A 56613-nucleotide genomic window follows, 5' to 3' on the forward strand; every position below is an offset into this window, starting at 1 on the left:
GGGCTGAACGTCGAGATCAACGATCTCGGCGGCGGATCCAAGGCCCTCCAGGCGCTGATCGGCGGCTCGGTCGACGTGGTGACCGGCGCTTACGAGCACACGCTGCGCATGCAGCAGAAGGGGCAGGACATCCGCGCCGTCGCCGAGCTCGGCCGCTTCCCCGCGATCGTGATCGGCGTGCGCAAGGACCTCGCCGACAAGGTCAAGTCCGCCAAGGATTTCAAGGGGCTGAAGATCGGCGTCACGGCGCCGGGCTCATCGACGGCCATGATGGCGCAGTACGCGATGGTGAAGGCCGGCCTCGCCCCCAGCGACGCCTCGATCATCGGCGTCGGCGGCGGCGCCTCGGCGGTGGCGGCCGTGAAGCAGGGCCAGGTCGACGTGATCTCGCACCTGGATCCCGTGATTGCGAAGCTCGAGGCCGACAAGGACATCGTGACCCTGATCGATACGCGCACCGAGCAGGGGACCAAGGATCTCTTCGGCGGGTCCAACCCGGCCGCCGTGGTCTATGCCAAGACCGACTTCATCGAGAAGAACCCCGAGACCACGCAGCGCCTCGTCAACGCCTTCGTGAAGGCGCTGAACTGGATCCGTACCGCCTCGCCCGAGGAGATCGCGGCAGCCGTCCCGGACGAATACCATCTCGGCGACAAAGGCCTTTACGTCGCCGCGGTGAAGAGCTCCAAGGAAAGCTATTCCCGCGACGCGATCGTCCAGAAGGCGGGCATGGAGAGCGTCGTCGGCATGCTGAAGACGCTGGAGCCGGAATTCGCGAACGCCCAGTTCGACACCGCGAAGACCTTCGATCCGCGTTTCGTGGAGAAGGCGCAGAAGCGCTGAGCGGACCCAGGGGACCACGGGCCCGGGCCCGTGGTCCCGACTGGGGTCTCAGACCGTCATCACGATCTTGCCGAAATGGGCATTGGCCCGCATCCGGGCCAGCGCTTCGGCGGCCTCGTCCAGCCGGTAGGTGCGGTCGACGGGCAGGCGCAGCCTGCCCTCCGCCAGGGCGGGCCAGAGATCCCTGCGCATGGCAGCCGTGATGGCGCGGACCTCCTCGAGCGAGCGGGTCCGGAAGGTCACGCCGATATAGGCGATGCGCTTGAGCGCGTGCAGGTCGAAGTCGAACTCGCCCGTGAAGCCGCCGAGTCGGCCGACATTCACGATGCGCCCGCGGACGGCCGAGGCCTTCATGTTGGCGTTGGCGACACCGCCCGAGATCTGGTCGACGATCAGGTCGAGGCCGCGGCCGCCGGTCGCCTGGAGCACGCGCTCGGGCCATCCGGGATCGCGGCTGTCTACGACGAGGTCCGCCCCGAACTCCGCGAGCCGGGCACGCCGGTCCGGATTTGTCGAGCTTCCGACGACCAGGCCGGCGCCCATCAGCCTGGCGATCTGCAGGCCCATCAGCCCGACGCCCGTGCTGGCGCCCTGGATCATCACGGCCTCGCCGGCAGCCAGCCTGCCATTGGTGACCAGGGCGTCGTGCATGGTCTGGAGCGCGATGGGCAGCGTGGTCGCGACCTCGAACGCCATGGCCGGGTCCGGCACGGGCAGAACCCGCCCCCAGTCGGTGGCTGCCAGCTCGGCATAGCCGCCGCCACCCGAGCCCATGACCCGGTCGCCGGGCTTCAGCCCCGGGGGCACCTCGGCCCCGACCTCGACCACCTCGCCCGCCCATTCCATGCCGAGCACGGCGCCGGGCCCACCCTGCGAGCCGTGCATGCGCCCGCTCGCCATGATCAGGTCGGCGCGGTTCAGACTGCAGGCCCGGATGCGGACAAGAACCTCGTTCGGCTTCGGGGACGGCGGCGGGACGTCGCGGATCTCGACACCGGACTCACCCAGGACGGCGGCCTTCATGTTTCCTCGGGAAGCTGCTGGCGGAGCGGAGGAGCTTAGGCCGCAACCGCGGCCTCGGGGAAGCGCCGCCGCGTCGGCACCGCGGGGAAACGCCTTCAGGCCTGCCGCACGTCGCGCTTCAGCATCTTGACGAGCAGCCGGTCGAGCTGTCGCGGCGTGACGGGCTTGTAGAGGACGTCGAGGCCGTGGGCGACCGCGTCGCGCCGGCATTCCGGCCCCGTCTCCCCGGTCAGGAGCGCGCTGGGCAGCCGCCGGCCGAGGCGATTCCAGATCCCGAGGATCGCGTCGGTCCCGACCCGCTCGTCCCGCAGCCGGTAGTCCGCCAGCACGATATCGGGCGGCAGGGCATCGCTTCCGATGCGGTCCAACGCCTCCTCCACCGAGCTGACGGCCACGACCCGCCATCCCCAGTCCTTCAGGATGGCCTCGAGACCCAGGAGAACGCTCGGGTCGTCGTCCACCACAAGGACCGTGCGCCCGGCATCCGAGCACTGGAGGGGCGCCGGCCGCGCCTCCTCCTCGGCCGCCTCCGCCAGCGGCACGTCCACGGAGAAGACGGATCCCTTCCCCGGCTCGGACCGGACATCAATCCGGTGCTCCAGGAGAATGCCCAGGCGCCGGACGATGCTGAGGCCGAGCCCGAGGCCGTGCTGGCGGTCGCGCTCGGGATTGCCGAGCTGATGGAACTCCTCGAAGATCGCGTCGAGGCTGTAGGCCGGGATGCCTGGCCCCGTGTCGCACACCTCGAGGCGAAGCGTCCCATCAGATTCCTGGCAGTGCAACTCGACCCCGCCGCGCTCGGTGTACTTGAACGCGTTCTCGACGAGGTTGCGCAGCATGCGGCCGAGCAGGGTCGGATCGGAGCGGACGGTGGCGCCGCTGCCCGTGACGTCCCAGCTCAGCGACCGCGCGGCGGCAACGTGGGCATAGGCGGCGCGGATGTGGTCGAGCAGGCCCGAGATGCGGAACTGTTCGATGGTGGGCTCGATCACGCCGGCATCGAGCCGCGAGACGTCCAGAAGGGCGTCCAACAGGCCCTTCAGCGTATCCAGGCTGCGCTCAAGGTGCTGGAACTGCTCGGCCCGCGCGGGATCCCCGGCCATGTTCCTGGCGAGCGCGCCGGCGAACAGGATCGCCGATTGCAGCGGCTGGCGCAGATCGTGGCTGGCGGCCGCCAGGAACCGGGACTTGGACTGGTTCGCGCGCTCGGCCTCCTCCTTCGCGGCCCTGTGCGCGTCCTCGAGCAACTTGCGCTCGGTGACGTCGATGCACAGGCCGGTCATGCGCAGGGGGCGCCCCGTCGCATCGCAGGTGGACCGCCCGAGCCCCATGATCCACCGCATTCCCTTCACCGGATGCATGATGCGGTACTCGACCTGCAGCTCCGGGTGGTCGTGCCGCAGCGCCTCCAGGAACTGCCCGGCGACCCGATCGAAGTCGTCGGGGTGCATCACGTGCTTCCAGGCATCCGTCGGGGTCGCGAAGTCCACGGGATCGACGCCGAACAGCCGGTACAGGCCTTCGGACCAGGTCAGCGCGCCTCCCGCGGCATCCCAGTCCCACACGCCCGCATTCGCGGCGGACAGGGCAAGGTGCAGCCGGGCGGCGCGGCGCAGCACGTCTTCCACCTCGGTCGTGGAGGCGGTCTCCCGGACGAGGACGAGGGCGCTTGCACCGGCCGCCGCGCCGATCGGGATCTCCAGGCGGTCGAGCGAGACCTGGATCATCCCGCCATCCACGCAGAGCAGCGACTGCAGCACATCGACGGGACCGGTGCCTGTCGGGACCCCGGATGGGCGGATGACCGTCTCCGGCTCGCCAAGGGTCGCGGGAAGGAGCTCGACGATGCTCCGCCCTGGCAGCGACTCGCCCGAATACCCCGTCAGCCGCAGGAACGCGGCATTGGCCTCAAGGATGCTTTCACCGGGCCCAAGCAGGAGCATTGGGGCACGGGATCCCTGGAAATCCACGGGAACCGCTTTCGCGCCAGCGGAAGGCGTACCGATGCCGGCCGGTGCGCCGGGCTTGGCCGCAGAGCCCTGCCGGCCCAGGAGGCACAGGGCCGCCCGGAGCACCTCGTCACGATTGGTATAGCGCCCGGCAGCGATCTCGCTGTCGATGAATTCGTCAAGTTCGGGGGGGAGCGACACGTTCCCGCCGAGGCGCGCCATCAGGTTCCGCCCAAAATTTACTCCTCCTTAAGTATGGCCCGACTGCTTCGGCAAGGGAAGAGCGCCGCCACGCATCTCCGCGCTGTCCCATGAATGTCTTGCATTGCCACATCAGATTTCAACGGGCATTAGCCGCCACACTCAGAGTTGCAGGCCGTTGCCCGGGTCCCACATGGCTCACGCGTCCAGCGGCCAGCGCGGCCCCTGAGGCGCCCTATCGCGTCCACAGCGCATGCTCCCCGACGACGTCCTCGATGATCGCCAGGGCCGGCCTTTCCGCCGGGTTGGTCGCGCTGTCCTGCGCCAGCACGAGCAGCGCCTTCCACAGCGCCCAGCCACGGGCCCGCGCCCACATGGCCGCGTCGACCCCGACCGCGTTGCGGAACGCACTGCGGCTTTCACCCGACAGGAACGTCCAGGCGAGGACCAGATCGCAGGCGGGATCGCCGACCGCGGAGCTTCCGAAATCGATCACCGCCGAGAGCCCGCCCCCCTCGACCAGAAGGTTGCCGACCGCGACGTCGCCATGGACCCACACCTCGGGGCCAGTCCACGCCGCACGCAAGGCAGCCTCCCAGGTCGCGATCGCCCCCGCCACGTCGATCCGGTCGCGCATGGCCCCAATGGTCGCTCTCGTCTCCGCGTCGTAGACCTGCAGCGCGCCGCCACGATGGAAATTGCCGGGCCCCGCGGGCGGTCCGCCAGCAGGGTCGATCTCCCGGAGCGCCAGGAGGAAGCGGGCAACGTCCCGCGCGAAGCCCGGCATGTCCCCGATGCGATCGCGCGATGCCGGCGCCCCGTCCAGCCAGCGATAGACGGACCAGGGAAAGGGGTACGGCCCGGCCGGCGAGCCCAGGGCCACCGGCGCGGGAATGGGAAATGGAAGGCGGGGCGCGAGCGCCGGGAGCCAGCGGTATTCCTTCTCGACCTGGGGGACATAGCTCCTGGCGCTGGGCAGCCGCATCTTGAGATCACTGCCGAGCCGGAAGGTCCGGTTGTCCCAGCCGTCCAAGGGGACCGGCGCCACGGGGAGATGCGACCAACACGGAAACTGCGTCCGGATCAGGTCCCGGACCAGCGCCTCGTCGATGTGAACGCGACCGTCGCCACCCATCGGACCCCGCCCATGCATGAAGCACCGTCAGCCCTGGCAAACAGGCGGGATGGCAGGGAGGCTCCCGTCCCGCCGGAGCTCGGCACCCCGGCCACCGCGCAGGCCCTCGCCCGCACGACTGGCAGGAGCCACAGCCCCAGGTGAGATAGAGCTGGCGGGACGCAAGACCTGGCAGAAAGGCCGGGCCGGCCTTTGACGCACAGACCCGCGGGCTCCGGGGCGTTCGACCAGAGCCCAAGCAAGCCGGACGACAGTGATCCGCCGCCGCGCCTGACCCCGCCTGGCCGCGGGGTCGGCGCATGGGAGTCAGGGGGCGGGCAGGCCCGGCAACAGCTTCGCCAGAGTGATGGGGAAGTCGCGCACCCGGATCCCAGTCGCGTTGAAGACGGCGTTGGAGACCGCCGCCCCGGTCCCGCACACGCCGAGCTCTCCCACCCCCTTCATCCCCAGGTCGTTCGCGTGCTCGTCATGGTCATCCAGCAGGATCGCCTCGATCTCCGGGATATCGGCATGCACCGGCACGACGTATTCCGCGAGATCGCCATTGACCCAGCTTCCGTAACGCGGGTCCACATGGGCGGCCTCGTGAAGGGCCGAGCTGACGCCCCAGATCATCCCGCCCATGATCTGCGAGCGGGCGGTCTTCGGATTCACGATCCGGCCGGCCGCGAAGACGCCCGTCATCCGCCGCAGGCGGACCTCGCCCGTGTGGACGTCGACCGCGACCTCGGCGAAGGAGGTCCCATAGGTGTTCTGCGAGTAGTTCCGGAAATTCGGGTCCTCGGCCTGGCCGACGATGGCACCCGTGGCCTCGACCCCCTCGGGGAACAGCCGGCGTGCCGTCCCGACGAGATCGTTGGAGGGCACGCCCCCCGCGGCCTGCGCGATCCGCTCCCTGAGGGCGCGGCAGGCGCGGTGGATGGCGACGGCGGTGTTCGCCGCGCCATAGGAGCCGCCGGCCCCGCCGCCCTTGGGATAGGTGGAGCTGGCGAGCTCCACGGTCACGGCCTCGACCGGCAGGCCCAGCGCCTCGGCCGCCACCTGCGCGGCGATCGTGTAGGTGCCGGTGCCGATGTCGGGCGTGTCGGAGCGCACGACGACCCGACCGTCGGGCGCGATGCGCACGCTTGCCTCCGTCGCGCCTTGGAAATGGGCCCGGATCGCGCTCGCCATGCCGTAGCCGATCAGCCAGCTCCCCTCGCGGCGGCTTGCGGGCTCGGCCGGGCGCCGTTCCCAGCCGAAGCGGCGCGCGCCCTCGCGCAGGCAGTCGGCGAGCCGGCGGCCGTTCAGGGGCACGCCCAACTCCGGGTCGATGTCGGTGTCATTCCGCAACCGCAGCTCGACGGGATCGATGCCGAGCCTGTGGGCGAGCTCGTCCATGGCCGTCTCGAGGGCGAGCAGGCCCGGCAGTTCGCCCGGCCCGCGCACGGCCTCGCCGGGCGTGAGGTCGAGATCCGTGGTGTAGTGCCTGGTCAGACGGTTGGGCGCGGCGTAGAGCGAACGGCTGACGGTCGCGGTCTGCTCGATCCAGGGCAGGGTGGCCACGCTCTGCATGTTCACGTCGTGGCCAAGGCCTGTCAGGCGGCCGTCGGGCGTCGCGCTGAGACGGACCCGCTGGATCGTTGCCGGCCGCTGTCCCGTCAGGGTGAAGACCTGCCGGCGCGTGAGCACGACCTTGACCGGCCGGCCGAGCGCGCGCGCGGCCAGGGCCGCCAGCACGGCCTCGGCATGGAGGTAGAGCTTCGAGCCGAAGCCGCCGCCGACATAGGCCGCATCGACCGTGACCCGGTCCTCGTCCAGGAGCAGCGTCTCGGCCAGGGCCGCCCGGCCGGGCGCGACCATCTGCGTCGAGAGATAGACCGTCAGGCGGCCGTCGCGCCAGTCCGCGAGGCAGGCGTGCGGCTCCATGGGCTGCGAGAGGTGGTAGGGGGTGGTGTAGGTCTCGTCCACCGTGACGGGCCCCTCGGCCATGGCTCGGTCGATGTCGCCGAAACGGGTCTCGCCGGGCAGGCCGAGGCTGATCGTCTCCTGGGGCTCGGCGCGGTCGGCATGGGCGGCCAAGTCGTAGGCGCCGGGCTCGCGCTCGTACTCGACCCTGACCAGCGCCGCGGCGGCGCGTGCCTGCTCGAACGTCTCCGCGACCACCAGGGCGACGGGCTGGCCGTAATAGCTGATCCCGTCACCGGCGAGCTGGGGGTTCGGGCGGTCGAAGATCGTCGGCTTGGCGACGAGAGGCGCCTGCGGCGGCGCGTTCAGGTGCGTCAGCACGAGGGTGACGCCGGGCGCCGCCTCGGCGTCGCGCGCATCGATGAGGGTGATGCGTCCCTTGGCGATGGCGGCACCGCGGATGAAGCCGTAGAGCGCGGGACCCGCGTCCTGACGCTCGTAGGAATAGGCGGCGCGGCCCGCGACCTTCAGCGGCCCGTCGATGCGGCTGATGGCGGCACCGATCATGACGTCTCTCCCTGGCGGGCGGTGTCGAGCGTGGCCGCCAGCGTCCGGCGCACGAGCGGCAGCTTGTAGGCGTTGTGTTCCGTGGGGCGGGCGCCGGCCAGGACCAGGTCGGCGATGGGATCCGCCGCGGCGTCCTCGCCCTCGGCGAAGAGGCGCTCCGCCGCCTCCACCCGCCAGGGCTTGTGCGCAAGCCCGCCGAAGGCGAGCCGGTCGACGACGACCCGGCCGGACCGGACCTTCGCGACCAGCGCCACCGCCACGTTGGCGAAGGCGTAGGAGGCGCGCTCGCGGACCTTGCGGTACAGGTGGATGCCGCCGCGAGGCGGCGGCAGCGTCACGGCGGTGATCAGCTCCCCGGGCCCGAGGACGGTCTCGATATGCGGCGTATCCCCGGGCAGCCGGTGGAAATCCGCGATCGCGATCGAACGGCCGCTTCCATCGGGCGCCATCGTCTCGACCGTGGCATCGAGGGCCCTGAGCGCCACCGCCATGTCAGACGGATGGGTGGCGATGCAGGCTTCGCTGCTGCCTAGGATCGCGTGGTTATGACTGAGGCCGCCCAGCGCCGCACAGCCCGTGCCCGGCTCGCGCTTGTTGCAGGGCATGGCAGTGTCATAGAAGTAGGGGCACCGCGTGCGCTGCATCAGGTTGCCGCCCGTCGTCGCCCTGTTGCGGAGCTGGCCCGAAGCGCCGGCGACGATCGCCCTGGAGAGCACGCCGTAGTCCCGCCGCACCCGCGGGTCGGCGGCCAAGTCGGTGTTGCGCACCAGCGCCCCGATCCGCAGGCCGCCATCCCCGGTCTCCTCGACGTGGTCGAGGCCGAGGCGGTTCACGTCCACGAGGTGGGTCGGAGTCTCGATCTCCAGCTTCATCAGGTCGAGCAGGTTGGTGCCGCCCGCGATGAACCGTGCGCCCGGCGTCCGTGCGACGGCGGCGACCGCCTCGGCCGCGGTCTCGGCGCGCTCGTAGGTGAAGGCCCTCATGACCGGCCTCCCGCGACCTCGCGTATGGCCGCGATGATGTTGGGGTAGGCCGCGCAGCGACAGATGTTGCCGCTCATCCTTTCCCGGATCTCCGCGTCCGAGCAGGTCGGGGCCGCGGTGAGCGCGCCGGTGACGTGGCTCGGGATGCCGGCCTCGATCTCGCCCAGGACGCAGACGGCGGAGAGGATCTGGCCCGGCGTGCAGTAGCCGCACTGGAAGCCGTCATGCTCCACGAAGGCCTTCTGCATTGGGTGCAGCGCCTCGGGCGTGCCCAGCCCCTCGACCGTGGTGATGTCGTCGCCGTCATGCATCACGGCAAGCGTCAGGCAGCTGTTGGCGCGCCGCCCGTTGACGATCACGGTGCAGGCCCCGCACTGGCCCTGGTCGCAACCTTTCTTGGTGCCCGTCAGATGCAGATGCTCGCGCAGTGCGTCGAGAAGCGTCGTGCGCGGGTCGAGTTCGAGCACGTGGTCACGGTTGTTTACCCGCAACCGCGTGGGCACCCCGCCCGGCTGGCGGCCCGGCTGGCGGCCCGGATGTGTTGCGATACTGCTCATCGTCGCGCTTTCCTCCGCGTGAAAATACAGCCTCGCTCGTGCATCGTATTTGATGCATAACGGCGATGTGCCCAACGGCCCGAATACTGTTCGCGTTGCGCAGACCTGGCCCGAAAACTGTCATCCCGGGGCACGACGGCACTCGACGCCTGGCGCATGTCCAGCAGCACCGACGGATTGGGCATCCCTCAAGAGAGATTATCGCCGTGGGTTCGCGCCCTACGGTAGACTGGAAGTCCGGGAGCCTTGCCCGATCTTCCACGCTGCTGGCGCAGCGCAGTCCGCCTGCCGGGCCGAGGATCGGACCGCGCCGGCAAAACGGGGTGCGGCTCCGGGCGGCCGCGACGGTCCAAAAAATGGGAGGAAGCATGGAACGGCAGCGGGAACTGGCGTCCCTGATCGACCGCTATGCCCGAACCGAAGGCGTGAACGAGACCGCGATCCCGGGCCTGTTTCTGCTCCGCTATTCCCGGCTCACGGAGCCGATGGCGACGATCTTCGAGCCGATGGTCTGCATCACGGCGCAGGGCAGCAAGCAGATGATCTGCGGCAAGACCATGCTCCAGTACGACGGCGGGCACTATTTCCTGGCCACGGCCGACGCCCACGCCGTCGGGCAGGTGATCGAGGCATCGCCCTCGTTCCCGTACCTCTGCATGAGCTACCGGCTTGACGCGTCCAAGCTGGCCGCGCTGGCGCTTGAGCTGGACATCAAGGCGGCCCCCGACGACGAGCCGGGCTCCAGCCTCTCGCCGGGACGCGTGACGCCCGAGCTGATGGATGCGGCGATCCGCCTCGTGGCGCTGCTCGGAGCACCGCAGGACCAGGCGGTGCTGGCCCCCCTGGCCGAGCGCGAGCTCATGTACCGGCTGCTCACCGGGGAAACGGCTGCCAGCCTTCTCCACATCGCCATGGCCGAAAACAGGCTGCAGCAGGTCAACCGGGCGATCGGCTGGATCAAGAGGAACTACACCCGCCCTTTCAGCATCGATGTGCTGGCGGCGGAGGCCCGAATGAGCGTCTCGGCCCTGCACAAGCACTTCAAGGCGGTGACGGGGGCGAGCCCGCTGCAGTACCAGAAGCAGCTTCGCCTGCACGAGGCCCGGCGCCTGATCATCTCCGGCATCACGGACGCGGCCACCGCCGGCTTCACCGTCGGATACGAGAGTCCGTCGCAGTTCAGCCGCGAGTACCGGCGGCTTTTCGGGGCACCGCCCCTGCGCGACGCGGCCCGGCTGCGCGCCTCCTCGCTGCCTGCCTCGCTCCCGGCCGGTGCCGCGGAGGCGCCCGAGGGACCACCCGGCCCGCCGCCAGGCAGCCCCGAGGAACGTGGCGCCGACCCGCCCCAGCCCTTCGCCTGACGCATCACCCGGGATGCGGCAGCAGGGGGGCCGCAGCTCTTCCGGTTCCTTGACGCGGGAGCATCTCGGGCCGAAGCTTCGCGACGGGCCGCCACGGCTGGCAGCCGGACGGCTCCGCGGGTGCCGGGCCGCAGCGAGCGGCCGAGAATGGCGGCCCGCCAACGGAACCGGAGCCCAAGGCGGCGACCCGGGCGCCACCAGCCCGGGCATGACGATGGGCGGCCCGCCGCCGCGATGCTGGATGCCGCGTGCCCACCTCGGCCGCCCCGACCAGGGAGAGGCGATCCATGATCCACTGGCAGGCTGGATGCCGTTCCACCGCACCCGCACCACACCCCGGTGCGCGGCTCCGAGCCGCGGCAGCGGCGCTGCTCTCGGCCGCGTGCCTCGCGGCGCCTCGGGCCGAAGCCGCCGCGCCGGCGCCCGTGGCGATCGCTGTCTTCGATTTCGAGATGGAGGATTTCAGCGCCGGAGCCTCGTCCTCCGGCGCCAGCCAGGCTGATGCCGGGCATCTCTCGAGTGTCACTGACGAGGTGCGCCGCATCCTCGCGCAATCCGGACGCTACCGGCTCGTCGATGTCGGCAGGGCGGGCTCGGGCGAGTCCGCTGCCGGGGCGGCCGCGAAGGCACGTGCGCTGCGCCATTGCGGCGGCTGCGATGCCGAGATCGCGAGGACGCTCGGCGCGGAGCAGTCCTTCGTCGGCGTCGTCCGGCGGATCAGCCGCACCGAGTACCTGGTCTGGTTCCAGATCCGCGATGCCCGGTCCGGCGCAGTCGTCCTGGACGGAAACAGCGGCCTCAACATGGGCGCCGACTACTCGTGGATCCGGGGCGCGGGACGACTGGTCCGGGCGCGGCTGACGGAAAGCCAGGACCGGAGGTGACGCCCGCCTCGACGGACCTGCCGATCGGCTGAGCGGCGGGCTCTCCGATTGGCCGATGGACAGTGGCGAAGCGAAATCCATATTCAATTCGCCGGGTCTGGTGGGCCGGGCGTGCCCGGGCGAAGTGCGGGCAGAGGCCGGCTGACATCGGAGTGGGACCGGAAGCGATGGACGACGCCTTGGGTCAGTGGCGGCGAAACGATGATGCCGCCGGAGAGGCGTCGAGGGGCTGCGCCGCGTGAGCGACCTGCAGACACCGCTGCCATCGCCGCCACCAGGTCTGCGCGGCAGGGAGGCCGAAACCCCGCTGCCCACCCCCGAAGGCGCGGGACGGCCGCTCGTTGCGGAGCACGGATGGCTCGCGCAGGCCTTCGAACACGCCCTTGGGCCGGTCGCCATCCTCGCCGGCGCCGACCACGTCCTGGTCATGGCGAACCCGGCCTTCCGGGACTTCTGCGACGGGCGCGACGTAGTCGGGAACCCGCTGCGCCAGGCGCTGCCCGGGCTGGAGGGACAGGGTATCCTGGAACGCCTCGACCGCGTCCGCGCGAGCGGCGAGGCACTGCGCGCCACGGCAGTGCCGGTTCGGCTCCACCGGGGCGACGGGCCCGAGGAGACGCGCCGTCTCGATATCGTGTTCCAGCCGCTGCGCGATGCGCAGGGGAGGGTCGCAGGCATCTGCCTGCATGCCTTGGACGTGACGGAGCGGATCGCCGCCGAGCGTGCGCTGCGCGACACCGAGGAACGCTATCGGCTGGCCGCCCAGGCGACCAGCGACGCGATCTGGGACTGGGACCTCGTCTCCGACCATGTGAGCTGGAACGAGGCCGTTCAGGAGCTCTTCGGGCACCGGCTTGCCGACGTGGGACCCTCGGGAGCCTGGTGGAAGGCGACCATTCACCCGGAGGATCGCGGACGCGTCATCGCCAGCATCCAGGCGGCGATCGCGAGGGCCGGGGATGGCTGGAGCGAGGAGTACCGGTTCCGCCGGGCCGACGGCAGCTACGCCCACGTGCTCGACCGCGGGACCGTGATCCGCGACGGCGAGGGGCGCGCGCTGCGGATGGTGGGCGCCATGCTGGACCTCAGCGAGCGCAAGGCGGTCGAGACTGCGCTGCGGGAGCGCGAGGCGACGATCCGCAGCTGGCTCAACGCGGTGCCCCAGATGGTGTGGTCGACGCGGCCCGACGGCCATCACGAGTTCTTCAACGACCGCTGGTACGAGTTCACCGGCGTCCCGCATGGCTCCACCGACGGCGCCGCCTGGAACGGCATCGTCCATCCCGACGACAGGGCTCGAACCTGGGAGCGCTGGCGCAACAGCCTCGCGACCGGCGAGGCCTACGAGATCGAGTACCGGCTGCGCCATCACACCGGCGAGTACCGCTGGGCGCTCGGCCGGGCGCTGCCGGTGCGCGACGAGACCGGCGCGATCAGCCGCTGGATGGGGACCTGCACCGAAATCGACGAGCTCAGGCGCACCGCGGACGAGCTGCGGCGCACTTCCGCGCTGCTCCGCCTGATCGGCGATTCGACACCCGACCTCATCTACGCCAAGGATCGCGACAGCCGCGCCCTCTACGTGAACGCCGCCTTGCAGCGCCTCGTCGGACGGCCGGCCGAGGAGATCATTGGGCGCTCCGATCGTGACTGGGCGCCGAGCCGCGCCGAGGCGGAGATGATCATCGTCAATGACAGCCGGGTCATGGAGTCCGGCGAGATCGTCGACATGGACGAGATGTTCACCGGCATCAACGGCGAGACTCGCTACTACCGCTCGGTCAAGTCGCCGCTGCGGGACGAGGCCGGCAACATCATCGGCCTCGTGGGCGTCACCAGCGACATGACCGATCGCCGACGGGCCGAGGAGCGCGAGCGCCTCCTCGCGCGCGAGGTCGACCACCGCGCCAAGAACCTGCTCGCCGTGGTCCAGTCGGTGGTGCAGCTCACGCGGGCCGAGGATATCGGGGCCTTCAAGACCGCCGTCAGGGGGCGCATCCAGTCCCTTGCGCGCGCCCACAGCCTGCTCGCGGCCTCGCGCTGGGAAGGCGCGGATCTCATGCAGCTCGCGACCGACGAGCTGGCGCCCTTCGCCAGCCGGGACGCATCGCGCCTGCGGATTGGCGGGCCGGCCACCCGCCTGCGCCCCGAGGCAGCGCAGGCCCTCGCCCTCGTGCTGCACGAGCTGGTCACCAACGCCGCGAAGTACGGCGCGCTGTCGTCGGAGGCCGGATTCATCGAGCTGAGCTGGCAGACAGCGGACGACGGCCCGGCCCGGCACCTGGTGCTGCGCTGGCAGGAGCGCGGCGGCCCGAATGTCGAGCCGCCGACGCGGCACGGCTTCGGTTCGACGCTGATCCGCGCCAGCATGCAGATGCAGCTGAAGGGCACCGTCGAGCTCGAATGGAATCCGAAGGGGCTCGTCTGCACCCTGAAGATCCCGGCCGAGCAGCTCGCCCCGATCGAGCCGGAAGGCAGCCGCCGGCGTCAGGACGGAGCCGTATCCCCGGACGGGGCGGGCGCCCGCCTCCAGGGGCGCCAGATCCTCGTGGTCGAGGACGAGGCCCTGATCGCCCTGCAGATGGAGGAGGACCTGGGCGAGGCCGGCTGCATCGTCGTCGGCCCCGCCTCGCGCATCGGCGACGCCTTCGACCTGCTCTACGGCAATCCGGTCGAGGCGGCGTTCCTGGACGTCGACGTCGCCGGCGAGCGAAGCTTCGTGATCGCCGACATCCTGACGTCCAAGCGCATCCCCTTCGCCTTCGTGACGGGCTTCAACACGGCGGCCACCCTGCCCGACCGGTTCCGCAGCATCCCCGTGGTATCGAAGCCCTTCACCACGGACGAGCTGCTGGCCGCGCTCTCGAGGCTCGTCCGCACCCCGCCCGCGCCGGCCGGCGACACCGGCTCCTCGGCGCCCGCGAGGGATGCGGAAATCGGCTGAAGCCGGGGCGGCCTCCGAGAGGCGGCCCGGGCTCAGCCATGCCGCGTACGGAACGGCAGCACGTTCTTTGGAGCCGGATGCGGCTGCAGGCAGTTCGCGATCGCCCGCGCGAGTTCCGCCTGGTCGAAGGGCTTCCCGAGCCTGACGAGATTCTCGCAGGTCTCAGGTGGAAGCTGGGCGTATCCGGTGGCGAGAATGGCCTTCAGCTGCGGCCGCTCGGTTCGGATCGCACCGACGAGCTGGACGCCTGTCATGCCGGGCATGGCCTGGTCGGTGATGACGAGATCGACCGTCTGGCCGGAGCGGAGCAGGTCGAGCGCCGTCTCTCCCGAGCAGGCCTTGACGACGGTATGCCCGAGGTCTTCCAGCAGGGCCGCCGTGCTCATCAGCACGAGGGCATCGTCGTCGACCGCCAGCACCGTAAGCCTGCCATCCTCGGGCTTCGTTTCCGGCTCGGACCCGTCCGCCTCCCCGGCTTCGGCAAGGCTCGCGGTCTCCGCCTCGGGCAGCCAGATCTCGGCGGTCGTGCCCTCGCCCTTGCGGCTCCGCAGGACGAGGCATCCGCCCGACTGCTCGGCCAGCCCATGGACCATTGAGAGACCGAGCCCCGTGCCCTTGCCCACGCCCTTGGTCGTGAAGAAGGGCTCCTGCACCCGCGCCAGGACGTCCTCGTCCATGCCTTCGCCGGTATCGGAGACGGAAAGACAGACGTAGCGCCCCGGCTTCAGGGGGCCGCCCTGCTCCGGCGCGACCGTCCCGGGCCGCGCGGCGATGGTGATGACGCCGCCGCCGGGCATCGCGTCCCGGGAGTTCACCGCCAAGTTGAGAAGCGCCAGCTCGAGCTGGTTGGCATCGACATGGGCGCGCGGAACCTCGGCCGAGAAGAGCGTCTCGATCCTGACCTGGGGCCCGATGGAGCGCTGCAGGAGATCGGTCATGCCACGTACGAGCTCCGGCACGTCGACCGCCTGGGGCTTCAGGTCCTGGCGTCGCGCGAAGGCGAGCATGCGCTGGGTCAGCACCGATCCGCGCCGCGCCCCCTGGATTGCGTTGTCGCAGAGGCTCCGGAGCTTCGGATCGTCGGGCAGACGCTTGTTCAGGAGTTCGAGGCTGCCGAGCACGATTGCCAGCAGGTTGTTGAAGTCGTGCGCGATGCCGCCGGTCAGCTGGCCGATGGCCTCAACCTTCAGGGCCTGCCGGAGCGCCCCTTCGGCCTGCCTGCGCGCGGTCACGTCCATCAGCCCGCCCATGGCGCGCAGGAAGCGCCCGTCGGCGTCGCGCTCGACCTTGGACGACATCACCACGTCGCGCACCTGCCCGCCACGGGTGACGAAGCAATAATCCGCCTCCGGCAGCAGGCCTTCGGAGACGAGCTTCGGCCAATCCACCTGCGCATGACGGACCATGGAGGCCGGCGTCATGAAATCGGTCAGTGGCCGGCCCTCCACCTCGTCGCGGCGATAGCCCAGGAGATCGAGCCAGGCATCGCTCACCTGCTCGATGATCCCGTCCGCGTCCAGCGAATGGAGGGGCAGCGGGGTCTTGCGGTAGAGCGTGCGGAAGCGCTCCTCACTCCGGCGCAGAGCTGCCGCCTCGCGCTCGGCGAGCGTGGCGAAGCGCCTGTCGAACATGGCGGCGACGAGACCCAGAAACAGGATCAGGAGCGTCGCGGTCGCGACCGCCAGGGCCACGCCGGTCTGCGCGAGGCTGGCATGGCCGTGGGCCGCATCCACGCCGGAATGGGCGGTGAAGACGGCGCCCTGCATGGCCGCGTAGTGCATGCCGGAAATGGCGAGCCCCATGACGATGGCCGCCACCAGCTTCTGGACGGGACCCGTGCGCCTGAAGGCCAGCCAGAGGGCGATGGCCGCCGCGCCGATGGCGATCAGGATCGCGACCGCGACCCAGACGCGGGCATGGCTGAGATCCGCCGACATCCGCATCGCCGCCATGCCGAGATAGTGCATGGCGGCGATGCCCAGCCCCATCACGATGCCGCTGGTCATCAATGCGGCACGTCCGGCATTCCGCCGGCTCACGACGAAGAATGCGCCGCCGGTCACGGCGATCGCGATCAGCAGGGAAAGGAGGGTGAGCTCCAGGTCGTAGTGAACGTCCATTCCGGGCATGCTGAAGGCCAGCATCGCCACGAAATGCATCGACCAGATGCCGCCGCCCATGGCCACGGCCGCCGCGGAAAGCCATGCATACCGGGTCTTTCCTGCGGAGGCCCGCGCGCGGCCGGCGAGGTCGAGGGCGGCGTATGACGCGACGCCGGCAATCAGGACCGAGAGCGCGACGAGCGTCGCGTCGTGGGCTCCAGCGATGATCATCCTTCCGTCATCCAGACTGCGTAAGGATCTGACCGTGCCCATCCTAGTCGACAGGCCTGAAAAAATTCTGAAGGTGCGGCCCTGCCGCCGGCCACGGCGCACCCGGTCAGCGGGGGCTCTGCGGCGTTCGGCTCGCGCCGGCCAATAGCGCGACAAATATTAACTTTCATTTTGTTAAATCTATCGCTTTACCCAGCTCACACCCTATCCTTTTGTACATGAACTTCACCATCAGAAAATCATTAACCGGAAGCCCTTAGCATCGTCGTCGGATTCAATTTCGGCGATACACGGAACCATGTCGCTTTGTACCTCGGTCAATTCCAGCAACTTCCCCGATGCCGCAGACGGCAGGCGGCGGCGGGACGGGTCGCTATTCCGCTGGACTTACGGCCTGGTCAATCGCCTGGTGATGGCATGGGACGCAGCGGTGCTGCTGCTGACCGGCGGGCTGATGTGGTCCGCATTGGAAGCTGGCGGGCTGGGGCTGACGGCGGTTCAGGCCGGCATCACGGGGATGCTGGGCACCGGGACCTGCCTGTATGTCCTGCATGCGCTGGGGCTGTACCGCGTGGAGCGCTACGGGAGCCGCCTCCGCACGATCTGCGATCCCGCCGTCGGCGCGATAGCCGGCGCGGCCGCCGTATCGATCCTCCTGTGGGCCTTCCTTCCGGAAGCCCTGGCGCAGCCTCGGGGCCTCGGCGCCTGGTGCGTCATGTCCTTCGCCGCGCTCCTGGCGGGACGGCAGGCCGTGCGGGCGGCGGTGGGCCGGATACGGTCGAGCGGCGCCCTGCGGCGGCGGGTCGTCGTCGTCGGTGCGGGCGAGGCCGGCATTCGCATCACCGGCCTCTTGGCCGCCCCGGCAGCCGCGGCGGACTACGAAGTGCTGGCGGTGTTCGACGACCGGTCCGACGAGCGCCGGCCGAGCACGGTCGGCGGCGTCCCGGTGAAAGGCGGGCCCCCCGAACTGCTGAGCTATGTCGCGCAGGCGCCGGTCGACCTCATCGTGATCGCCCTTCCCCTCGAGGCTGCCGTCCGGATCCAGCAGATCCTGCACGGCCTGCAGACCATCTCGGCGGATACCGTCGTCGTCAATGACGAGGGCGGCTTTGGGCTGCGCTACGCCAGGATCGTGTCGATCGGCCCGGTGCGGGCGCTCCAGATCGCGAGGCAGCCTCTCAAGGGATCACAGGTCCTCATCAAGACGGTCGAGGATTATGCCATCGCCGGCCTCGCCCTTCTGCTGGCGTCCCCGTTCCTTCTCCTGATCGCCCTGGCGATTCGGCTGGATTCGCCGGGGCCGGCGCTGTTCCGGCAGCGACGCGTCGGGTTCAACAATCAGGTGTTCGATATCTACAAGTTCCGCACCATGACCGTCGATCCGCTCGACGACGGCTCCAAGGGGACGCAGGCGGAGGACCCCCGCATCACCCGCGTGGGCCGCGTCCTGCGCAGCACCAGCCTGGACGAGCTGCCGCAGCTGATCAACGTGCTGCGCGGCGAGATGTCCCTTGTCGGCCCGCGCGCCCACGTCCCGAACATGCTGGTGACCGACCAGCCCTATCATCTGGCGGTCCGGGAATACGCATCCCGCTGCCGGATCAAGCCGGGCATCACGGGCTGGGCGCAGATCAACGGGATGCGCGGGGGCATCCACACCGTGGACAAGGCGAAGCGCGGCGTGGAGCTGGACCTGCATTACATCGAGAACTGGTCGCTGCGGTTCGACGTGAAGATCATGGTCCTGACGCTGCTCACGGGCATGTTCGGACGCAATGTCTTCTGAACCCTCCCCTTTTCTGCGCGCGCTCGGCTTCGCCGCCCTGGCTTTCGTCGCCCAGGCATTCGCCGGACTGCCGGCGGACACGGCATCGGCGGGGGAGACGGGGGTACCGGCCCGCCCCTTCCTGGTCTATCACGAAAGCTGGTACGAGCGGCCCGCCACCCATGGCGCCGCCACGACGCTGTCGATCCTGCCGGCCTACATGAACATGGTGGCCCTGGCATTCGTCCGGCCGGATCTCGTCTATGCCGGCGGCCTCGACCTCCAGGGCACCGGGCTGCAGTACCAGTTCACCGGCACCGTGCTGCGCGACGCCATCGCGATCCTGAAACGCGACCACCCCCAGACGCGCGTGCTGCTCGCGATTGGCGGGGCCACCTACACGAACTGGCGCCGGCTGGACGCCGAGGCGGTGGCCCGGCTGGTCCGGGACCTCGGGGCGGACGGCGTCGATATCGACCTGGAGCCGCCGCCGCCGCAATGCGCCGCGGACGCCGCCGGCAAGGTGCGCTGCCTGTCGGACGGCGTCTGGCTCGGCGCGGTGCGGCTGCTGCGCGCCGCGCTGCCGCGCCCGTACCTGCTGACCGTGCCGGGCTGGAGCGTCGGCGCCTACGGCGAGGGGGAATGGCGGAACGAGCCGCCGGCCAGCCCCTATACCGGGATGCTGCTGCCGCTGCTGAACGCGCCCGAGGCGGCATCCATCGACCTGGTCTCGATCATGGCCTACGACGCCGGCCCCAGCTTCGACCGGTGGCAGGCCTTCCGTGCCTATCGTCAGGTCTGGGCCGGTCCGCTGGCGCTCGGCGTGCAGGTCCGGACGGATGCCGCCGCCGAGCCGTCCATCACGGCCGCGGAGGCGGAGCAGCTGGCCCGGCGCGTGGCGGACGAGCCACGGGCCGGCATGATGCTCTACCCGCTGCTCGCCCGACCGCCCGGCGCCGTGGGGCCCGAGAACCCGGACGGCCGGCTGCTGGCGCGGGCCCTGTGCAGGGGCCTGGGCTCGGACGGCTGCGAGCAGTCCCTGCCCTGACGCGGTCGCCGCGTCCCTGCCCTCATCCCTTCGGGGCGTCCGCGGCGACCGCGACGACGTTGCAGAAGTCGCGGGGAAACGCGCTGATCGGCGCCAGCGCGCCGTCCGTCAGGCGGCTGAACCGGTAGCCGAGGGCGGCGAGCCTCGTCCAGGCGCCGTCCGCGGTGCCGGCCTGGCGCAGGGCGATGGCGCTGTTGACCTCGAAGATGATGGTCGGGCGCCAGCGCGTCAGGACCTCGCGGCCGCCGTCGATCACCAGCGGTTCGGCCCCTTCCACGTCGATCTTGACGCAGTCCACGCGCGGCAGCCCGAGCTGCGCCGCGAGCGCGTCGAGCGTCGTCGTCTCCACCCGTTCGGCTCCGGGCGCCGAGCCGTCGGTGAGCAGGGAGAATGCCTGCGGATCGTTGCCGGCCGCGATGTGGTGCAGCGTCGCCTCGCCGCTGCGGTCGGACAGCGCCTTGCGCACCACCGCGACATGGGCCGCGACATTGGCATGGCGGTTGAGCGCCAGATTTTCCTCCAGGAGATCGGCCGCCGTGCGGCCGGGCTCGACCGCGACGACCCGGCCCGTCGGGCCGGCCAGCCGCGCCGCCTTCAGGCTGTACAGCCCGATATTGGCCCCGACATCGACGAACACGTCGCCGGGCCGGACGAAGCGGTGCAATTCCCGCAGCTCCGGCTCCGACCAGTCACGCAGCACGAAGGCGCTGACCGAGGTGTAGCGCAGGTCCGAGGGCACGCGCAGGCGCTCGCCCTCGCGGGTCAGCGAGAAGACCGGCCGCTTCCTGAGCGCGACGCAGCCGGCCCACAGGGCTGCGCGCGTCAGGACGGCCGCCGGCTCGGCCCGGAAGCCGGGATGGTTCAGGAGCTTTCGCAGACGACGGAGCACGACGACCTTTCCTGTCGAACGGGGGCGGGAAGCGACGGGGAGACATGCGCCCGGGAACGCAGGGATCTGGGATCCGCGCCGCGCAGGCCGCGCAGATGGACCGCAAGGGCCATCACCGTCGCGACCTCGCCGGGGGTGAACATGCTGGAATAGACGAGCGAGCTCAGCACCAGGAACAGCACGTAGTCGCCCAGAGCCTTTTCCATGGGACCGGCAGACGCGGGATCGGAATTCGCGCGGCGGGCCCCCATGGAAAGGGAGCCCCGGCGTCCCTTCCTCGTGACCGCCAAGGCCGCGCCGTAGACGCCCATCACCAGCAGCGTGCCGATCACCCCATACTCGAAGAGCACGCCGACCCAGCCGATGTCGGCGAGGTAGAACTGGGCGTTCCCGAAGATGTCGGCCAGGGTGACGCTGCTGAAGCGGGTGATCGATCCGATCCCGAACAGCCAGCGCATGGGCGAGGCCGTGAGGTAGTCCAGCGCCAGCGCCATGGAGGTCTGCCGGATCGTCAGCGAGGCGCCCAACGCATGGTTGGCCTTCTGCGCGAGATCGATGCCCAGGACCGAGACGGCGCCAAGCGCAGCGGCACCGCCGACGACGAGCAGCGCGACGCGCCACCAGCCCCGCGCCGAGGTCACGACGATCACCCCGACCACCGCGGCCGCGGCGGCGATGGCCATCCGCTGCTTGTAGATCAGCACCATCATCGCGAAGCCGGCCAGCAGAAGCAGCAAGGCCCACGGATCCCGCCGGTCGCAGAAGCGGCGCGCGAGGTAGAACAGCAGCATCACGCCGAAGACCATCGGCATGAAGATCCGGTAGCCGCGCTCGACGTCGAACATCAGCAGCTTGCTCTGGGTCGGGTCGGCGGCGTAGTGCTCCGACGGCACGAGCAGCCAGAGCGCCAGCATGACGGCGAAGGTCGCGAAGCCCAGGGCGGCCAGGGCGCGCCTCACATCCGCGGCGGAGGGCTTCAGCAGCGCCAGGAGCTGCGCGAGGGCGAAGTAGTAGGTGAAGGGCCACACCTTGACCGTCGTGGCCGCCGCGTCGAACAGGCCGTTGCCGAGATGCAGCATCGACAGGATCGGCGTCAGCCCCAGGCAGTAGGCCAGCATCAGCACATAGGTCAGCTTGTGCGGCAGGCGCAGCCGGATCAGCGCCAGCAGGGCCAGCGGCAGCGTCACGAACGGCCAGGCCTTGGACAGGTAGTAGGCCGGCGGCAGGTCGATCATGTAGTGGAACACCTGCCCGAAGAGCGGCAGGGCTCCCAGCAGCGCCAGGACCGGAAGCAGCCGCGCCGTGGGCCGGGCGGGGACCGGCGGTGCGGCTGCGGCGAAGAGGATGCGCCCGCTGCGCGGCAGCAGCACCCCGCTCATGGCCGGCTTCCCAGCCGCGGGGCCGCGCCGACGCAGTGCCGGAGGGCGACACCCACCAGCGGGAAGGATTCGACGAAGACCCGGCGCGCATGCCGGCGCGGGTTCTGCGCCAGGCGGTACAGCCACTCCATCCCGAGGCGGCGGGACCAGGCCGGGGCGCGCGAGACGAGGCCGGTCGCGAAATGCAGGGAGCTGCCGATGCACAGGCCGACGCCGGTCGCCTGCCCGGTTCCTGCGATGCTGGCGGCGAGATCCTCCGACTGGGGCGCTCCGACGGCGAGGAAGACGTAGCGGGCTGGGTTATCGAGCACGAAGCGCACGCACCGCGCGATCTCCGCGGGGTCGCGATAGAAGCCCATGGGCGGCACATGCTGGGCCAGCCGGCGCAAGCCGTGGCGGGCGCACAGGCGCGCGGCGAGTTCCGCGTTGCCGCCGATGACGGTGACCGCGTCGTCCGGGGCGACGTGCTGCCGGAGCAGATGCAGCGTCAGGTCACTGCCGGCGGCCAGCGGCAGCCTCCGGCCGAACAGCACGCGCCCGAGCAGGCGCATGATCTGGCTGTCGCACAGGCGCATCCAGGCCGCCTCGTAGCCGCGCAGGAAGGCGGGATCGCCGCGGTCGATGCGCACGACGTGCTGGGCGTTCGGCGTCACCACATAGGCGAAGGGGGCCGTCGGCGGGCGCTCGGCGATGCGGTGGGCCGCCTCCTCTATGCCGAGCATGGCGAGCCGGACGCCGAGGAACCACTCCTCGGGCACGGCCGCATCGGTGAAGCCGGTCATGGTGCCCGCGCGGAGGAATAGCCGTCGCGATTGATCGTGTAGGAGAAGCTCCGCTGGAACGGCAGGACGCGGTTGATGAACTGCTCGATCCACAGGTTCAGCTCGGCGATCTCGCTGCGCGGCACATAGACGATGTCGCCCGCGGCGAGCGGCATGTCCGCCTCCCCGGCCCCGGACTGGATGAAGGACCGCAGGTCGAGCGTCCGCAGCATCGGGCGGCTCTCGGCATTGCGGCGGATCAGCACGACCTGCGAATAGCGCGCTTCGTTGTCGAAGCCCCCGGCGAGCAGGATCGCCTCCATCGCGCCAAGCCTGCTGGTGAGCGCATAAGCCCCCGGCCGTGCCACGGAGCCGCCGACATAGACGCGTGCGGCCGCGGCCTCCTTCAGCGAAACGGTGACCGTCGGGGAGAGCAGCCAGCGACGCGAACGCTCCTCGACCAGGCGGTCGAGCTGCTCCAGGGTGAGGCCCGCCACCTTGAGCTGGCCCGCGACGCGCAGTCCGATGGAGCCGTCGGGCGAGATCCTCGCCTCCTCGTCCATCTCGGGCGTCAGGAGGAACCGGACCTGGAGATTGTCCCCCGGCCCGACCTGATAGGCTGGCACCTCGTCGTTCCAGGTCGCAAAGCCGCCGAGCTCGCCCGTCGGCTTCGGGTCGAGCGCCTGCCCGGTGGTGCAGGCGGCCGCCAGCAGGACCAGGATCAGGAGGCAGGGGACCAGAAGGCAGGCGCGCGTCACAGCCATCGGTAGATCGCCTTCGGAATGTGGAAGCGGCGGCCGGTCAGCACGAAGCCCAGGAGGTCGCCGCCGGAGGCCAGCATGACGTCGCGCAGCCGCAGCGCCGCGGGCGCGCGGGTCTGCTCGGCGCGCAGGACGAGCACGTTGGCGTCAACGAGCCCGGTGACGCGGCGCGAGACATGGCTGACGGTCGGCGGCGGGGCGATGACGACCACCTTGTCGAAACGGCCGCGGAGCTCCTCGAGGAACTTCTGCGTCTGCGCGAGCGGCGTGCGCGGATTGCCGAAGGGCGCCTTCTGCGCGTCCACGGACACCCACAGATGCGGCACGGCGGTGGGCTCGATGGGGAGGCTGCCCTCCACCGCAGGCAGCCCGGCGACGGAGTTGGCCGCAGCGGCGCCGGCCGGAGCGGGATCGGGCAGAGCGCACACGGTCCCGGCGCGCCCGCACAGGTTCACGACGAGGGTCGAAAGCTGGTGGCCCTGGGCGAATTCCTGCGCCAGGGCCTCGGCAAGGGCGGTCTCGTCGCGGCCTTCGGAGGTGGCGACGAACTGGATGACGTCGAGCGGGCGGCCATCCACCGTGAAGTCCAGCAGCAGCGAGGCGAAATGCATGAGCTCCCTGCGCGCCTCGGGGCTGTCGAAGCCGTCGGCGGACTCCGCGAAGCTGGCCAGCGTGGGCAGCCGCAGCCCGCGCTCGGGCTCGCCCGGGACGATGTAGACCTGACGCATCCAGGTTGCCGCGATTCCGGCCGCCCCGCCCAGAAGCAGGGCGCCGACCAGCCCCGCGAGCAGGAAGCCCGGTGCCGCGTTCTGTCCGGTGACCGGCGGCGTCGCCCATTGCACCACGCGGACGTTGGATGCGCGGACCTTGGCCGCTTCCTCCTCGATCCGCGCCGCCTCGGCGCGCAGCGTGTAGTCGCGGTAGATGGTCTCGACGAGATCGCGGGTGCGCTCGAGATCGCTCAGCTTCGCCTCGGCCGTGCGCAGCCCGTCCACCTTCTGCACGGCGGCGGCGTGCTGCCGGTCGAGCTCGGCGAGCTGGTTGTCCAGGGAGTCCTGCTCGATCTCCAGCGTCAGCAGATGGTTGTTCAGGAAGGCGACGGCGGGGTTGCGCACCTCGCGCGCGGTCGCGAAGGTCGGCTTGTCCTGCCCCTTCATGGCACGCCGCACGGTCTCGATCTTGCGGTCGAGCTCCTTCAGCCCCGGAAACTCCGGAGCGTATTGGCTGGCCATGCGGTCGCGCTCGATCTGCAGCTTCAGCAGGATGTTGCGGTCGTCGTCGTTGTGCGCCTGGTTCGTCTGCTCCCGGAAGTCGAAGACCTTCTCCGGCAGGGCCGCCAGGCGCTTGCGCGCTGAATCGACCTCGGCCTTGATGGCGACGCGCCGCTCGGAAACCTGACGGCGGCGCTGGACAATGCTGTCCACCTGGTTGGCGGCCAGTAGGATCTCCTGGGCAAGGTCGACCACCTGGCTCTCGCTCTTGATCTGCTGGATCTGCCCCTCGATCCCGTGGAGCTGGTCCGCCAAGCGCGTGCGCTCCTGCGCCAGGAAGGAGGAGCGCGGGTTGTCGAAGATCTCCTTGCGGCGCTCGAGATAGGCTGAGACGAGCATGCTCAGCGCCCGCGCCGCCTGCTCCCGGTCCGGAAGCTGCAGGCTCACATGGACGACGTTGGAGCCGGGCTGCGTCTCGACGCGGAGCCGGCTGCGGAACATCTCGACGGCCTTCTCCATGCGGTCCTTCGGCTCGTAGGCCGGCAGCAGGCCGAACAGCCGGGGCATGGTGACCGATGGGAAGAGCGCCTCCGGATCCATCGCCTCGAGCACCCGCTCGATCACCTCGCGGCTCTCGATGATCTCGGTCTCGGCCTCGACGGAGCGGAGGCCGTCGATGTTCAGGACGGCCGGGAGGCCGGTCAGGTCCTGGCCGCCTGTCTGCTCGCGGTTGACGAGAACGAGAAGCCGGCTCTCGGCGGTGAACTGCGTGCGCGTGAGGACGGCGGCGCCCGCCCCGACCGCGAAGGCCACCAGCGCCGCCAACAGGATGGCCCGGCGATGGTAGAAGGCCATGATCAGGAGATCACGCAGCGTATAGGCGCCTGCGTGATCCGACGCGCCGTCCGGAGGAGCGGCCACAAGCCCGGAGGCGGCACGCACGGTCTCACCACCTATCATACGCTCAAGCCCGACCACCGGAGATTCCACCGCGGGGGCCGAGCCGCCGCGACATGTTTGCGTCGCGTCATCCTGGACAAAAAATGCTTAGCGGTTCGTTTACGGAAATCGATGTTGTCTCGCGGAGCACAGCACTTCGGCACCTCCGGGTGGCTATACTTTCGCATAGAGGAATCTATGTTTTTATCCAATTTGAAGACGTCTGTGGAAAGAAGACACCCGAGCGTGTTCGCTTGGCTTGCCACGCTGCGCGACACCGCGGCGCCGTTCTACGGCGAGGCGGAGTTTCGTCTTCTGAAGCACCTCTGCGACCCGGCAGGGACTGCGTTCGATATCGGCGCCAACAGCGGGACCTACACGCACCGTCTGGCGCGCCTCGCCGCGCGCGTCATCGCCTTCGAGCCCAATCCGCACCTGGCCGAGGTCCTGGACACGCGCTTCCGTTCCCTGATTGCCGCCGGATCGGTCCGCATCGAGAGATGCGCGCTCAGCGACGAGGCGGGGAGCGCCGAGCTGTTCGTCCCGCGCCGCGCCTCGGCCCTGGCCAGCGTGGAGTGGCAGCCGGGAGCGGAAGGCGGCCTGGAGGGCGAGACCGTCCGCGTGCGCCGCGCCCGCCTCGACGACTGGAGCGCCGAGACCGTCGGCCTGATCAAGGTCGACGTCGAGGGCCACGAGCTCGCGGTCCTGCGGGGCGGTCTCGGCCTCATCGGGCGCGACCGCCCGAACCTCCTCGTCGAGGCCGAGGAGCGCCACCATCCCGGCACCCTCGACGCCCTGAAGGCGCTGCTGCTTCCGATGGGATACCGCGGCTTCTACCTGCACAACGGTCTGCTGAGATCCATGGACAGGTTCGACCCGGCCGTGCTCCAGAGCCGCGACGCCCTGAACGCGGAGGGGACGTTCCGCCTCAAGGGCCGCACCTACATCAACAACTTCCTGTTCGTCGCCCGCCCCGGCATCGTGGAGCGCATCCGTGCCGACCTGGAAAGGCGCTGAGGCACGCGCTTGGACGTCAGGGCCGGCATTCGAAACCCGGCCATGGCTGCTTGCGGTAGAAGGCGGTCAGGTCGAGTCGCTTCGTCACCGACCAGATGCGGCTCCGCCGGTCCGGGCAGAGATCCATGACCGCGGCCGTGGGATTGCCCCGCCACCAGTCCGGGATATGAACCGTCACATGGAACGCGGACAGCCGCTCCTCGGGGATGCTGATCCACCAGCCGTAGGGAAGGCGACCCACGAAGTGGTCGTTGATCTCCTGGCGGATGTCGACGGATTCCCGCGGCCCCGGCTCCTGCGCGGCGCCGGGGCCGGGGCCCGGCATGGCCATGGCGGAGAGAGCCGCGCAGGCCGCGAAGGCAGAGACCGCGCACGCGGCTGCGATCCCGTCACGCCCTGTCCTGGTGGGTGCCACCGGCGGCTGGTCCTCCACGGCGCGGCCGTCCTCCGTGCCACGCTTCCGTGGTGCCGGGGTAGCGCCGTCCGCCCCGCAGGGTCAAGGTGCGCATGCCCGGCCTATCCGAACGTGTTCCCCGGCGGGCGGGAATGACCGCGCTCCCCATGCCGGGATCGCGCGCGGTCCTCGCCCCGCTGCTCCGGTACACCCTCGCGCTGGGGATCCGCGGCGTCGAGACGGTCGGCAAGCTCGGCCTCTATGTTCTCGCCGCCCGCACCCTGGGCGCGCACGACGCCGGCCTGTTCTTCCTGTGCCTGACCTGGATCGGCCTTGCCTCCACCATGGCGAGGATGGGCCTCGACCGCGCGGTCACCCGGCATGTCGCCGCCGAGCTGGCGGTCGGCGACGTCACGCGGGCACGTCACGCGCTGAGGAGCGGGCTGCTGTGGAGCACGGTCGGCGGCGTCGCGGCAGCGGCCCTAACCGCGGCCCTCGCCGGGCCCGCCGACGAGATGCTGTTCGGTCAGGCCGGCCTTGCAGCCCCCCTCACGGTCTCGGCGGTCGTGATCATCCCCCAGACGATGGCCCTGATGGCCGGCGCGGTGCTGGCGGGGCTCAAGCGGGGCCTCGTCGCGCAGCTCGTCCAGAACGCCCTGTGGCCGGTGCTGACGCTGGCCGGCATGCTGCTCGGCGCCGTGCAGCTGGAGCCGCTGCTGATGGTCATGGGCGCGGCGCTCGCCGTCAGCGCCATCGGCGGCTTCCTCGTCATCGCCTGGGAGTGGAGGCGGCTTCCCGGCCGGCGGGCCGGATGCGACCCGGCGGTGACCATCCCCGCGCCCGCACACCTTCCCCATCTCTGGCGAACCGCCCTGCCGCTGCTTGTCGTGGAGGTCGTCCAGGTCACCCTGGCCTCGGCCCCTGTGCTGGCGCTGGGCATGGTGGCCGAGGCCGGCGCGGTCGGCGCCTTCAGCGTCGCCAGCCGGATCTCGATGCTGGTCTGGGTCGTGATCATCAGCGTCGGGACGCTGGTGGCGCCCCAGTTCGCGGAGCACCACAGGCGCGGCGAGCACGACCGGCTGCACGCGCTGAACCGCTCGGCCCGCCGTGCCGTGGCCCTGTTCGGCGTGCCGCTGGTGCTGCTGATGATGGCATTGCCGGGAACGCTCCTGGACATGGTCGGCGCGGGCTTCGACCTGGCCGCGGGCGCACTGGTCATCCTGGCCGCCGGCCAGCTCGTCAACTGCCTGCTGCCCTGCCAGGACGTCCTGCTGGCCATGACCGGCCACGGTCGGGTGCTGGGGCGCCTGAACCTCCTGCAGCTCGGGACCTGCGCGGTGCTGGCGCCGGTGCTGATCCCCGCGCTGGGCATGACGGGCGCGGCCATCGTCGCCGCGCTGTGCGTGGCGCAGGGGGCGATCGGGACCACGATCGTCGCACGGTTCGTCCTGCGGTGACCGACCGGCGAGCGATCAGAACGCCTCGATGGTCTGGATCAGCTCCGCCATGTCCCTGGCCTGCCGTGCCTTCTCCACCTTCTCCTCCAGCATCTCCTGCTCGTCCCGCGGCGGCCCGTCCTCGCCGGCGATCACCTCGTCGTCGCGCCATCTGTCCGGGTTGTTCTCGATCGAGGCGCAGACGCGGTCCCGGATCGCTTCGAACGGCATCGGCGGCTCCTCCATCAGCTCGTACCGCACCTGGTGGCGACCCAGGAGCTTGTTCAAAAGCCAGCGCCACGACGTCCCCTCGGCCCCGAGGTCAATCATGTCGGAGATGCGCCACGCCTTCCCCGCGACGTCGAAAACGACCGAGCCGACGAAGGCCTTCCGCTTCATGCCCCAAGAGTCGACGGTCGTGAACAGTTCGGCCTCGGTGAAGCACTCGACGTCCTCATGCTCGTCCTCGTGCTTCTCGCCACCATGGAAGGGCGGCCTCAGCATCAGGATCGGGAACTGCATCGGCAGGTCGCTCATCGGTCCCCCTGTTCCGTGCCCGGCACCACCGCTCCTGCGCCCGCCGCGGCCGTGCCGGACGCGGATGCTTCCACGTCAGGTTGAAGCATAACCTGCACCCGACGGATTTGGAAGAATGTGCGGAGAACTTATCGCGAACTTTCCCCGGTGCGCAGCGGTGCCGCAGGACCGGTAGCGACGCTACGCCTCGCCCTCGGCGGCGCGGTCGATCATGGAGGCGAGGAGTTCCGTGTCCGTGACGACCAGCGCGCCGCGGCGCCGTTCCAGCAGGCCCTGGCGCTCCAGCGCTTTCAAGGTGCGCGCCACCGCCTCGCGCCGGGTGCTCACCCGGGCCGCGATGTCGGCATGCACGGGCGGCGGCGACAGGATCGCGCGGCCGGGCACCTCCCTGTCGCGGCGGCCGAGACGGAGAAGCTCCGCATAGATCCGGTGCCGTACGTCCAGGGTGCTGAACTCGTTCACCCGGTTCGCGAGCATGCGGATCTGCGAAGCCATCAGCTGCATGACCTGGTCGCAGACGTCGGGATGGCGGTGGATCGCGTCCCTGAAGACCGGGGCCGGCATCCGTGCCACCACGGCATCGGTGACGGCGACGATCCCGGCCGAGCGCGCCCGGCCGTCCAGCGCCGCGAGCTCGCCGAAGAAGCCGCCGGCATCGATGTCGCGCAGGATCACGTCCTGGCCGGTGACGGAGCGGATCATGACGCGCACGGTCCCCGTGACCACGAAGAAGACGTCGGATCCCTCGTCCTGATAATCGATGATCCAGTCCTTGGCGGGCGCGCGCCGCCAGGAGCACTGCGTGTCGAGGCGGCCGATATCGGCGGCGTCGATCGAGCGGAACAGCGGAACCCGTGCGAGGGTCTCGGCATGGCGGAGCATGAGGCCTCCATGGCGTGGCCCACGCGCCTGCGCGGCTGGTCGGGCTTGGGTGCGCTCAGGGCGTCGTCGCGCGTCATGGTGTCACGACAGGCCTGCCGCGAAAAGCCGCACGGATCCGCATGCTGTGTTAAGGCCGGGCTTCACAATTCCGTTCTGCGCGATCCGCTCTGGGGCTCACCGCCCATGCGCCCGGACGAAGTCCACGAAGGCGCGCAGTGCGGCCGGCACGTGCCGGCGCCCGGGATAGTAGAGAAACCAGCCGGGAATGCGCTGCGACCAGTCCGCAAGCACTTCCACCACCTCGCCCCCGGCCAGCGCCTCCTCGGCATAACCCTCCAGCACCCGTGCGAGGCCGAGCCCGGCGGCTGCGCAGCGCACGGCCAGGGCGGCGCTGTTGAACGTCAGCGGGCCCTCGGGAAGGATCGTGACGTTGCGCCCGTCCTTCTCGAACCTCCAATGGAAGATCCCGCCGCCCGGGAAGCGATGGCGGATGCAGGAATGCGCCGCGAGGTCGCCGGGCTCCGAGGGAACGCCCTGGCGCGCGAGATAGTCCGGCGCGCCGAGGACCATGTAGCGCTGCGTGGGGCCGAGCGGGACCGCGATCATGTCCTGCGCGAGGTCCCCGTCGAAGCGGACGCCGGCGTCGAAGCCCCGCGCGACGATGTCGGTGATCGACGCATCCATGATGATCTCGAGATGGATCTCGGGATACCGGCGCAAGAACGGCTCGATCAGGGGGCCGAGGACATGGTTGGCCGCGGGCTCCGGCGCATTGATCCTGAGCGTCCCGGCAACCCTGTTCCGGGCGGCGTTCACCTCCTCGACCGCTTCGCCGAGCTCGGCCAGGGCGGGGCCCACGCGGCGCAGGAGCCGTTCCCCGGCATCGGTGAGGGCGACGCTGCGGGTCGTCCGGTTGAACAGCCGCACCTCCAGCCGCTCCTCCAGGTTTCGCACCGCCTGGCTGAGCGCCGAGGCGGAGACGCCGCGTTCCCTGGCCGTCCTGCGAAAGCTCCGGTTGCGCGCGACGGCGGCGAAGACCTCCAGATCGACAAGGCTGAATCCCGGCATTGTTAAGCTCCGCCTGAACAGATTATCAAGGATTGTGCATCCTATCGGGTCCCGCCGCTCCTGCTATCCTCGGTGCGCCTGAATGGGAAGGGCGCTGGCCGCCGGCGTCGGTGCCGGCCGGTCCGCCGCCCTTGCCGGAACGCGAGGATCCCCAATGACGAACGATCTCCCTGCATCGGGCGGGATGTATTCGCGCCGGCGGCTGCTTGCGGTCGCAGGCGGTCTCGGAGCGATGTCGATGACGCCGCTCCGGCCTGCGCTGGCCCAGGGCGCCGAGTTGCCGCCGACGCCCGAATGCACGCCGGCGGGCTCCGCGACACCCAGGCAGACGGAAGGGCCCTACTTCACCCCCCGCTCGCCCCTGAAGCGCGACTTCCGCGCCGATGCGCCCGGAGGCCGACGGCTGCTGCTGGCAGGCTTCGTCCTGACCACCGCATGCCGCCCGGTCCCTAGGGCCCTGGTCGATCTCTGGCATGCCGACGCAGCAGGCGCCTACGACAACCATGGCTACCGGCTGCGCGGGCACCAGTTCACGGACGAGCAGGGCCGATACTGGTTCGACACCATCATCCCCGGCGCCTATCCGGGACGGACCCGTCACCTTCACGTCAAGGTCCAGGCCGCCGACGGGCCGGTCCTGACGACGCAGCTCTACCTCCCGGGCGAGGCGGGCAACCGCCGCGACCGGCAGTTCGACGAGGCGCTTCTGATGCGCGTCTCCGACACCGGGGCCGGGCTGGCCGGCCGGTTCGACTTCGTCCTCGGCCAGCCCTGACGCCCGGCATGAGGGAGCCGACCGCATCCCCGATCGGCGGATCCCGGCAACCGCCTGCGCCGCCCGACCGCGCCCGCCACCCGACCGAGCGGCGCCTGCGCCTGGCTTCTGGGCTGATCCTCTTCGCCTATGCGACCTGCCACTTCGTCACGCATGCCTTCGGCCTGCTGGGGGTGCCGGCCATGGAGACGGCCAGCCGGGCTTTGCTGCTTCCTTGGAGGATCCCGCCGGGCATGGCGCTGCTCTACGGCGCGCTGCTGGTCCATGCCTGGCTCGGGCTGACCGCCCTGTCGCGGCGACGCCATCTGCGCATGCCCCCGGCGGAGGCATTCCAGCTCTGGCTTGGGCTGACGATCCCCTGGCTGCTCATCGGCCATGCCGTGAACGTCCGGATGGGCGAGATCGCCTACGGGCTCGACGATTCCTACTGGAGGCTCGTTCATCACTACTGGATCGCGGCGCCGAAGCAGGGGCTGATTCTCCAGCTTCTGCTGCTTGTCGCGGTATGGACCCATGGCTGCATCGGGCTCCGCTTCCTGTTCCGCATCCAGCCGTGGTTCTTCCGGTGGTCGGCGCTGCTCGGCGCCCTCGCGCTGCTCGTTCCCGTCCTCGCGATCGCCGGGATCCTGAATGCCGGGGCGGACCTCGACCGGCGTATGGCCGCGGATCCATCCCTGGCACAGCGGCTCGCCCCGCCTGCCGGGGGCACGCCCGCGGCTGCGGATCTCGGCCGTCTGGAGGGGGTCGCCACCGGCCTGACCCAGGGCTATCTGGGTCTGCTGGCGGGGGCGCTCGCGCTGCGCATGGGCCGCTACTGGCACGCGAGACGGTCGCGGCCGGTGCGGGTCTCCTATCCCGGCGAGCGCGTGGTCACGGTGCCGCGCGGCTTCTCGGTCCTCGAGGCGAGCCGCTGGGCCGGCATCCCCCATGCCTCGGTCTGCGGCGGCAGGGGGCGATGCTCGACCTGCAGGATACGCGTAACGGCGGGGGCGGACGCCCTGCCGCCGCCGGGCCCCGTGGAGCGCGCGACCCTGGAACGCCTCGGCATGCCGCCCGGCATGCGCCTCGCCTGCCAGGTGCGGCCGTCGGCGGACCTGGCCGTCACCCCGATTCTCGCGGCCGGCGGAACCGGCAACCTCCCGGATCCCGTGCTGGCCGGCCTGCTCGATGGCAGTGGGCGCGAGCTGATGGTGTCGGCGCTGTTCACCGACCTCCGGGAGTCGACCCGCATCGCGTCGAACCGCCTGCCATACGATGCGCTCTACATCGTCGACCGCTACGTCCGGGCCGTGACGGATGCAGTCGCGGAGAACGGGGGCAGGGTGACGAGCGTCGCCGGGGACGGCGTGATGGCCGTCTTCGGCCTGCGGGGCGAACCCGAGGGATCCTGCCGGGACGCGCTCCATGCCGCCCTTGCGATCTGGAACGCCGTCGATGCGCTCGGGCGCGAGTTCCAGCATGATCTCGGCCGCCCCCTGCGCTGCGGCATGGGCATCCATTCCGGCCTGTCGGTCGTGGGCTTCGTCGGAGCCGCCGACCATGGTCCGGGTCGCACGATCCAGTTCCTCGGCGATACCGGCAACGTCGCCGCCAAGCTCGAGGAGGCGACGAAGCGGTGGGAATGCACGCTGATCCTGTCGAAGGACGCCGCCGCGCTGTCCGGCATCCTTGCCGGCGACGAACTTCCGTCCGGCATCCAGGAGGTCCAGGCAAGGGTTCCCGGGCGTGACGCGCCCATCGCGGCCCTCGCCGTCCGGGATCCTGCCGCGCTCGCGGCGCGTCTCGGCGCGCGCAGCGCGCGCAGGCGCCGCGCCTTCAAATAAGGGGTCCGGCCCGCCCGGTGTCAGGCCGGTCGGAGCGCTCAGAGCTCCCTGCCGACCGCGTGGTCGAGGGAAAACGGCCCGCCGCCCTGGAAGGAGATGAACAGGGCCAGGAAGCCGAGCATCACCGGGTACTCGATGCCGCGGTCGATCCAGGGCCAGGTCGGTCCCAGCGCGATCGAGATGAAGGCCATCTGCACGGCCATCATTGGGGCGATCAGGCGCGTGAGGAAGCCGAGGGCGAGGGCGATGCCGCCAAACGTCTCCAGGATCGCCACCATGACGGCGAGCTGCGGTGCGAAGGGAAGGCCGAGAGTGCCCGAGATCAGGTTCATGGAGCCCGCCATGGGATCCGCCATGGATCCGTGGGACGTCCCCAGGATCTTCGGCAGGCCATGGGTCAGCATCGTCACGCCGAATGCGAAGCGCAGAAAGGCGTATGTGACGGGGGCGAGCCGGGCGTAGAACCCGCCAAGGGCAGGAATGACCAATCTCCCGGTGCGATCCGTTCCGGGTCGCGACCGAAGACGGGGCCAAGACGTATACTCGTTCTCTCGTGCCATGCCGTGATCTCCTGTCCTGGTTTCCGTCGCCCTGGTGGCGACGACGCAGTGCAGGCTATGGCGCCCCGCCAGACCCCCTGGTGCGAAAGGGCACAGATCCTCGCCAGCCCTCGGAAACGGCCGGAGTGTGCGTTTTGGCACCGAGCGCCGCGGCGGCAGATGTCAGCTTCCTCTCATCGCGGAGCCGGGAACGGCCCGCTCCACCGAGAGGAGATAAGACAATGCATGTGATCCGCATCGCGACCTTCGGCCTCGCCACGCTGCTGCTGGCCGGCCCGGCCCTCGCCAACGAGCCGCGGACCCTGGAGAACCTGTTTCCCGGCTGGACGGCGGAGCAGACCGGCCTTCCCTCCGAGCGCGCCGGCAGCACCGAAGGCTCCCGCGTCCGGGATTTTGCGACCGAAGACCGCTACGAGACCGGCGACCAGGTGGCCGTCGCTCCCGGCAAGTCCGCTCCGCGCTTCGCAATGGCTTCGGTCCTGAGCGAGAACGATGCCGTCACGGGCCCCTACTCGCGCCAGTAGGAAACCCGTGCCGTGCGGCGACCCGCAGGCAATGGCGGCGGCATCCCCGCGGCCGCCATTGCCCGCCCCACGATGCAGGGGGCAGGCGCCGGGTGTGGCGGCTTCCTTCCATCACGGAGCCGGGCATCGTCGGCTCCGCGGGCAGGAGAAACGGCAATCCCGGATCGTACCCGACACGATGTCGTCGCCATGGCCAATCCACCAGGCCTGTCGACGACTTCGAGGACGCAGCTTCACAATCTATTGAAACGCGCTTTTGGACCGGGCGGGCCCAAGCGCCACCGGCCGCCGCCGCGCGCGCAGGGGCGCCCGTTCGGTCGCCTGGAACGTAGCGGGCAGGCTGATCACGGCGCGCAGCCCGCCATCCGGCCTGTTCTCCAGGAAAATGTCGCCCCCATGCCCGCGGGCGATCGAGCGCGCAATGGGAAGGCCAAGGCCAACGCCGCCCGTGCGCCGGTTCCGCGACGCCTCGAGCCGCACGAAGGGTTCGAAGACGCGCTCGAGGTCGGCCGGCGCAATGCCCGGCCCGAGATCGTCCACGACGACGCGGATCTCGCCGCCGTCATGGATCATGGCGACCCTGGCCGAGCCGCCGTAGGATATCGCGTTCTCCACGAGGTTCCGCACGACCCGCCGCATGGCCGAGGGGCGGCATACCACCGGAAGCTTCGCCGCCTCGTCGAAGGTCACCGGAGCGCCGAGATCGGCCATGTCCTCGCACACGCTCCCGACCAGGGAGGCGAGATCCACGCTCCGCGCCTCCTCGCCGCCCTCCTCGCGCGCGAAGGACAGCATGGCCTCGGCCGTGAGCCGGAGCTCCTCCACATTGTCCAGCATGCGCTGCTTGGTCTCGCCCTCGTCGAGCATCTCGACCCGCAGGCGCAGGTTGGTGATGGGTGTCCGCAGGTCATGGCTGACCGCCGCCAGCATGCGCGTGCGATCGTCGACGAAGCGCCGCAGCCGGGCGCTCATGGCGTTGAAGGCCGCCGCGGCGCGCCGGACCTCGATGGGTCCTTTCCGCTCGTCGAGCTCGACCGCCTCGCCGCGTCCGAGCCGCTCCGCCGCTTCGCTGATCGATTTGAGCGGACGGGAGATGCGGCTGGAAATGAAGAAGGCGACCAGCGCCATCATCACGATGGACGAAAGGATGGACGTGTACATGGCATTGCCGGACACCGGCGGCCGGGTCTGGTAGGTGGCTGCGTTCAGCCAGCGGCCGTCGGGGAAGAGGGCGGACACCACGAACTTCAGCTCCTCCGATCCATCCGGCGCCACCAGGGCTTCGCCGGATGGCCGCTTGATCAGCACCCGCACATCCCTGACGCCGTCCGCGACCATCGTCCTCAGCCGGTCGCGCGCGGCAAGGGCTTCGGGCGTTGGCTCTATGTGGGCGGCGAGGGCCTCGGTGCCCCACCAGAACCGGAACTGGGGGCTGCTGACCGCCTCCAGCACGTCCTTGTGCAAGGGGTCCGGGGCCGCCGAGATCAGCCGGATGGCGGCCGCGGTCTTGGCGATCGTGCTGCCGATCTGAATCTGCTGCACGGCGAGGGCCTGCTCGTCCCTGTAGGCAAGCCAGCTGCCCAGTTTCGCAACGATCATGGCCGCCGTCAGGAGAAGGACCATCTGCGTGAAGAGCGTCCGGGGCACGGCGTGGCGAAGGAGTTTGATCACGGCAGTTCCCTCACACTGACGGCGAAGCAGTAGCCGCCACCCCAGACCGTCTTGATCAGGCCGGGGTTGCGCGGATCGGTTTCCACCTTGCGGCGGAGGCGGCTGACCTGATTGTCGATGCTGCGGTCGAAGGCATCGGCCACGCGGCCTTTGGTCAGGTCGAGCAGCTGGTCCCGCGACAGCACGATGCCGGGGTGGCGAACGAAGGCCTCCAGCAACAGGAACTCCGACGTGCTCAGCGAGACGGCCACGCCGTCGGCGCCCGTCAGCTCCCGCCGTCCCAGATCGAGCACCCAGCCGTCAAATTCCACGCGCTTGCTCGCGCCGCGCCGCCCGCCGGGATCCACGGGCAGGCTGCGGCTGCGGCGCAGCACCGCCTTGATGCGCGCCAGCAGCTCACGCGGCTCGAATGGCTTCGCGACATAGTCGTCGGCCCCCATCTCGAGCCCGACGACCCGGTCGGTGGATTCGCCGAGCGCGGTCAGGAAGATGACGGGCACATCGGTGGTTTCCCGCAGGTGCCGGCAAAGGCTGAGGCCATCCTCGCCCGGCATCATGATGTCCAGCACGACGAGATCCGGCGCGGTGGTGCGCAGCACGCGCCGGCAGGCCGCGGCATCCTCCGCCGCGGTGACGCGCAGCCCGTGGCGCTCGAGATAGCGGGTCAGCGTCTCGCGGATATCGCGATGGTCATCGATCAGGAGCACATGTGCGGGGGTGTCGTCGGTCGTCAGCATGGGATCCTGGCGGAACTGGCAGCGCCGTTGATCGAAACCTTGGCATGAATGCCCAGGCAGCCAAAGAGTGAAACTGTAAGAAATTGTGTCAGCCCGGAAATCCAACACAGACCGATACACAATACCGGTCCGGCCGACACACTCTGACGACATCTGCTCCCCATAACTGAGCCCGTCGGCTGAAGCCCTCGGCCGACGCCCCGGCCGGAGCCGCGGCCCCGATTGCTTGATCCCGGCCGCGTGGCGCGGATCCAGGCGGGGCCCGGCGACGAGGACCGGTCGCATTCGGCGAACATCGATCCCGGCTCGAGCACGGGCCGGCGTTCACACAGCAGAAGGACTACGACCATGAAGGCCATCGCAACTGGCTTCGCCATTCTCCTGGTTGCCGGCAGTGCCATCGCCGGCGAAGGAACTCCCAACCCGATTTTCCCGGGCGGCTTCGCCGTCGCCCCGGGCACGTCGGCGGCAGGCCTCGCCGACACCCGCGCCACGGCCGGCCTCGTCGACACCAATGCCCTGGCTTCCATCGCGGAGCCGGCGGAAGGCCCGACCCGCTATGACGCGATCCCGGCCTACGACGCGCCGGCCCAGCGGAGTTCCAACTTCGACCCCGCCACCACCGGGCCCTTCTCGCGCCAGTGACACGGCGGACGGCGCAAGCACCGACCCGAAGCGGCAGCCTCGCGTCCGAAGCGCTGCCGCCGGTCGGGAACGGAACCGACCAATCCCTGCCGCGTCGGCGGCACGCTCTACCGAGAGGAGATAAGACAATGCATGTGATCCGCATCGCGACCTTCGGCCTCGCCACGCTGCTGCTGGCCGGCCCCGCCCTCGCCAACGAGCCGCGGACCCTGGAGAACCTGTTTCCCGGCTGGACGACGGAGCAGACCGGCCTTCCCTCCGAGCGCGCCGGCAGCACCGAGGGCTCCCGCGTCCGGGATTTTGCGACCGAGGACCGCTACGAGACCGGCGACCAGGTGGCCGTCGCTCCCGGCAAGTCCGTTCCGCGCTTCGGGAGGTCGCCGATCCTGAGCCAGGACGATGCCGTCACGGGCCCCTACTCGCGCCAGTAGGAAACCCGTGCCGTGCGGCGACCCGCAGGCAATGGCGGCGGCATCCCCGTGGCCGCCACTGCCTGCCCCACGGTGCAGGGGGCAGGCACCCGCGGGTCCTGAACGAAGGAGAATCGCGCAGGAATCGCGGATTTTCCTGCCTGGATCGCCCAGGCCCCCAGGACTATTTTGAAATCGCAAATCTTCTTGGCGGCTCCAACCAATTCTTTGACCGAAGTCCACGATATCCAGGAAAAGCGAAAAGAAGCGGAAGACGCCGCCGGGGGAATCCGGCCGCAAATCCAAGCAGTATTTGCCGAAATCGCATACCCCCTGGAAATGCCGCGACGGCGGCGGTCCCGGCAAGGGAATTCGCGCGGCCCGGGTATCGGCCCTGGCGCTGCATCTTCATCAGGAGACCAGCCGGCGGCCTGACGGCCGCCAGGGCGGAAAGGACGGGATACAGCGTATGGTTCGTCATTCAATGCGCATCGTCGGTGCGGTCCTTGCCGTGGTCTCGCTCGCCGGATCCGGGCTCCTGTGGCGGAGCTTCGGTGCAGCGCCGCCGCAGGCGCAGGCCCAGGTGCGGCCGCCGGGGCCACCGGCCGTCGTCGTGGCGCGCCCGGTCACCCGCGAGATCGTTGAACGGCGCGAGTTCGCCGGCCGCTTCGAGCCGAGCGCCGCGGTCGAGATCCGCGCCCGCGTGTCCGGACACCTGCAGACCATCACGTTCTCGGACGGCGACCTCGTCCAGGCCGGACAGCTCCTCTTCACGATCGATCCGCGCCCCTTCCGCGCGGCGCTGGCCGAGGCGCGCGCGCAGCTCGCCAGCGCCGCCGCCCAGGTCGAGCTCGCCGATCTCGAGCTCAGCCGCGCCGAGCAGCTCGTCAGCACCAGCGCCGCCTCGCGGGCGACGCTCGACCAGCGCCGGCAGCAGAAGAAGGCGGCCGATGCCGCCCGCGCGCTCGCCGAGGCGTCGGTGAACCGCGCCGAGATCGATCTCGGCTTCACCGAGGTCCGCGCCCCGTTCACCGGGCGCGTGTCGAACCGCCGCCTCGATGTCGGCGCCCTCGTCACGGACGGGGCGATGCTCACCACGCTGGTCGCGCTCGATCCCGTCTACTTCGTCTTCGATATCAGCGAGCAGGACATGCTGGCCTATCAGGAGGCCGCGCGCCAGGGAACGCTCCCGGTCCTCAACGGGCGGCAGATCCCGGTCGAGGCGCGGGCCCAGGGGAACGGGGACTGGCCCCACCGGGGCGTCATCGATTTCGTCGACAACAGGATCGAGGCCGGGGCCGGAACGATCCGCGCCCGCGCTCGCATCTCCAATGCCGAGGGGCTCGTCACGCCTGGCCAGTTCGGGCGCGTGCGCCTGCCCTTCTCCGGCAGCTACCAGGCGATGCTGGTTCCCGAAGCGGCTCTGCTGACCGACCAGGCCGACCGCGTGGTGCTGACCGTCGATGCGGAGGGGACGGTGCGCTCCTCCAGGGTGACGCTCGGCCCGCGGCAGCCCGACGGCACGCGCATCGTGCGCAGCGGCATCGGCCCCGACGACCGGGTCATCGTCAACGGCCTGCTGCGCGCCCGGCCGGGACAGAAGGTGACGGCGCAGCCCGCCGAAGGCGAGGCGCGCGCGGCCGCGCCCGGCGCCGCCCCCCGGACCGGAAGCTGAGGAGTCAGCCGATGCGCCTTGCCCATTTCTGCATCGACCGGCCGATCTTCGCGACGGTGCTGTCGGTCCTGATCGTGCTGGTCGGCCTCGCCGGCTACGTCACCCTGCCCGTGGCGCAGTATCCCGAGATCGCGCCGCCCACGGTGGTCGTGAACGCGCAGTACCCCGGCGCTTCGGCCGAGGTCGTCAGCAACACGGTCGCCGCGCCGATCGAGCAGGAGATCAATGGCGTCGAGAACATGCTCTACATGTCCTCGCAGGCGACCGGGGACGGCCAGCTCTCCATCACCATCGCCTTCACGCTCGGCACCGATGTCGACGAGGCCCAGGTGCTGGTGCAGAATCGCCTCTCCGTCGCGGAGCCGCGCCTTCCCGAGGAGGTGCGCCGCCTTGGTGTCACCGTGCGCAAGTCGTCGCCGGACATCCTGATGGTGCTCCAGCTCTTCTCGCCGGACAATTCGCGCGACCAGCTCTATCTCGCCAACTACGTGACGCTGCAGGTCCGCGACGCGCTGCTGCGCGTGCCGGGGGCCGGCGACGTGCGCATGCCGGCCTCTCGCGACTACGCGATGGTGATCTGGCTGGATCCCGACCGCGTCGCCGCGCGCAACCTGACGGCCGGAGAAGTGGTGGAGGCGCTGCGCGCGCAGAACGTTCAGGTCGCATCCGGCGTGATGAACCAGCCCCCGGTGCCGACGGACGGCGCGTTCCAGCTCAATGTCGAGACGCTCGGGCGCCTGTCCGACCCCGCGCAGTTCGAGGACATCGTCGTGCGCACCGACGCCGACGGGCGCGTCACCCGGGTGCGCGACATCGCACGGGTCGAGCTGACCGCGCAGACCTATCGCGCCGGCGCCAATTTCGATGGCCGGCCGGCCCAGCCGGTCCAGGTGTTCCAGCAGCCTGGCTCCAACGCGCTGGAGACGGCGGAGCGCGTCGCCGCGGAGATGCGCCGGCTCGGGGAGCGCCTCCCGGCAGGCGTCGCCTACGACATCCCCTTCAACCCGACGCAGTTCATCGACGAATCCGTCAGCGAGGTCTACAGGACCCTGGGCGAGGCGATCCTCCTGGTCGTCGTCGTCGTGGTGCTCTTCCTGCAGACATGGCGCGCCGCGGTGATCCCCATCCTCGCCATCCCGATCTCGCTGATCGGGACATTCGCCGTGATGGCCGCGCTGGGCTATTCCCTGAACAACCTGACCCTGCTCGGCCTTGTGCTGGCGATCGGCATCGTCGTGGACGACGCCATCGTGGTGGTCGAGAACATCGAGCGGCATCTGCGCCGCGGCGTACCTCCGCGGGAGGCCGCACACCGCTCCATGGACGAGATATCGACGGCGCTGGTCGCGATCGCGCTCGTGCTCTCGGCCGTCTTCATCCCCGCGGCGCTGGTGCCGGGAATCACCGGGCAGTTCTTCCGGCAGTTCGCCGTGACCATCGCCGCCTCAACCATCATCTCGGCCTTCGTGTCGCTGACGCTCAGCCCGGCGCTCGGGGCGCTGCTGCTGCGGCCGCACGCGCCGGAGGCCCGCCGCCGGCGGGGGCCGCTCGGCTGGATCGAGCGCGGCTTCTCGGCCTTCAACGGCGGCTTCGAGCGCGTCTCGCGGGGATATGGCGGGATCACCCGGCGGGTCGTGCGGCTCGGCGCGCTGACGCTGCTTCCCTATGCGGGACTGCTGGCCCTCACGGCTTTCCAGCTCGAGCGCACGCCGCGCGGCTTCATCCCCGAGCTGGACCAGGGATACTTCATCACCTCCGTCCAGCTTCCCCCCGGCGCGTCGCTGTCGCGCACGGAAGCCGTCATGACCGATCTGTCGAACCGGCTGATGGAGATGGACGGGGTGGAGCATGTGATCGCGGTGGCCGGGCTCGACGGCGCGACCTTCACCAACGCCCCCAGCAGCGGCGTCGCCTTCGTGACCCTGGAACCCTTCGCCGAGCGGGCGGCGCGGAACCTCGGCGTCGATGCCATCATGGCGGCGATGGCCCGGCGGACGGCCGACCTCGCCGAGGCGCGCCTGATCCCGATCAAGCCGCCCTCCGTGCGGGGCATGGGCAATGCCGGCGGCTTCAAGATGATGGTGCAGGACCGGAACGGCGCATCCCCTGCCGAGCTGGAATCCGTGCTGCGCGCCGTCGTGGCGGAGGCCGCGCGCCATCCGGAGCTGGTCCGGGTCTTCACGCCGTTCAGCACCGCGACGCCGAAGCTCTATGCCGACATCGACCGGACGAAGGCGGAGATGCTCGGCGTGCCGGTGAGCCGGGTGTTCGAGACGCTCGAGGTCTATCTCGGCTCGTCCTACGTGAACGACTTCAACCTGCTGGGCCGGACCTTCCAGGTGCGCGCCCAGGCGGACGGCGCGTTCCGGCAGGATCCGGAAGTGATCGCCGGCTTCAGGACCCGCAGCGACAGCGGCGCCATGGTCCCGCTGAGCTCCGTCGCGACCTTCGAGGAGCGCACGGGTCCCTACCGGGTGCCACGCTACAATCTCGCGGCGGCCGGCGAGGTGCAGGGGGCTGCCGCGCCGGGCGCCTCGACCGGCGCCGCGCTCGACCGCATGGAGCGGATCGCCGCCGAGACGCTGCCCGAGGGCTACGGCTTCGAATGGACCGAGCTCGCCCTGCAGGAGCGGCTCGCCGGCGGGTCCGGCCTGATGGTCTTCGCGGCCTCGATCGTCTTCGTCTTCCTGCTGCTCGCCGCGCAGTACGAGAGCTGGGCGCTTCCGCTCTCGGTCATGCTGATCGTGCCGCTGTGCCTGCTCGCGGCGGTGAGCGGCATCCTGGTCATGTCAATGGACGTGAACATCCTCTCGCAGATCGGCTTCGTGGTGCTGATCGGTCTCGCCGCCAAGAACGCCATCCTGATCGTCGAGTTCGCCCGCCAGCGCGAGGAGGACGGGGCGAGCCCGGCGGAGGCCGCCACCGAGGCCGCCCGCGTGCGCCTGCGTCCGATCGTCATGACCTCGCTCGCCTTCATCCTCGGCGTGGTGCCGCTGGTCTTCGCCACGGGGGCCGGGGCGGAGCTGCGCCAGGTCCTCGGCGTCGTGGTCTTCGCCGGCATGCTGGGCGTCACGCTGTTCGGGCTGATCTTCACCCCAACCTTCTACGTGATCTGCCGCCGGATGGCGGACCGGTTCGGCACGGCGCGGCTCGGGGCGGAGCATGGCTGAGGTATCGCCGCTGCTCGGGGCCGCGCCTGGACCGGACCGCTGTCGATCCGGACGATCGCGCATGGAAGCCGGACTTTCCTGGATCGCAGGGCCGCCGGCCGGTTCGTAGCCTGCGAACACGCCGCAGCGGCCGCCACGGGACACCCGGAGCAAGCATTCCATGATCGTCCTCACCACGCCCACCGGCAGCATCGGCCGGAAAGTCCTCGGGACCATTCTTCGAAGGCGGCGCGCCCTTCCGCGTGATCACGCGCGATCCCTCCAGGCTTGATTCCCCTGGCCTTCCGGCCGAGACGCGCGGGCGCATCGACGTCGTTCAGGGCTCGCACGGCGACGCCGACGTCGCCGACCGGGCGTTCGTGGACGCCGTGTTCTGGCTCGTGCCTCCGATCCCTGGCGCGCACAGCCTCGATGCCGCCAATCTGGACTTCACCCGACCCGCCTGCGAGGCGATCCGGAAGCGCGGGGTGAAGCGGGTGGTCGCGGTCTCGGCCATCGGCCGCGGGTGGCCCGGCATGCCGGGCTGGTCTCGGCGGCGCTGGCGATGGAGGATCTGATCGCGGGCACCGGCGTGGGCTTCCGGGCGCTGGGGATACCGTCGTTCACGGACAACCTCCTGCGTCAGGTGGAACCCATCAGGAGCCAGGGCGTCTTCTTCTCGCCGATCGCGCGGGATCTCAGGCTGCCGACCTGCGCGACGCGCGACATCGCGGCTGGCGCCGCCGGGCTGCTCCTGGATCCCACCTGGAGCGGGTCGGGAACCGTCCCGGTGCTGGGCCTCGAGACCTGTCCTTCGACGGCATGCCCGGGACCATGTCGGAGGTGCTGAAAAGGCCCGTGCGCTTCCAGCAGATCCCGTTCGAGGCCTACAAGGCCAGGCTGGTCGAGCGCGGCATGCCGGAGGCCATGGCCCACATGATGAGGGCCAAGGATGCCGGCCTCGACCGCACCGAGCCGCGCACGCCGCAAGCCTGCACCCCCACGACCTTCCGCCAGTGGTGCGAGGACGTCCTGAAGCCCGCCGTCCTCGGCTGACGGGAGGCGGAAGCAGTCATGCTTCGGGCGGCCTCTCGGCTGTTTCGCTGTATCGAGGTGTGGCCTGGCGCTTCGCGCAGGCCACACCTCCTTCGGCATGCGCCCCAGCTTGGACTGGCCGTCGGGCCGCACCCCTCCCCACGAGCAGTGCCGGGTTCGGCCGCTCACCTTCGCCATGCATCCGGCTGGTCCAGGCACTGGAAGGATTTGCCGCCGCGGATATGCTCGCAACGGCCGGACAGAAGCCGGCCGATATTGGTATCGCGGAAATGCGGCCAGCCGGTAGCCAGCGCCGCAGCCAGAAGCACAAGAACGATCAGGACATCGCGGCCGGTCATTCGTTCCTACGATTGACATCACGCATTCGCCGGCACCCCGAGGCCGATCCTCGGTCTGTGAACGCTCCTCTTTGCCAGTGCGATAGTGACCAAGCGCTGGGCTCCCTTCAACCCCGACCATCCGGGCCTGCGGATCACCGCGGACGAAGCCGGCTGCCTGCGTTGCAGCCACACGGCGTCCACCCCGCCGATGACTCCGCACCATCCGCAATTCCGGGTGGGATTCGCCACATCGCCGGATGCGGATCGAACCTAAAAATCATCCCAAGACAGCAAGTCATTCGCCGCTGCCGGAGAGCAGGATCGCAAGAACACGTCGCCCATGCCGCTAAACACGTGCCCCTGATTACATGAGCGAGGCCCGAAGATGCTTCCATTTCATGGACACAGCCGTACCTTCCGCGCCCTGGTGCCGACGCGGGACGACATGCCGGACGCAAGGCGCCGGGCGCTGCTGCGGGGGATCGTGAGGCAGGGGGTCTCCGTGCCCGTCGCCTGCATCCTCATCGGGTCGGGGACCCGGGGACCCGCCGCGGCCCTGGCCGCGGACGGCCAGCCGCCCGGCCCACCCCCCGGGCATGCCCGGTCCGCCATGCCGCGGATGCTGGTCCGCGACTTCGCCGACCCCTACCTCGAGCTGGTCCGCCTGCTCCGAGAGGCGGCGGAGATCGAGCATGCGCTGATGGTCCAGTATCTCTATGCCGCGTTCTCGGTCCGTCCGGCCTACCAGGGCATCGTCGGCCACGGCGATCCCAATGCGGAAACGCTGCTGGGCGTGGCCGTGCAGGAGATGCAGCACCTCGGCGCAGTCAACCGGCTGCTGGTCGAGATCGGGGCCTCGCCGCACCTGGAGCGCCAGGACTTCCCCTACGAGCCCGACATATATCCCTTCCCCTTCGTGCTGGAGCCGCTGAGCCGGGCCAGCCTCGCCAAGTACGTCTACTGCGAGGCGCCGGCAGACTTCGCTCCGGTCGGCGCCGGGCCCGAGGAGGAAGCGCGCTTCCGGCGCGATATCGACGCCTTCCTCGGCGCCGGGGTCCGGCCCAACCATATCGGCGGCCTCTACGGCACGCTCATGGACGTGCTGAAGGAACTGCCGGCGGAACGGGTGGCCGGGCGCGACGCCTGGCTCGATGAGCTCGCCCGGATCTCCGACGAGGGCGAGATCGAGCACTACGCCTTCTTCCGGAGCCTCTTCATGGGACGGCATGCCGGCTTCGGCGGCGTCGAGCGCGTCTGGGACCGGGATCCGGCCGACCCGCTCTACCCCGCCCATCCGCTGCCGGTCGCGCCGACCGCCTTCCTCGGCCATGTCGGCCAGATCCGCGATGCCGAGGCGCAGGGGCTCGCCTGGCTCGGCAATCTCCACTACTGGATCACGCTGTGCCTGCTCGACATCTCGTACCGGACGGGGAGCGAGGAGGCGCTGGACCTGGCGCGCGGCCAGATGCTGGGCCCGCTGTGGTCGCTCGCCCGCCACATGCCGACCCTCGGCGCGGCGCTGGCATTCGACTCTCTCAGCATGGGCTACGCCCCGGGCACGACGCCCGAGCACAGCCAAGCGTTCGTCCTGCATCTGGCGCGGGAGGCCGGCCGGCTGGCGGAGGGCCTGCGCCACAGCCTGCCCACCGACTATCCGCAGGAGACAAACCTGCTGACGGCCACCGCGCTGAAGGGAGATCCGCTCCGCGGCGAGACGCGGCGCCTCTAGCATCGTCCGGTCCGGCCGCGCGGCCACCCGGCCGGACCGGGCGGCCGAAGCCGGCGATCTCGGCATGGAGGTCGGCAAGGTCTTCTGCGACAATCCCGCGCCGCCAGACATCGCGCCCGGGGCCTGAGAGGGGCGACGGATGGATATGGTGCGGCCATCGGCCCGGAAGCCTGCCGCGGCTCGATGCGACAGGACCGTCGCCGCAGGGAGTACGGACTTGATCACGACGCTTGCCGTCTCCGGCTACCGGTCGCTGCGCGAGCTCGTGGTTCCCCTGGGAGCCCTGACGATCATCACGGGCGCCAATGGCAGCGGCAAGACCAGCCTCTACCGGTCGCTCCGGCTTCTGGCGGAAACCGCGCAGGGCAGGCTGGTCGCGACGCTTGCCGCCGAGGGCGGGCTGTCTTCCACGCTCTGGGCGGGTCCGGAGAGGTTCAGCCGGTCCATGCGCTCGGGGAGCGATCCCATCCAGGGCACGGTGCGCAAGGGACCGATCAGCCTGAAGCTCGGCTTTTCCGGCGACGAATTCGGCTACGCCGTCGACCTCGGCATCCCGCCCCCCGGCAACCCGTTTCCACGCGACCCCGCCATCAAGGTCGAGGCGATGTGGACCGGCGAGGTCCTCGGCCGCACCACGATGTTCGCCGAGCGCCGCGGGTCCTTCGTCCGGCTCCGCTCCTCGCGGACCCATGAGTGGCGCGAGGCGACGGAGAGCCTTTCACCATTCGATTCGATGGTGACGCACTGTGCTGATCCCGATGATGGTGCCGAGCTTCTTGCGATGCGCGAACGGATGCGGGACTGGCGCTTCTACGATTCGCTCCGCACCGACCCGGAAGCACCGGCGCGGCGCCCCCAGGTGATGACCTACACGCCGGTGCTTGCCAGCAACGGCGCCGACCTCGCGGCCGCGATCGCCACCATCCGCGCGATCGGCGACCGTTCCGCCCTCCGCGATGCCGTCGAGCAGGCCTTCCCCGGCTGCCACCTCGAAGTCGAGGACGGCGACTATGGCGGTCTCCTTCTGCATCAGCACGGGCTCCTCCGTCCCTTGCGCGCGGCCGAGCTTTCCGATGGCACGCTCCGCTACCTGCTGCTCATGGCCGCGCTTCTGTCGCCGCGCCCGCCCGAGCTGATGGTGCTGAACGAGCCGGAAGCGAGCCTCCACCCGTCCCTGATGCCGTCTCTGGCCCGCCTCCTCGCCCTGGCTGCCCAGCGTTGTCAGATCGTTCTCGTCAGCCACAACGAGGACCTGCTGAGGGCTCTGCGTGACGGCGACGACTGCCGGGAAGTCCGTCTGGAAAAGAGCCTCGGAGAGACGAGCATGCCCGATGCCGGGATGCCGCGCTGGAACTGGCCGAGCCGCTGAGGCGAGCGAGAAAGAGGGGGCGGAGGCGCCATGGAATTCCTGCTGTTCGTGGCGCTGGTCGCTGCCGCCTATTACCGCATCGACAGGCGCCTGAAGGGGCAGGCGCGCGAGATCGGCGAGTTGCGGCAGGCGCTCGCTCGCCTGACGGCTGGCCAGGTGCCGAGCTCCGATCCTGCTCCCACCCCCGCCGTGGAGATGGCACCGGCCGAACCGGTACCGGAACACGTCCCTGCCATGGCTGCGCAAGCGCCTCCCCTGCTGGCGCCGGAAACCGTCCGATCCCGCTGGCGCGAGCTGGAGGAGGCGCTGGCCTCGCGCTGGCTGATCTGGCTCGGCGGCGCCACCATGGCGCTTGCCGCCGCCTTCTTCGTCAAGATGTCGGTCGACCAGGGCTGGCTGGGGCCAGGCGTCCGCATCGCACTGGGCATGCTGGCCGGAGCCGGGCTGATAGCCGGCGGCGAATGGCTGCGGCGCCAGCCGGACCAGCGCGCCATCGCCGCCGTGCGCCCCGACTACGTACCTCCGGCCTTGACCGGGGCGGGGCTTTTCGCGGCCTTCGCAAGCGTCTATGGCGGCTTTGCATTGTTCGAGCTCTTCCCGCCGCTGGTCGCATTCGCGCTGCTTGCGGCGCTGTCGCTGACCGGCATGGGGCTTTCTCTCCTGCAGGGTCCGTTCATCGCCGCTCTGGGGCTGCTCGCCGGCTTCGTGACCCCGCTGCTGGTGCCTTCGGACGACCCGATGGCCTGGGGCCTGTTCCCCTATCTGCTGGCGCTGTCTGCGGCCGCGATGGCCTTGGTCCGGTGGCGCAGGTGGGGCTGGCTCGGCTGGGGAACGCTGGCCGGGGCAGCGCTATGGCCGCTGCTGTGGTTCGTCGATGCCTGGAAGGACGGCGACGCGCTGCCCGTCGGCCTTTACCTGGTGCTCGCGGCCGCCCTGTTCCTGATGCCCGCGGCGCTCGGCGAATGGAACGAAACCGAGCACGAGGAGGCACGGCCGGTCTCCGGGTGGCGCGCGGCGCTGCCCACCTGGGCACTGCGCCGCCGCCGCCACCCCGCCGACCGGCTGGCGATGACGGCCATGCGGGTGCTCGGGGCCCTGGCTGCCGGAAATGTCTGGATGGACGGGCACGGCGGCGTATCGCTCACCCTGATGGGACTGTTCGCGCTGATGTCTCTGGTCGTCGCGCGGCAGGTGGAGCGGCTGGCAGGAATTGCCTGGACCGCCGCCCTTGTCGTGGCAGCGGCGCTGACGCCCTGGAATCTGCCCGTCGTGCCGGACCAGCCGCCTGTCCTGAGCGCGGAGGGGCAACCGCTCCTGCCGGCGGTGACCGATGGCCTGCCCGGCGAAGTCCTTCGCTTCCTGTGGGTGACGGGCGGCTTCGCGGCATTGTTCGGGATCGGCGCGTTCATCGTGCTGTGGCAGGTGCGGCGGCTTGCCCTGTGGGCGTCGCTCTCGGCAGTGACGCCCCTGGGGCTGCTGGCTCTTGCCTATGCGCTGGTCGAGCCGCCTTACACTGCCGCCGCCTGGCCGGCGGCGGCGCTCGGCCTGGCGGCATTGCTGGTCGGCGCCACGGCAGCGCTGGGGCGGCATCGCCACCGGCCGGGCGCCTCGCTGGGCATGGCGGCCTTCGCGGCAGGCGCGGTCGGCGCAATCTCGCTGGGCGCGACCATGATCCTGCGCGAGGCATGGCTGACGGTGGCGCTGTCACTTCAGGTGCCGGTGCTCGCCTGGCTCGAGCGCCAGCTGAACCTCCGCGCGCTGCGTGGCGTGGCCCTGCTGGTGGCCGGCGCCGTGCTGGTCCGCCTGGTCATCAACCCCTATGTGCTCGACTACGAAGGCCTGGCCTGGATCTTCTATGGCTACGGGTTGCCGGCCGCCGGCTTCCTGATCGCCGCGCACTGGATGCGCGGGGCGCCGGATGGGCGTGGCGACGATCTCACGGTCATGGTGCTGGAGGCAGGCGGGCTGATCTTCACCGTCCTGATGATCTCGCTCGGCATCCATCACTGGATGGCCGGCAGCCTGGCGGAAGCGCCGTCGACCCTGGCCGAGACGGCCCTTCACACCTTGTCGTGGCTCGGGCTGGCCGTGCTGCTGGCCATCGACCCGCGCTGGAACGCGCGCCTGGTGGCGGTGTGGGGGCGTCGGGTCCTGACGATCCTGGCAGCGGCGCAGGTCGTGGCGCTGCACATGCTGGAGCTGAACCCGCTCTGGACCATCGAACCCGTCGGCGACTGGCCCGTGATGAACCGCCTTCTCCTCGCCTATGGCCTGCCGGGCCTGCTGGGGGTGGCCTATCTCTGGCTGGACCCACCGCGCCCCGCACGCCTGCGGCAGGTCCTGCCGCTGCTGCCCGCCGCGCTGTTCGCGCTGAACCTGGCCCTGGAGATCCGGCGGGCGTTCCAGGGGCCCGTGCTGTCCGGCGGCGTCATGACGGATGCCGAATGGTACAGCTACTCCGCCGGGTTTCTGCTGTTCGCCCTGGCGCTGCTCGTGGCCTCCCTCCGCCTCGGCTGGGGCTGGGTCCGGCATGCCGCGCTCGCGCTGGTGCTCGCGGTGGTCGCCAAGGTCTTCCTCAGCGACATGAACGACCTGGAAGGCTTCTACCGCGTCGCGTCCTTCCTCGGCCTGGGCGTGAGCCTGGTCGCCATCGGCTATTTCTATCAGCGGGTGCTGCTTCCCTCGGTCCGTGGGGAAGGCGACTGAAAGCGCGACTTGGCACTGACGCCACGATGGACGTCACCAAACCTCCGCAAGCGTCGCGACTCCCGCCGCCGCGGACCTGCCCGGTCCCGCCGGCGAATCCGACGGCCGGCCCTTCACCAGGCGGATCGCCGCCACTTTCGCGACGCGGGCGCTGACCGCGGCAAGCATCGCGTTCACGAGCTGCATGGCGCGATGAAGCTCCCGCTCGCCCTCGGGTGCGTGCCCCTGCGCCATGCGTCCGGCGAGATCCTCGCGGATCTCGAGCAGCGCCCGGATGTCGTGATCGGTCCAGTCCGCGGGACGCCTTCCCGAGATCAGCAGGCCGTTCACCCGCTCGCGCGCCTGCCGAACCGCTGGATCGAACATGATGGGCTCCCGCTCCCGCATCCGGCTTTCCCGGACGGAATTTGCCTTTCAGGCAATGTGCGCAGCCTATCATGTTCTCTCTTCGTTCTCAATCGCCAGCCCCGCCCGGGAATGCGGCGGCCGTCATGCCGGATAGCCCGTTCCCGCGGTGAGGCCCGCCTTGACGAGATGCAAGGTTCCGACGAGCTGCCGATGGATCACGGGATCGTGCATGGCGCGCCGGAAAGCCTCGGCCTGCGAGCGGAGTTCGTCTTCCAGATTGGGTGGACGCTCCCCGCGGGTCTGGGGATATACGAAGTCGGGTATCGTCGACAGCGCCCACGGCACCGCGATCAGGTCTGCAGCGCAGGCAAGGAAGTTCGCGACGGCCGCCTCGACCGACAGCCCTCGCCGGGAATGCTCCCACAGGACCCGGTCGAGCAGCATCGCCTCCTGCGCGGCGACGCTCATGCCATGGCCGTAGACGGGGTTCAGGCGGCACATGGCGTCTCCGATCGGAAGCAGGCGGCGCGGCAGCAGGCCCGGCTGCTCGAAGCGCCGCCAGACGCTCTCGCGGAAGCCGAAGCGCACGATCTCCGAGTGAGCGAACGCGCCCTGCAGCGCGTTCGCGATGGTTGGCGACGCGAGGGTGCTTGCATAGGCAAGGAAAGATGCAAGATCGCCGGGCGGCCGGTCGTCCCCGCGACCGACGAGCAGGACCTGCCAGCTCGTCGGTCCGATGCGGAGCATGTAACCGGTCCTGCTGCTCTCCGGCGCCCGCGGCAGCGTGATCAGCGCACCGAAGCCGAGCTCGACGGAGGACGGAATCGAGAACACGCCGGTGGAGTAGCCGAGGTCGACGCCGATGGCAGTCCGGGTCGGGGCGCCGCGGCCCGTCGCCTGCAGGCAGGCCAGCGTGGGGGCAGCCTGGCCGGACGCATCGACCACGAGGTCGGCCGCGAGTTCCAGGACTTCGCCGTCCGCCCTGACGCAGCGTACCCCGGTGGCCGTCGCACCGTCCCGGGAGACGAGGATCGCGGCGGCGCGGGCTCCGTGGCGGAACTCGACATTGGCTCGGCCCGAGATCCGCCTGTACAGCACCTGCTCGAGCAGGGGGCGGGTCATCGCGAAGGTCGACAGACCGAGATCCCGTTTCGGGAGGACGCCGATATCCGGGATCTCCCACCGCATGTCCCGGCCGCAGCAGAGAGGGGCCGCGCCGGCGGCGCGCAGGTCGCGCTCGAAGCCGGGCAGCAGGTCTGAAAGGGCCATCAGCCCGCCGCACATCAGGACGTGCGGATGTCGGCCCTGCGGCACCCCCGGCCGTGGACGCGCGTCCTCCGGCCTTTCGTCGCGATCGAGAACGGTCACCTTTTCGAAGAAGTCGGCCAGCGTCCGGGCGACGCAGAGCCCGGCGATGCCCGCCCCGATGACGACGGCCTCCTTGCCGATCGGCAGCTTCATGGAGTCCTCTGGTGCTGGAGATTCGCAGGATTGGGATTCGGTGGGGATCCGGCGGGGCCCGCCGGCGGCGGTCCGGCTCGACGGGATCACGCCTTGCCGGTGCCGATGCCGTATGACGCCGGACCGGGCGGTGCCGGATACATTCGCGCGATCCCGCGCCGGCACCGCCGTCCCCTGCGGCCGGGTCCCTGCCATTCCCGGCCGATGCGGGATCGCATCTCGTGGCCGCCACCCTCGGTTGGGATGCCGGTCAGTTGGAGTATCGGGAGGGGATCCGGACCGGCAGGCTGTCGTATCCGTTGATGAAGGTCGAATAGGTCCGCGTCGGCTCGCCGGCGACCTCGATCGACGGGAAGCGGCGCAGGATCCCCTCCCACAGGATCTGCACCTGCATCTCGGCGAGGCGCGAGCCGATGCAGCGGTGGATCCCGTGGCCGAAGGACAGGTGCCGCGCGGCGTTGGGCCGCTCGAGCCAGAACCTGTCCGGGTCCTCGAACACGGCTTCGTCGCGGTTCGCCGAGAGATACCAGAGGACGACCTTGTCTCCGCGGTGGATCTGGTGGTTCCGCAGCACGACGTCCCTGGTCGCCGTGCGCCGCATATGCGCGACCGGCGTCTGCCAGCGGATGACCTCGGCGGGAAGGCCGCGCACGAGCTGAGGGTCGTTGCGGAGCTTCGCGTATTCGTCGGGATGGCTGTCGAGCGCGATGACGCTGCCGCTGATGCTGTTGCGGGTGGTGTCGTTGCCGGCGACGATCAGGAGCATCACATTGCCGTGGACCTCGTTCAGCGGCATGGATCCGGTCGTCTCGCCATGGGCGAGCAGCGAGATCAGGTCGCCCGTCGGTTCGCTGCCGCGCCGCTCGTGCCAGATTCCGGTGAAGCGGTCGAAGCACTCGCGCAGGATGCGGATCTTCTCCTCCATCGTCGCGACGATCGGGCCTCCGGGCAGGGCGGTCATCATCCGCGACCAGTAGATGAGCTGCCGGCGCTCCTCCTGCGGAAAGCCGAGGATCATCGCGAGCGTCGAGGCCGTCAGCTCGATCGACACCCTGTCGACCCAGTCGAACTCCGATCCGATCGGAAGCGCATCGAGAATGGCCTCGCACTGCGAGCGGATCATGTCGGAAAGCTGCCTGAGCCTGTCCGGAGAAAAGGCCGGCATGACGGCCCGGCGCTGCTGGGAATGGCGGGGCGGGTCCATGGAGATGAACATCGGGAGCACGTCGGGCCTTCCGGGCTCGCCCGAGATCGAGATGCCGCCGAGGGCATGATCCGACGAGAAGTTCTCATGGTCCATCTCGATGGACTTGATGTCGTCGTATCTCGTGACCGACCAGTACGGGCCGAATTCGCTGGCGGCGCAGTAATGAACCGGCGCCTCGTGGCGGAGCCGGCGCAACAGCTCCCCTCCCAGGCCTCGCTCAAACAACGGGGGCTGCGCGACGTTGATTTCCCCGATCGGGATCGAAGCGCTCCAGTCGTCCTGAATGGTCATGGACATTTTCTATCTCGCCACTGGCTGCATGCGCCGGGGCCCGCGGCCATGCCGGTCATGACTCCGCACGACCGCAGTGCGCCCCCCGCGAAGCGACGAGCATTGCCGCTCCCGATTACTCGCGCATGTCAGGCGGGCGGCATTGGGTTACAAAGCGAACCGTTCGACGGCGCTTCCGGGCTGAAGCCGGTATTTCGGCCCGGGCTTCAGCCCGGCCCTCGGATGGTCTCGACGGGAACGCCCAGCATGTATCCGGCGCCCCGCTCGGTCCGGATGATCCGGGGATCGGTGGGGTCGACCTCGAGCTTCCGGCGCAGGCGGAGAATCAGAACGTCGATGCTGCGGTCATTGACCTCCTCGGCATGCACGCGGCTGGCCGTGATCAGCTGCTCGCGCGTCAGCACCTGCCGCGGCGCCCTCAGGAGGGCGACCAGCAGGTTGAACTCCGCCGCCGTGAGCCTGACCACCTCCCGGCTCGACGCCATGAGGCTTCGGCCGCGCGTGTCCAGCTCCCACCCGGCGAACGTGTAGCGCACGCGCGGCTCGCGCCCGCGCGGCGGACGCTCCGGCTGCTCGGCCCGCCGCAGCACCATGCGGACCCGGGCCAGAAGCTCGCGCAGGCTCAGGGGCTTGGTCATGTAGTCCTCGGCTCCGAGCTCGAGGCCGAGCACCTTGTCCGCCTCTTCGCTCCTGTGGCCGGTGACGATGATGACGGGGGCATAGGCCTCGGCCAGGATGTCGCGCAACAGGTCGAGCCCGTCCTCCCGCGCGAGCTGGAGGTCGAGCACCACCAGATCGACGGGCCGCGCCTTCAGGATCCGGGTCATCGCGGCCCCGTCAGGCGCGGTGCTCACCTGGAAGGCATGGCTCGCGAGGAAATCGGCGATCAGATCGCGCATCGCGTGGTCGTCGTCGACGACGAGGATGTGCTTCTGGCTCATGGGGTCGCCCCGAGGGGGCGAGTGCCGGCACGGCGGCATCGCGAATGCCCCTTCGCCTTCCCTGTCGGTCTCGATCGCCGTAGCGGTGCCAGGGGGCCCCGCGGTGGTCGAGGACGGTCCGCGCTGGGGGGCGGCCGGGCATGGCAGGAGCGGGTGGGTGGCATGGTTCGACCGGACGGGCTGGATGTGGTCCGCCACCCGTGGCTGTCGCCGCGGGCGGCGCCGCGGCGGGGTCGCCGAGGACAGGTTTGATATGTAATGCGATCCCGCCGCGCTGAAACCGCAGAGCAATGAGTGCCAGCAAGTATGGACACCGGTCAGCGGGAGCGGATGCTCCCGCGGCACGCGCCCCGGACATCGGGATCTCTTCCCTTTCCCGGGCAGGCTTGCGCCTCGTGCCACCGATCATTTGCCGCAGCGCGAGACGAACATGCACTACCTTTTCATCAGCCCCGATTCCGGCACCCGCCATTCAGGCCCCTCCCCTTCTGGGCGGCGCCCGATCGTCACGCCTCGGCCTGCGGACCGCTCGCCCGGGGTTCCCGGCCGTGCAGTCTCCGCATTGGCCGGGATCCTGTTGTCGCTGATCCGCGAGATCCGGAACCGCCGGGCCATCAAGAAGCTCGCGGAGTTCGACGACCGCGAGCTCGCCGATATCGGAACCAGCCGGTCAAGCATCGAAAGCGCGGTGCGTTACGGCCGGCCCGACGATGCCCGGACCGGGTTCCCCCCTCACTGACGGCGACCTCCCGGACGCGCCGCCGGTCCGGCCGGGCATCTGATCGTCACGCGCCCGGCCGGGCCATCGGCGAGCCCTCGCCGCTCGTCCGAGACGCCACCCTCACTGTCCCAGCGAGGCTATGATCTCGCGGAAGGCGCGCTCGGGAAACGCCTTCAGCGTCTTAGTGCGCACCGCGCCCAGGCTGCCGAGCATCAGCGTGAAGCGCGCGGCGACGGCATCGTCGGGTGCCTCGAAGACGATGACGATGTCGAACTCGCCCATCGTCATGAAGAACTCCTTGAAGTCACCGCCCATGTCGCGAAGGGCGGCCCGCGCGGAATCGAGACGATCGGGTGAGCGTGCCACCTGGCGGATGCCCAGCTCCGTCCAGTTGGCGAGCATGATGTAGGTCGTCATGGCCTCTCCTCCGTCGTGCGAAGGGGATTCTCGCTCCATGACGGAAACACCGGCCGGGGCAGGAAGTCGCCCCGGCCGGTGGGAGCCGCGCGGGCTGCGTCGGATTTCGCGGCGCGCGGAGACCGGTCAGGGGATCCGTCTGATCACGTCGTCATAGGCCGGGAGGTCGAGATAGGCCGTCACTTCGACAGCCTTGCCGTCGCGCAGCCGGAAGATCCAGGCATAGCTGTTCCGGTAGGGCTGGCCGTCGCGTGCGGTGGCCGTGCCGTCCCAATGCACGATCACATGGTCGCCATCCGCCCAAAGCCCGTGGACGACGGGCCGCACTGGGCTGGACAGGCGTTCCGCGAAGGGCCGCACCGCGCGTTCCATGAAGTCCGCGAGGCCGCGGTAGGTCCCCGCGGCAGTGCCTGAGCCGGCGATGGTCCACGCGGCATTAGGCGCCAGGACCTCCTCGAAGAAGCCGGTACCGCCCGCAGCCCACCGCGCGAAGGCATCGCCGATCACCCGCTTGTTGCGTTCCTCGACCGCCTCCCGCATGTGGTCGGGGGCCGCGGACGCAGGCTGGGTGTCGGCATGGGTGTTTGCATGAGCGGCCGGGGAGGAAAGGGCCGCAATCACGGCCAGCACCATCGGAATTGAAAAGCGGCGCATGTCGATGATCCCTTCATCTTTGGTCGGCGGCCTGCCCGGGGATGCCCGGGCTGCCGCCGGCTCCAACGGTGTCGGCAGGATCGTGCCTGCGGCCGCCGGACCGGTAGACCGATCCTGCGGCGTCCTTGCCGGATCGCGCGGATCCGCCCCAGACCATGCATCCCTGGCCGCGCGGCGGAAGAATGTCACGGCCTGGCTATTTGACCGCGGGGCGGTCTCGCAGGACGATCGGATGCGGCCGCCGGCGGCCACGGGTCGGCGGCTGGAACGCGCATTCGATCCGGGGAGCCGGCCCGGCACAGAGGCGGGCAGGATGGGCAAGGGGCAGCATGAGCAAGAACAGCAGGAACAAGGCCGTCGGCTCCAGGCAGGCCCGGCCGGCGGCATCCACGGCGCCCAAGGCTCAGCCCAGGCTTCAGGGCGCAGCCCCGTCGAAGCCCATGCCGAGGCCGCCGTCTCGCCCTGAGCCTGATTCCGCGGGGGTCAGCATCACGGTTCCGGAACGCGGGCGCAGCCTGATCGAGAGCGCGGTGAGCCTGATGCAGGCCGGAGAGGATCCCGCGACCGCCCTGCTGCGCGCCGTCGGCAGCCAGCGCCAGGCCGAGGCCCCTTCGCGGCGGCCGCCGGTCCAGGACGACGATCAGGCGCGCCTGCGCGACGAGAGGAACAT

48 protein-coding genes and 1 pseudogene (2 of these 49 only partly in view) are annotated in these 56613 nt (G+C 70.2%); 23 read left to right on the forward strand and 26 right to left on the reverse strand.

From position 1 onward, the window contains the following. Window positions 1–843, forward strand: partial view of an ABC transporter substrate-binding protein gene (locus tag JUB13_RS22585; protein WP_207482913.1) — the 3' portion only. The gene continues 174 nt to the left of window position 1, outside the view; 843 of the gene's 1017 nt are visible here — the last part of the coding sequence; the start codon falls outside the window, past its left edge; its stop codon occupies window positions 841–843. Between the two features lie 48 nt (window positions 844–891). Here JUB13_RS22585 and JUB13_RS22590 read toward each other — a convergent pair whose 3' ends face one another. The 6 genes from JUB13_RS22590 to JUB13_RS22615 all read right to left on the reverse strand — a co-directional run bounded on the left by JUB13_RS22590 (window position 892) and on the right by JUB13_RS22615 (window position 9145). Further along, the gene (locus JUB13_RS22590) at window positions 892–1866 is read right to left on the reverse strand and encodes a zinc-binding dehydrogenase (RefSeq protein ID WP_207482915.1); all 975 of its coding nucleotides are present in this window, start codon (window positions 1864–1866) and stop codon (window positions 892–894) included. A 95-nt stretch (window positions 1867–1961) separates the two neighbouring features. Beyond that, on the reverse strand, window positions 1962–4037 hold the full coding sequence (locus JUB13_RS22595; protein WP_207482917.1) for an ATP-binding protein: 2076 nt from the start codon (window positions 4035–4037) through the stop codon (window positions 1962–1964). Between the two features lie 214 nt (window positions 4038–4251). After that, the gene (locus JUB13_RS22600; protein ID WP_207482919.1) at window positions 4252–5151 is read right to left on the reverse strand and encodes an aminoglycoside phosphotransferase family protein; all 900 of its coding nucleotides are present in this window, start codon (window positions 5149–5151) and stop codon (window positions 4252–4254) included. 306 nt (window positions 5152–5457) lie between these two features. Then, complete coding sequence (locus JUB13_RS22605) at window positions 5458–7605, reverse strand: xanthine dehydrogenase family protein molybdopterin-binding subunit (protein WP_207482921.1); 2148 nt, start codon at window positions 7603–7605, stop codon at window positions 5458–5460. Beyond that, the gene (locus tag JUB13_RS22610) at window positions 7602–8588 is read right to left on the reverse strand and encodes an FAD binding domain-containing protein (protein ID WP_207482923.1); all 987 of its coding nucleotides are present in this window, start codon (window positions 8586–8588) and stop codon (window positions 7602–7604) included. The genes JUB13_RS22605 and JUB13_RS22610 overlap by 4 nt, the downstream gene beginning before the upstream one ends. Beyond that, entirely contained in the window at window positions 8585–9145 is a 561-nt protein-coding gene (locus JUB13_RS22615; protein WP_207482925.1) for a 2Fe-2S iron-sulfur cluster-binding protein, read from the reverse strand. The genes JUB13_RS22610 and JUB13_RS22615 overlap by 4 nt, the downstream gene beginning before the upstream one ends. A gap of 368 nt (window positions 9146–9513) precedes the next feature. Between JUB13_RS22615 and JUB13_RS22620 the strand changes: the two genes are divergently transcribed. From JUB13_RS22620 to JUB13_RS22630, 3 genes are all read left to right on the forward strand, one after another. Next, entirely contained in the window at window positions 9514–10506 is a 993-nt protein-coding gene (locus JUB13_RS22620; protein ID WP_207482927.1) for an AraC family transcriptional regulator, read from the forward strand. A gap of 287 nt (window positions 10507–10793) precedes the next feature. Further along, window positions 10794–11390: a DUF2380 domain-containing protein gene (locus JUB13_RS22625; protein ID WP_207482929.1), complete on the forward strand. Its 597-nt coding sequence runs from the start codon at window positions 10794–10796 to the stop codon at window positions 11388–11390. 238 nt (window positions 11391–11628) lie between these two features. Beyond that, on the forward strand, window positions 11629–14334 hold the full coding sequence (locus JUB13_RS22630; protein WP_207482931.1) for a PAS domain S-box protein: 2706 nt from the start codon (window positions 11629–11631) through the stop codon (window positions 14332–14334). A gap of 32 nt (window positions 14335–14366) precedes the next feature. On the opposite strand, the gene JUB13_RS22635 is transcribed toward JUB13_RS22630, so the two are convergent. Further along, window positions 14367–16667: an MHYT domain-containing protein gene (locus tag JUB13_RS22635; protein ID WP_207482933.1), complete on the reverse strand. Its 2301-nt coding sequence runs from the start codon at window positions 16665–16667 to the stop codon at window positions 14367–14369. Between the two features lie 298 nt (window positions 16668–16965). On the opposite strand from JUB13_RS22635, the gene JUB13_RS22640 reads away from it, so the two are divergent. Together JUB13_RS22640 and JUB13_RS22645 are read left to right on the forward strand one after the other, a co-directional pair. Continuing rightward, entirely contained in the window at window positions 16966–18453 is a 1488-nt protein-coding gene (locus tag JUB13_RS22640) for an exopolysaccharide biosynthesis polyprenyl glycosylphosphotransferase (RefSeq protein ID WP_207482935.1), read from the forward strand. After that, complete coding sequence (locus JUB13_RS22645; protein WP_207482937.1) at window positions 18443–19480, forward strand: glycoside hydrolase family 18 protein; 1038 nt, start codon at window positions 18443–18445, stop codon at window positions 19478–19480. Before JUB13_RS22640 ends, JUB13_RS22645 begins: the two co-directional genes overlap by 11 nt. A gap of 22 nt (window positions 19481–19502) precedes the next feature. Here JUB13_RS22645 and JUB13_RS22650 read toward each other — a convergent pair whose 3' ends face one another. Genes JUB13_RS22650 through JUB13_RS31520 form a run of 5 tightly spaced genes read right to left on the reverse strand, consistent with a single transcriptional unit; the run spans window position 19503 to window position 25423 of the window. Beyond that, the gene (locus JUB13_RS22650; protein ID WP_328702987.1) at window positions 19503–20369 is read right to left on the reverse strand and encodes an FkbM family methyltransferase; all 867 of its coding nucleotides are present in this window, start codon (window positions 20367–20369) and stop codon (window positions 19503–19505) included. Then, window positions 20342–21748: a hypothetical protein gene (locus JUB13_RS22655; protein ID WP_207482939.1), complete on the reverse strand. Its 1407-nt coding sequence runs from the start codon at window positions 21746–21748 to the stop codon at window positions 20342–20344. The genes JUB13_RS22650 and JUB13_RS22655 overlap by 28 nt, the downstream gene beginning before the upstream one ends. Then, window positions 21745–22530 carry a WecB/TagA/CpsF family glycosyltransferase gene (locus tag JUB13_RS22660; protein WP_207482941.1) on the reverse strand — a complete coding sequence of 262 codons (786 nt, stop codon included), beginning with the start codon at window positions 22528–22530 and terminating at the stop codon, window positions 21745–21747. Before JUB13_RS22660 ends, JUB13_RS22655 begins: the two co-directional genes overlap by 4 nt. Continuing rightward, window positions 22527–23273, reverse strand: a complete 747-nt coding sequence (locus JUB13_RS22665) for a polysaccharide biosynthesis/export family protein (protein ID WP_207482943.1) — start codon at window positions 23271–23273, stop codon at window positions 22527–22529. Before JUB13_RS22665 ends, JUB13_RS22660 begins: the two co-directional genes overlap by 4 nt. After that, window positions 23264–25423 carry an exopolysaccharide transport family protein gene (locus JUB13_RS31520; protein ID WP_236025150.1) on the reverse strand — a complete coding sequence of 720 codons (2160 nt, stop codon included), beginning with the start codon at window positions 25421–25423 and terminating at the stop codon, window positions 23264–23266. Before JUB13_RS31520 ends, JUB13_RS22665 begins: the two co-directional genes overlap by 10 nt. 243 nt (window positions 25424–25666) lie before the next feature. Between JUB13_RS31520 and JUB13_RS22675 the strand changes: the two genes are divergently transcribed. Continuing rightward, window positions 25667–26437, forward strand: a complete 771-nt coding sequence (locus tag JUB13_RS22675; protein ID WP_328702988.1) for an FkbM family methyltransferase — start codon at window positions 25667–25669, stop codon at window positions 26435–26437. Between the two features lie 16 nt (window positions 26438–26453). Here the strand turns inward: JUB13_RS22675 and JUB13_RS22680 are convergent, their stop codons facing one another. Further along, on the reverse strand, window positions 26454–26852 hold the full coding sequence (locus JUB13_RS22680) for a hypothetical protein (protein ID WP_207482947.1): 399 nt from the start codon (window positions 26850–26852) through the stop codon (window positions 26454–26456). A 131-nt stretch (window positions 26853–26983) separates the two neighbouring features. Here JUB13_RS22680 and JUB13_RS22685 point away from each other — a divergent pair, with 131 nt between their 5' ends. Beyond that, the gene (locus JUB13_RS22685; RefSeq protein ID WP_236025151.1) at window positions 26984–28288 is read left to right on the forward strand and encodes an oligosaccharide flippase family protein; all 1305 of its coding nucleotides are present in this window, start codon (window positions 26984–26986) and stop codon (window positions 28286–28288) included. 15 nt (window positions 28289–28303) lie between these two features. Here JUB13_RS22685 and JUB13_RS22690 read toward each other — a convergent pair whose 3' ends face one another. From JUB13_RS22690 to JUB13_RS22700, 3 genes are all read right to left on the reverse strand, one after another. After that, window positions 28304–28804: a hypothetical protein gene (locus tag JUB13_RS22690; RefSeq protein WP_207482949.1), complete on the reverse strand. Its 501-nt coding sequence runs from the start codon at window positions 28802–28804 to the stop codon at window positions 28304–28306. 180 nt (window positions 28805–28984) lie between these two features. Then, the gene (locus JUB13_RS22695; protein WP_207482951.1) at window positions 28985–29686 is read right to left on the reverse strand and encodes a Crp/Fnr family transcriptional regulator; all 702 of its coding nucleotides are present in this window, start codon (window positions 29684–29686) and stop codon (window positions 28985–28987) included. Window positions 29687–29860: 174 nt separating this feature from the next. After that, window positions 29861–30754 (reverse strand): LysR family transcriptional regulator, encoded by an 894-nt coding sequence (locus JUB13_RS22700; RefSeq protein ID WP_207482953.1) that lies wholly within the window; start codon window positions 30752–30754, stop codon window positions 29861–29863. Window positions 30755–30908: 154 nt separating this feature from the next. On the opposite strand from JUB13_RS22700, the gene JUB13_RS22705 reads away from it, so the two are divergent. Both JUB13_RS22705 and JUB13_RS22710 read left to right on the forward strand, forming a co-directional pair. Next, the gene (locus JUB13_RS22705; RefSeq protein ID WP_207482955.1) at window positions 30909–31529 is read left to right on the forward strand and encodes a dioxygenase family protein; all 621 of its coding nucleotides are present in this window, start codon (window positions 30909–30911) and stop codon (window positions 31527–31529) included. A gap of 8 nt (window positions 31530–31537) precedes the next feature. Continuing rightward, on the forward strand, window positions 31538–33352 hold the full coding sequence (locus JUB13_RS22710; RefSeq protein ID WP_207482957.1) for an adenylate/guanylate cyclase domain-containing protein: 1815 nt from the start codon (window positions 31538–31540) through the stop codon (window positions 33350–33352). 38 nt (window positions 33353–33390) lie between these two features. Here JUB13_RS22710 and JUB13_RS22715 read toward each other — a convergent pair whose 3' ends face one another. Beyond that, window positions 33391–33840 (reverse strand): DoxX family protein, encoded by a 450-nt coding sequence (locus JUB13_RS22715; protein WP_207482958.1) that lies wholly within the window; start codon window positions 33838–33840, stop codon window positions 33391–33393. Window positions 33841–34133: 293 nt separating this feature from the next. Between JUB13_RS22715 and JUB13_RS22720 the strand changes: the two genes are divergently transcribed. Beyond that, window positions 34134–34436, forward strand: coding sequence for a hypothetical protein (locus JUB13_RS22720; RefSeq protein WP_207482960.1), 303 nt, complete (start codon window positions 34134–34136; stop codon window positions 34434–34436). Between the two features lie 240 nt (window positions 34437–34676). On the opposite strand, the gene JUB13_RS32115 is transcribed toward JUB13_RS22720, so the two are convergent. Continuing rightward, window positions 34677–36107 carry a sensor histidine kinase gene (locus JUB13_RS32115; RefSeq protein ID WP_207482962.1) on the reverse strand — a complete coding sequence of 477 codons (1431 nt, stop codon included), beginning with the start codon at window positions 36105–36107 and terminating at the stop codon, window positions 34677–34679. Next, complete coding sequence (locus JUB13_RS22730) at window positions 36104–36844, reverse strand: response regulator (RefSeq protein WP_207482964.1); 741 nt, start codon at window positions 36842–36844, stop codon at window positions 36104–36106. Before JUB13_RS22730 ends, JUB13_RS32115 begins: the two co-directional genes overlap by 4 nt. A 348-nt stretch (window positions 36845–37192) precedes the next feature. Here JUB13_RS22730 and JUB13_RS22735 point away from each other — a divergent pair, with 348 nt between their 5' ends. The 7 genes and pseudogenes from JUB13_RS22735 to JUB13_RS31540 all read left to right on the forward strand — a co-directional run bounded on the left by JUB13_RS22735 (window position 37193) and on the right by JUB13_RS31540 (window position 43779). Further along, entirely contained in the window at window positions 37193–37489 is a 297-nt protein-coding gene (locus JUB13_RS22735; protein ID WP_207482966.1) for a hypothetical protein, read from the forward strand. Between the two features lie 128 nt (window positions 37490–37617). Then, on the forward strand, window positions 37618–37920 hold the full coding sequence (locus tag JUB13_RS22740) for a hypothetical protein (RefSeq protein WP_207482969.1): 303 nt from the start codon (window positions 37618–37620) through the stop codon (window positions 37918–37920). A 448-nt stretch (window positions 37921–38368) separates the two neighbouring features. After that, complete coding sequence (locus tag JUB13_RS22745; protein WP_207482971.1) at window positions 38369–39574, forward strand: efflux RND transporter periplasmic adaptor subunit; 1206 nt, start codon at window positions 38369–38371, stop codon at window positions 39572–39574. Window positions 39575–39585: 11 nt separating this feature from the next. Beyond that, on the forward strand, window positions 39586–42744 hold the full coding sequence (locus tag JUB13_RS22750; protein ID WP_207482973.1) for an efflux RND transporter permease subunit: 3159 nt from the start codon (window positions 39586–39588) through the stop codon (window positions 42742–42744). A 239-nt stretch (window positions 42745–42983) separates the two neighbouring features. Continuing rightward, window positions 42984–43301 (forward strand): annotated as a pseudogene (locus JUB13_RS31530) (NAD(P)H-binding protein); the annotation flags it as partial. Next, a complete protein-coding gene (locus JUB13_RS31535; protein ID WP_236025152.1) occupies window positions 43289–43573 on the forward strand; it encodes a Rossmann-fold NAD(P)-binding domain-containing protein in 285 nt (94 codons plus the stop codon). The pseudogene JUB13_RS31530 and the gene JUB13_RS31535, both read left to right, overlap by 13 nt. Continuing rightward, the gene (locus JUB13_RS31540; RefSeq protein ID WP_236025153.1) at window positions 43567–43779 is read left to right on the forward strand and encodes a hypothetical protein; all 213 of its coding nucleotides are present in this window, start codon (window positions 43567–43569) and stop codon (window positions 43777–43779) included. Before JUB13_RS31535 ends, JUB13_RS31540 begins: the two co-directional genes overlap by 7 nt. A gap of 164 nt (window positions 43780–43943) precedes the next feature. Here the strand turns inward: JUB13_RS31540 and JUB13_RS22760 are convergent, their stop codons facing one another. Further along, a complete protein-coding gene (locus JUB13_RS22760; RefSeq protein WP_207482975.1) occupies window positions 43944–44117 on the reverse strand; it encodes a hypothetical protein in 174 nt (57 codons plus the stop codon). A gap of 367 nt (window positions 44118–44484) precedes the next feature. Between JUB13_RS22760 and JUB13_RS22765 the strand changes: the two genes are divergently transcribed. From JUB13_RS22765 to JUB13_RS22775, 3 genes are all read left to right on the forward strand, one after another. Next, entirely contained in the window at window positions 44485–45828 is a 1344-nt protein-coding gene (locus JUB13_RS22765; protein WP_207482978.1) for a ferritin-like domain-containing protein, read from the forward strand. Between the two features lie 217 nt (window positions 45829–46045). Further along, entirely contained in the window at window positions 46046–47197 is a 1152-nt protein-coding gene (locus tag JUB13_RS22770; RefSeq protein ID WP_207482980.1) for an AAA family ATPase, read from the forward strand. 30 nt (window positions 47198–47227) lie between these two features. Beyond that, the gene (locus tag JUB13_RS22775) at window positions 47228–49903 is read left to right on the forward strand and encodes a DUF2339 domain-containing protein (RefSeq protein WP_207482982.1); all 2676 of its coding nucleotides are present in this window, start codon (window positions 47228–47230) and stop codon (window positions 49901–49903) included. 33 nt (window positions 49904–49936) lie between these two features. Here JUB13_RS22775 and JUB13_RS22780 read toward each other — a convergent pair whose 3' ends face one another. The 4 genes from JUB13_RS22780 to JUB13_RS22795 all read right to left on the reverse strand — a co-directional run bounded on the left by JUB13_RS22780 (window position 49937) and on the right by JUB13_RS22795 (window position 54151). Beyond that, window positions 49937–50269 carry a hypothetical protein gene (locus JUB13_RS22780; RefSeq protein WP_207482984.1) on the reverse strand — a complete coding sequence of 111 codons (333 nt, stop codon included), beginning with the start codon at window positions 50267–50269 and terminating at the stop codon, window positions 49937–49939. A 123-nt stretch (window positions 50270–50392) separates the two neighbouring features. Beyond that, window positions 50393–51712, reverse strand: a complete 1320-nt coding sequence (locus JUB13_RS22785) for an FAD-dependent oxidoreductase (protein WP_207482987.1) — start codon at window positions 51710–51712, stop codon at window positions 50393–50395. Between the two features lie 250 nt (window positions 51713–51962). Then, on the reverse strand, window positions 51963–53216 hold the full coding sequence (locus JUB13_RS22790; RefSeq protein ID WP_207482989.1) for a cytochrome P450: 1254 nt from the start codon (window positions 53214–53216) through the stop codon (window positions 51963–51965). Between the two features lie 200 nt (window positions 53217–53416). Then, on the reverse strand, window positions 53417–54151 hold the full coding sequence (locus JUB13_RS22795; protein WP_207482991.1) for a response regulator: 735 nt from the start codon (window positions 54149–54151) through the stop codon (window positions 53417–53419). 430 nt (window positions 54152–54581) lie between these two features. Here JUB13_RS22795 and JUB13_RS22800 point away from each other — a divergent pair, with 430 nt between their 5' ends. After that, entirely contained in the window at window positions 54582–54890 is a 309-nt protein-coding gene (locus tag JUB13_RS22800; RefSeq protein ID WP_207482993.1) for a DUF1127 domain-containing protein, read from the forward strand. A gap of 102 nt (window positions 54891–54992) precedes the next feature. On the opposite strand, the gene JUB13_RS22805 is transcribed toward JUB13_RS22800, so the two are convergent. After that, complete coding sequence (locus JUB13_RS22805) at window positions 54993–55289, reverse strand: GYD domain-containing protein (RefSeq protein ID WP_207482995.1); 297 nt, start codon at window positions 55287–55289, stop codon at window positions 54993–54995. Window positions 55290–55415: 126 nt separating this feature from the next. Further along, window positions 55416–55943 (reverse strand): nuclear transport factor 2 family protein, encoded by a 528-nt coding sequence (locus JUB13_RS22810; RefSeq protein ID WP_207482996.1) that lies wholly within the window; start codon window positions 55941–55943, stop codon window positions 55416–55418. A 329-nt stretch (window positions 55944–56272) separates the two neighbouring features. On the opposite strand from JUB13_RS22810, the gene JUB13_RS22815 reads away from it, so the two are divergent. Beyond that, window positions 56273–56613, forward strand: the 5' portion of a protein-coding gene (locus tag JUB13_RS22815) for a hypothetical protein (RefSeq protein WP_207482998.1). 124 nt of this gene lie beyond the right edge of the window; the window shows 341 of its 465 coding nt (coding positions 1–341); its start codon is at window positions 56273–56275; its stop codon lies beyond the right edge, outside the window.

The sequence above is a fragment of the Arenibaculum pallidiluteum genome (genome assembly GCF_017355985.1).
Lineage (GTDB): Bacteria > Pseudomonadota > Alphaproteobacteria > Azospirillales > Azospirillaceae > Arenibaculum > Arenibaculum pallidiluteum.

Excerpts from the sequence above, each read along its gene's own strand:
- JUB13_RS22665 (WP_207482943.1), bottom strand. The coding sequence starts at position 23,273 with ATGGCTGTGACGCGCGCCTGCCTTCTGGTCCCCTGCCTCCTGATCCTG.
- JUB13_RS22695 (WP_207482951.1), bottom strand. The coding sequence starts at position 29,686 with ATGCTCCGCCATGCCGAGACCCTCGCACGGGTTCCGCTGTTCCGCTCG.
- JUB13_RS22620 (WP_207482927.1), top strand. The coding sequence starts at position 9,514 with ATGGAACGGCAGCGGGAACTGGCGTCCCTGATCGACCGCTATGCCCGA.
- JUB13_RS22710 (WP_207482957.1), top strand. The coding sequence starts at position 31,538 with ATGAGGGAGCCGACCGCATCCCCGATCGGCGGATCCCGGCAACCGCCT.
- JUB13_RS22720 (WP_207482960.1), top strand. The coding sequence starts at position 34,134 with ATGCATGTGATCCGCATCGCGACCTTCGGCCTCGCCACGCTGCTGCTG.
- JUB13_RS22600 (WP_207482919.1), bottom strand. The coding sequence starts at position 5,151 with ATGGGTGGCGACGGTCGCGTTCACATCGACGAGGCGCTGGTCCGGGAC.
- JUB13_RS22595 (WP_207482917.1), bottom strand. The coding sequence starts at position 4,037 with ATGGCGCGCCTCGGCGGGAACGTGTCGCTCCCCCCCGAACTTGACGAA.
- JUB13_RS22795 (WP_207482991.1), bottom strand. The coding sequence starts at position 54,151 with ATGAGCCAGAAGCACATCCTCGTCGTCGACGACGACCACGCGATGCGC.
- JUB13_RS22635 (WP_207482933.1), bottom strand. The coding sequence starts at position 16,667 with ATGATCATCGCTGGAGCCCACGACGCGACGCTCGTCGCGCTCTCGGTC.
- JUB13_RS22810 (WP_207482996.1), bottom strand. The coding sequence starts at position 55,943 with ATGCGCCGCTTTTCAATTCCGATGGTGCTGGCCGTGATTGCGGCCCTT.
- JUB13_RS22730 (WP_207482964.1), bottom strand. The coding sequence starts at position 36,844 with ATGCTGACGACCGACGACACCCCCGCACATGTGCTCCTGATCGATGAC.
- JUB13_RS22750 (WP_207482973.1), top strand. The coding sequence starts at position 39,586 with ATGCGCCTTGCCCATTTCTGCATCGACCGGCCGATCTTCGCGACGGTG.
- JUB13_RS22685 (WP_236025151.1), top strand. The coding sequence starts at position 26,984 with ATGACCGCGCTCCCCATGCCGGGATCGCGCGCGGTCCTCGCCCCGCTG.
- JUB13_RS22735 (WP_207482966.1), top strand. The coding sequence starts at position 37,193 with ATGAAGGCCATCGCAACTGGCTTCGCCATTCTCCTGGTTGCCGGCAGT.
- JUB13_RS22655 (WP_207482939.1), bottom strand. The coding sequence starts at position 21,748 with ATGAGCGGGGTGCTGCTGCCGCGCAGCGGGCGCATCCTCTTCGCCGCA.
- JUB13_RS22785 (WP_207482987.1), bottom strand. The coding sequence starts at position 51,712 with ATGAAGCTGCCGATCGGCAAGGAGGCCGTCGTCATCGGGGCGGGCATC.
- JUB13_RS22605 (WP_207482921.1), bottom strand. The coding sequence starts at position 7,605 with ATGATCGGTGCCGCCATCAGCCGCATCGACGGGCCGCTGAAGGTCGCG.
- JUB13_RS22790 (WP_207482989.1), bottom strand. The coding sequence starts at position 53,216 with ATGTCCATGACCATTCAGGACGACTGGAGCGCTTCGATCCCGATCGGG.
- JUB13_RS22775 (WP_207482982.1), top strand. The coding sequence starts at position 47,228 with ATGGAATTCCTGCTGTTCGTGGCGCTGGTCGCTGCCGCCTATTACCGC.
- JUB13_RS22760 (WP_207482975.1), bottom strand. The coding sequence starts at position 44,117 with ATGACCGGCCGCGATGTCCTGATCGTTCTTGTGCTTCTGGCTGCGGCG.
- JUB13_RS22640 (WP_207482935.1), top strand. The coding sequence starts at position 16,966 with ATGTCGCTTTGTACCTCGGTCAATTCCAGCAACTTCCCCGATGCCGCA.
- JUB13_RS22590 (WP_207482915.1), bottom strand. The coding sequence starts at position 1,866 with ATGAAGGCCGCCGTCCTGGGTGAGTCCGGTGTCGAGATCCGCGACGTC.
- JUB13_RS22615 (WP_207482925.1), bottom strand. The coding sequence starts at position 9,145 with ATGAGCAGTATCGCAACACATCCGGGCCGCCAGCCGGGCCGCCAGCCG.
- JUB13_RS22660 (WP_207482941.1), bottom strand. The coding sequence starts at position 22,530 with ATGACCGGCTTCACCGATGCGGCCGTGCCCGAGGAGTGGTTCCTCGGC.
- JUB13_RS22625 (WP_207482929.1), top strand. The coding sequence starts at position 10,794 with ATGATCCACTGGCAGGCTGGATGCCGTTCCACCGCACCCGCACCACAC.
- JUB13_RS22610 (WP_207482923.1), bottom strand. The coding sequence starts at position 8,588 with ATGAGGGCCTTCACCTACGAGCGCGCCGAGACCGCGGCCGAGGCGGTC.
- JUB13_RS22800 (WP_207482993.1), top strand. The coding sequence starts at position 54,582 with ATGCACTACCTTTTCATCAGCCCCGATTCCGGCACCCGCCATTCAGGC.
- JUB13_RS22765 (WP_207482978.1), top strand. The coding sequence starts at position 44,485 with ATGCTTCCATTTCATGGACACAGCCGTACCTTCCGCGCCCTGGTGCCG.
- JUB13_RS22805 (WP_207482995.1), bottom strand. The coding sequence starts at position 55,289 with ATGACGACCTACATCATGCTCGCCAACTGGACGGAGCTGGGCATCCGC.
- JUB13_RS22740 (WP_207482969.1), top strand. The coding sequence starts at position 37,618 with ATGCATGTGATCCGCATCGCGACCTTCGGCCTCGCCACGCTGCTGCTG.
- JUB13_RS22645 (WP_207482937.1), top strand. The coding sequence starts at position 18,443 with ATGTCTTCTGAACCCTCCCCTTTTCTGCGCGCGCTCGGCTTCGCCGCC.
- JUB13_RS22690 (WP_207482949.1), bottom strand. The coding sequence starts at position 28,804 with ATGAGCGACCTGCCGATGCAGTTCCCGATCCTGATGCTGAGGCCGCCC.
- JUB13_RS22700 (WP_207482953.1), bottom strand. The coding sequence starts at position 30,754 with ATGCCGGGATTCAGCCTTGTCGATCTGGAGGTCTTCGCCGCCGTCGCG.
- JUB13_RS31535 (WP_236025152.1), top strand. The coding sequence starts at position 43,289 with ATGGAGGATCTGATCGCGGGCACCGGCGTGGGCTTCCGGGCGCTGGGG.
- JUB13_RS22780 (WP_207482984.1), bottom strand. The coding sequence starts at position 50,269 with ATGTTCGATCCAGCGGTTCGGCAGGCGCGCGAGCGGGTGAACGGCCTG.
- JUB13_RS22745 (WP_207482971.1), top strand. The coding sequence starts at position 38,369 with ATGGTTCGTCATTCAATGCGCATCGTCGGTGCGGTCCTTGCCGTGGTC.
- JUB13_RS22705 (WP_207482955.1), top strand. The coding sequence starts at position 30,909 with ATGACGAACGATCTCCCTGCATCGGGCGGGATGTATTCGCGCCGGCGG.